Below are 57,671 nucleotides of genomic sequence, written 5' to 3' on the forward strand. Positions count from 1 at the left end.
AGATCGGCATCGTCAAGCACGACCATCGGGTTCTTGCCGCCCATTTCCAGCTGGAACTTGCGGTTATGCTCGATGGAGGCGGCGGCGACACGTCTGCCGGTGCCGGTGGAACCGGTGAAGGTGATGCCGTGAACGTCGGGGCTTTCGAGCATGGCCTGGCCGACCACCGAGCCCTTGCCCATGACGAGGTTCAGCACGCCCTTCGGCAGGCCGGCGCGGTGCAGGATATCGACGATCGCCCAGGAACAGGCGGGCACCAGTTCGGCCGGCTTGAAGACGATGGTGTTGCCGTAGCAGAGTGCCGGCGCGATCTTCCAGGCGGGAATGGCGATCGGGAAGTTCCACGGCGTGATGATGCCGATGACGCCGAGAGCCTCGCGGGTGATCTCGATGCCGATATTCGGACGAACCGACGGGAGGACCTCGCCGGCCAGCCTCAGCGCCTCACCGGCGAAGAATTCGAAAATCTGCGAAGCGCGGATAACCTCACCGGTGGCTTCCGGCAGCGTCTTGCCTTCTTCGCGGGCAAGCAGCGCGCCCAGTTCGTCCTTGCGCGCCATGATCTCGTCGCCAGCCTTCTTCAGGATGACGTGCCGCTCCCAGATGCCCGAGCGCGACCAGGCCGGGAAGGCGGCCTTGGCGGCAGCGATGGCGTTTCTCGTGTCATCGGCGCTGCCATCGGCATAGAGGCCGACGACTTCGTTCGTATCCGACGGGTTGATATTCTTCGTCGCGTTCGAGCCGACCCATTCGCCGGCGATCAGGTTTTGATAAATGGTCATGGGCTTAACAAGCCTCCTTTACCGTTTACGAGCAAAGAGCCGGCCGCCGAATGCGGCCAGGTCTTGAATTCAGAGCTGCCTGACGGCTATCTCTTCCTCGGCGGCTACCTTGAGCGGATTACGGAGCGGCAGGCCGAAATCGGCGACTTCGATCTCGAACACATCGCCCTCTTCGGTCTTGACGCCATCGGCAAAGGAAAGGGTCGCCGTACCGAACATATGGACGTGAACATCGCCTGGAACCCGGAAGAGGCCATATTTGAAATGGTGATATTCCAGATTGGCGAAGGTGTGCGACATGTTCGCTTCACCGGACAGGAACGGCTTTTCGAAGATCACCTTATCGCCGCGCTTGATGCGCGAGGTGCCGCGAATATCTTCCGGGGCCGCGCCGACACGGATTTCCGGGCCGAAGCTTGCCGGACGCAGCTTCGAATGGGCGAGATAGAGATAGTTAATCCGCTCGGTGACGTGATCGGAAAATTCGTTCGACAGCGCAAAGCCGATGCGGAAGGGCGAGCCGTCCTTGGCGATCACATAAATGCCGGCCATTTCAGGCTCTTCGCCGCCATCGAGCGCGAAGGAAGGCGAAACCAGCGGCGCGCCGGGTGCAGCGGCGCCATAGCCGTTACCCTTGTAGAACCATTCGGGCTGGACACCCTTTTCGCCAGCCTTCGGCTTGCCGTTCTCGAGGCCCATCTTGAACATCTTCATCGAGTCCGTGAGGGTTTCCTCGGCGGCTTCGGTGGTCTTCTTGTGCATCGAATCGCGCGTTGCAGCCGAGCCCAAATGCGTCAGGCCGGTGCCGGTCAGATGCAGGTGCGCGGCATCGGGATGGGTGATCGGCGGCAGGAAGCGGCCTTCCGCATAAGCCTTCTCAAGATCGACGGCATCGCCGTAGCCATGCGCTTCGATGACTGAGGCAAGGGACTTGCCGCCGTCTGCGGCTTCCATCGCCAGCGCATAGACGCTGACGGCGTTCTTGACCGACTTGGCAGCGCCGCCCGGCTCGCGCACGGCGACGATGATCTCTCCGTTTGCACCCTTGATCTGTGAAATAAGCACGTTACTCATCCTTTTCCTTTGGCGATGGCATAGCTACGCCTCTCCGGCTCCATGCCGAGCCGGAATTCAGGTTTCATATGACTGCGAGCGGGTGCCGAGCTAAGCTCAGCCCTTGTTCTTATTGTAAACGTCGAAGAACACGGCAGCGAGAAGCACCGCACCTTTGACCATCTGCTGCGAGTCGGTGCCGAGACCGTGGATCGACATGCCGTTGTTCATGATGCCCATGATCAGAGCGCCGATAACAGCACCGGTCACCTTGCCGACGCCGCCCTGGGCGGATGCGCCGCCGATGAAGCAGGCCGCGATCACGTCGAGTTCAAGACCAAAGCCGCCCTTGGCCGTCGCCGAGTTGAGACGCAGGGCAACGATCAGGCCGGCCAGTCCGGCAAGCAGGCCCATGTTTGCGAACGTCAAGAAGGTCAGCCGCTCGGTGTTGATACCGGAAAGCTTCGTTGCCTTCTCATTGCCGCCCATGGCGTAGATGCGGCGGCCGATCGTCGTGCGGCGGGTAATGAAGGCATAGGCAGCCACCAGAACAAGCATGACCATAAGCACGTTCGGGAAGCCGCGATAGATCGACAGCTGGTAGCCGAGCGCCAGAATGGCGAGGGTGACGAGGGCGTTCTGGGCGAGGAAAAAGCCCAGCGGCTCGACGTCATTGCCATGCTTTTCATTCGATAGGCGCTTGCGCCATGCCAGATAGAAGAGGGTTACGGCGCCAACGACGGTCAGAATGATCGAGGTCGAGTTGATGCCGCCCATATCGAAAGCGTTCGGCAGGAAGCCGATGCTGATCAGCTGGAATGCCGGCGGGAAAGGACCGATGCTGGTGCCGGTCCCCGATGCCGTCATCACGAACAGCGTCAGGCCGCGGAAGACCAGCATGCCGGCCAGCGTGACGATGAACGACGGGATCTTGTGATAAGCGACGAAATAGCCCTGGATGCCGCCGACAAGCGCGCCCATAGCGAGGCAGACGATACCCGCCAGGACATAATTGGTGTGCCATTGCACCGTCATCACGCCGGCGATAGCGCCGATAAAGCCGACGACGGATCCCACCGAAAGATCGATATGGCCGGCAACGATCACCAGCAGCATGCCGAGCGCCATGATGACGATGAACGAGTTCTGCAGAATGATGTTTGTCAGGTTGAGCGGCCTGAAGAGAACGCCACCGGTCGAAAACTGGAAGAACACCATGATCGCGATAAGCGCGATAAACATGCCATATTCGCGGATGTTGCCGCGAACGTAGTCTCCGATGGAGACGACACGCCCTTGCTCAGCGATGGGTTGATTGATCGGCGTCATTGTTTCTTCTCCCCTGAGCGCATGATAGCGCGCATGATGGTTTCCTGGCTTGCTTCTCCCTTCGGCAGTTCCGCGACGATGCGTCCTTCGTTCATCACGTAGATGCGGTCACACGTACCAAGCAGTTCGGGCATTTCCGATGAGATCATCAGAACGCCCTTTCCATCGGCGGCAAGCTGGTTGATGATAGTATAGATTTCGTATTTTGCGCCAACATCGATGCCGCGCGTCGGCTCGTCGAGGATCAAAATATCGGGATTGGAGAACAGCCATTTCGACAGCACCACCTTCTGCTGGTTGCCGCCGGAAAGATTGACCGTCTCCTGGAAGATGCTGGAGGAACGGATGCGCAATTTCGACCGAAAGTCGGTCGCAACCCGCGCCTCCTTGAAGCTGTCGATAACAGACGCATTCGACACCGCCGCCAAATTGACGAGCGTCGTATTGTGCAGGATCGTGTCATTGAGCACGAGGCCGAGCTGCTTGCGGTCTTCGGTGACGTAGGCGAGCCCTGCATCGATTGCCTTGCGCACGGTGCTGACGTCGACCGGCTTGCCGTGCATCAGCGCCTCGCCCGAAACCTTGTGGCCATAGGCCTTGCCGAACAGGCTCATGGCGAATTCGGTGCGCCCTGCCCCCATCAGGCCGGCGATGCCAACGACTTCGCCCTTGCGGACGGTGACGTTGATATTGTGCAGGACCTGACGATCGCGGTGCTGCTGGTGGTAGGCGTTCCAGTTCTTCACTTCGAGAATGGTTTCGCCGATCGGCACCGAACGCGGCGGATAGCGGTCTTCAAGATCGCGGCCGACCATGTTGCGGATGATGATATCTTCGCTGATCTCGTCCGCATGACAGTCGAGCGTCTTGACGGTCATCCCGTCGCGCAGGACGGTGATCTGGTCGGCGACCTTGCGGATCTCGTTCAGCTTATGGGAAATGATGATCGAAGTGATGCCCTGCTTGCGGAACTCGATCAGCAGATTGAGGAGAGCGTCGGAATCGCGTTCATTGAGCGAGGCTGTGGGTTCGTCGAGGATGAGCAGCTTGACGCTCTTCGAGAGGGCCTTGGCGATCTCGACGAGCTGCTGCTTGCCGACGCCGATATCGGTGACCAGCGTGTTCGGAGATTCGGACAGGCCTACTTTCTTCAGCAGCTGCTTCGTGCGGTTGAATGTCTCGTCCCAGCTGATGACGCCGCTCTTGGCATTCTCGTTGCCAAGGAAGATGTTTTCGCCGATCGACAGCAACGGCACGAGCGCCAGTTCCTGGTGAATGATGACGATGCCGATTTCTTCGGAGTCCTTCAGGACCTTGAAGTTGCGCGTCTCGCCTTCATAGACGATATCGCCTTCATAGCTTCCTGTCGGATAGACGCCTGATAGCACCTTCATCAGGGTCGATTTGCCGGCCCCGTTTTCGCCCACCAATGCGTGGATCTCACCCTGGCGAACCTTGAGGTTCACATTCTCCAGCGCCTTGACGCCCGGGAACGTCTTGGTGATGCTCCGCATTTCGAGGATTGTATTGTCCATAGTCAAAGTTCCAGCGCCTGCAGCCGTCAACCAGCCGGGCGATCATAAAATCGAAGACCGGAACCCGCAAGCGCGGGCTCCGGTCCTTCTCATTACTTCAGCTTGTCTTCAGAGTAGTAACCGCTGTCGACGAGGATCTGCTTGTAGTTGGTCTTGTCGACGGCAACCGGCTTCAGCAGATAGGACGGAACGACCTTGACGCCGTTGTCGTAGGTCTTCGTGTCGTTGACCTCAGGCTCCTTGCCGGACATCACGGCATCGACCATGGCAACGGTGACCTTGGCGAGTTCGCGGGTGTCCTTGAAGATCGTCGAGTGCTGTTCGCCAGCAATGATCGACTTGACCGACGGGATTTCAGCGTCCTGACCGGTGACGATCGGGAGCGGCTGAGCCGCAGTACCGTAACCAACGCCCTTCAGCGAGGAGATGATACCGATCGACAGACCGTCGTAAGGCGACAGAACGGCATCGACCTTGGCGTCGGTGTAGTTGGCCGAGAGCAGGTTGTCCATGCGGGCCTGGGCCGTTGCCGGATCCCAACGCAGCGTGCCGACCTTGTCCATGCCGGTCTGGCCGGACTTCACGACGAGCTTGCCGCTGTCGATGTAGGGCTGCAGGACGGACATTGCGCCATCATAGAAGAAGAAGGCGTTGTTGTCGTCCGGAGAACCGCCGAACAGTTCGATGTTGAACGGACCCTTGCCATCCTTGAGGCCGAGGCCGTCAACGATGGAGCCAGCCTGCAGAACGCCGACCTGGAAGTTGTCGAAAGTGGCGTAGTAGTCGACGTTGCCCGAATCGCGGATCAGACGGTCATAAGCGATGACCTTGATGCCGGCGTCGTGTGCCTTCTGGAGAACGTCGGAAAGCGTCGTGCCGTCGATCGAAGCGATGACGAGAACCTTGGCACCCTTGGTGACCATGTTTTCGATCTGCGAAAGCTGGTTCGGAATGTCGTCGTCGCCATACTGCAGGTCAGTGCCGTAACCGGCAGCCTGCAGCTGCTTGACGATGTTGTTGCCGTCGTCGATCCAGCGGGCAGAAGCCTTGGTCGGCATTGCAATACCGACAGTGCCCTTATCCGCGGCCAGAGCCGGTGCAACGAACGAAGCGACGCCGAAGGCAGCCGCGGCCATCAATGAGATAATGGATTTCATTTCTCTCTCCCTTGTTAATAAGCAGCGGACGAAAAATCGCCCGCCCCGAAACTGTGGCAGGTTCCGTATTGGATAGTTACTTCAGATGGTGAGAAACGAAGTAGGTCTCCTCCACGATCTCACACGTGTTGAGTGCCAACCAGCACACGGCGGCAAACTGGTATGGATTCCTATAACTGTCAAATAGAATAAGTGCTAACGTGCATAACAATTTTGGTATATCGTTAAAAAGTATTACTTTTGATGGAGCGCAGCGAGGAGGCTGCAACCATGACGGTTATTTCTGAGCCATTTTTGATGGATCACGTCGATATCCACAGCGATAATTTCGGCGATGATGGCCTTTTGCGTGCAGGACTTAAGCTGAATCACCTGCGCATGATCGTCGCAATCGAAGATAGTGGACAGATTTCCGCAGCTGCGGAAGTCCTGAACATTTCGCAGCCCGCCGCATCGCGCATGTTGTCCGAAATGGAATCGATCACCAAGACGTCGCTCTATGAGCGCGTGGCCCGCGGCGTCGTGCTGACGACCTTCGGCGCAGCGCTTGCCCGAAGGGCTCGGAAGATCCTCCTGGAGCTGCGCGAGGCGAGCCGCGAGATCGGCGAATTGAAAAGCGGCAAGGGCGGGTCGGTCTTCATCGGCGCGGTGACCGCACCGGCCATGAGCCTCGTCGTTCCGGCAATCAACAAGGTGCGCAAGGCCTATCCGGGCATCGAAATCAACATCCAGGTGGAGACGAGCAACGTGCTTGCCCGCGAGCTGCTCGCCGCCCGCCATGACTTCATCATCGGCCGCATTCCCGATGATCTCAACCCGCGCCTGTTCGAAGTGACGGAGATCGGCATCGAGCGCGCTTGCCTGATTGTGCGCAGCCGCCATCCACTCATGAAGCAGAAGAGCAGCAGCCTCTCCGACGTCAGGGATTACGACTGGGTGTTCCAGCCGCCGGGTACGCTGCTGCGCCGCACGATCGAGGACGTTTTCCTGTCGCGTGGCGTGGCGCTGCCCGAAAACATCGTCAACACCTCCTCGCTGCTTCTGACCTGCGCCATCATCTGCGAAACCGATGCGATCGCTCCCGTTGCCGTCGACGTCGCCCAGTTCCTTGCCAGCCAGGGCTCAAATGCCTCTGATGTGCGCATGCTGCCGATCGATTTCGACATCAACGTCAAACCCTACAGCATGATCACGGCCAGGGAACGGGCGCTGCCGCCGAGTGCACGGCTGCTCTACGACATCATCCTCGAGGAGAGCCACAAGCAGGCCGGCTGACGACACCCGCAAGCCCTGCGCCATCTTGCTCTCTTCTAATGCGCCTCGAGCAATTCCAGCAAAAGTGTGCAGCGGTTTTGCGTCCGGAATTGCGTGAACAAGGAGATAGAGCATTTCCGTGGTTCGAAGAAAAACGGAAATGCTCTCAAGGAAGGCGGGATGCTGTTCGGACAGTCGGTATTTCAATCAGTCCTCGAGCGGCTGAAGGCGGAGGATGAGACGACCGAAGACGCCGAAGCCCCGGCGGCCCATCGGGTGTCCGGTCTCGGCGCCGGGCTTGCCTTCGATGTGATGGAGGGCGTCTCAGTCGCCTCGCAGCGCGTCGGCCAGGCCTATTTCGACAATCTGGATCTCGATGCTGTCGCTGGGGTCGTGGAGAAACCGGCGCTTGCGCCTCCACCCGAGCCCGTCATGCCGGATCATCTCGTCCGCACGACTCCACAGGAGGTTGCCGAGGAACTGGCGATCTCCGCCGCCGATACGCTGCTGACACTCCGCGAGAAGCGCCGCGCCTTCGCGCGCGCCAATCATCCCGATGGCGTCGCCCTGCCCTTCCGCGACAATGCGACGAAGCGCATGATGTTGGCCAATCTGCTGATCGACGAAGCGCTGCGGCGATTGAGCCGCTGACTATTCCGCCTGCCCGTCCTTCGAAGGATTTTCAGCGGCCGCCGCGGGTTCGTCCTCGTCCTCGGCGTCAGGCTGCACGGGCGGCTCGATGGCCGGAGGCTGCGGATTGAAGGTCCAGAACAGCATATAGAAGGAATAGGCGCCTGCCCCGCCGGCCAGCACCGCCCAGAACGGATCGCCGGTGACAAGTTCGACCACGGCCCAGCCGAAGCAGACGGCAACGATGGCAATCCGCACCCAGAGGCGCCGATATGCCGGATGATTCGGATCGATGAGTTTCATTCCTGCCCCGCGGTCGCATTTGTCGCACGGCCTTCGGCCCGTGCCGCGATTGTCTCTAGAGCCTTTCCTGGTCAGATTAAAGTATTCTCTTGGCTGAAAGGCCGGGCATCTTTCCGCCAGGATCAGTGGCGATAGGCTCTGCCCTGACCAAAACCTGCTCCGGCAGAATACTTCAATCCGACCAGGACAGGCTCTGGTTCGAATCTTGCAAATGTGAAAGATCCGTGGGCTTGACTGGGTCCACAGAAGATGGAATGAAAATTCCAGAATTTTGGCAGTTCGGTTTATTTGTTCCGAATTCAAGGGAGGTTAAAATGACAGTGAGATTTGGTCTTCTCGGCGCCGGCCGCATTGGCAAGGTCCATGCAAAGGCCGTCAGCGGCGACGCCAATGCGACGCTCGTCGCGGTCGCAGACGCCTTTCCGCAGGCTGCCGAAGCAATCGCCTCCGCCTATGGCTGCGAGGTCCGCACCATCGACGCGATCGAGGCAGCCAAGGATATAGACGCCGTCGTCATCTGCACGCCGACGGATACACATGCCGATCTGATCGAGCGTTTCGCCCGCGCCGGCAAGGCGATCTTCTGCGAAAAGCCGATCGATCTCGACGTCGCCCGCGTCAAGGCCTGCATCAAGGTAGTGGAAGAGACCGGCGCCAAGCTGATGGTCGGCTTCAACCGCCGCTTCGACCCGCATTTCATGGCGGTGCGCAAAGTCATCGACGAAGGCAAGATTGGCGATGTCGAGATGGTGACGATCACCTCGCGCGACCCCGGCGCCCCGCCGGTCGACTATATCAAGCGCTCCGGCGGTATCTTCCGCGACATGACGATCCACGATTTCGACATGGCCCGCTTCCTGCTCGGCGAAGAACCGGTGTCGGTTTTCGCGACCGCTGCAGTTCTCGTCGACAAGGCGATCGGCGAAGCTGGTGACTATGACAGCGTCTCGGTGATCCTGCAGACGAAATCCGGCAAGCAGGCCATCATCTCCAACTCCCGCCGCGCGACCTATGGCTACGACCAGCGCATCGAGGCACACGGCTCCAAGGGCCTCGTCTCGGCCGAAAACCAGCGCCCTGTCTCGATCGAGGTCGCAAACGGCGACGGCTATACCCGCCCGCCGCTGCACGATTTCTTCATGACCCGCTATACCGAAGCCTATGCCAACGAGATCGCCAGCTTCATCGCCGCGATCGAGAAGGGCTCGAAGATCTCTCCATCAGGCGCCGATGGTCTCGCAGCGCTGGCACTCGCCGATGCCGCGGTCCAGTCCGTCAAGGAAGGCAAGCTCATCAAGATCGGCTGACGGCCCTCTCCCGACCGAAAGCCATGCATGAGATGGCCGGGCACTTGCCCGGCCATTTCGCATTTTGCGGATCTTTTTGTGGGGGCGTGCCGCCGCGCCCCCAAAGCCATATGCTTGATTGAAAGAAACCCTCAACCCGATTCCTGAATAGTCGCCGATGCTTGGGCTCCCTGAACGCCCGAGAGAACGATATCCTCGTCGATCACCGACAGCGCCCGGTTCAAATGTCCTTCGAAGACGAGGATCTGCTCGTCGGCCACTACCCTGATCTCGGGCATGCCTTCCATGCGCACGATATGCGACTGTCCCAGACCCTCTTCGATCCCCTGCCGAAGAAGGTCGTAATAACGCGTGCCCGGCCCAGTGATGGCGATCGGCATGCGCTCCGTCAGGCTCAGCATGCGCGACAGCCCGTTGCCGAGCGCCAGCCCCGCCTGGCGAAAGGCGAAGGCGGGGACGCGGTGGCCCTGGCGCGCCTTGGCAGCAATCTTGTCGAGTTCCGCCACCGGCACGAACTTTGCCGGAATCGTATCGAGCGGCACTTCGAAGGCGCTGCGCAGAATCGCGTAGAAACCGGCATAGGCCTCGATACAGCCGCGCGTGCCGCAGCGGCAGAGCCCACCATTGGCCATGTGCAGCATGTGCCCGAAATTGGGCGCCGATATCTCCTGGCCTGTCTGGTTCCCCCGCCTGACGATGCCGAGCCCGACGCTATGGCCGAGCGAAAGGGCGGCGAGCGAACGGAAATCGGCGCCCTTCACCATCTCCTCACGCTCGCCGAGCGCTGCTGCGACCAGCAGTGTCTCGTTGTCGAGGATCACCTTGGCCTGCCATTCCGGCCGGAGTGCCGATTCGAAATCGATCTGGTCGCTGCCGAAGATCGGCGACCAGACGAGAACCGGCTCGGTGGAATTGACCAGCCCCTTGCTGCTGATCGAGATCAGCAGCACCTTTTCCTGCGAAATCTTCGAACGATCGAGAATACGCAAAAGCCCGGCCCGCACCGCAGCGACGAAGCGGCCAGCACCTGCCGGATCATGCGAACGTTCCTCGCTGAAGCGGTCGATCAGCTTGCCGGCATAATCGACCAGCGAATATTGCACCGCATCCGAGGAGATGATGACGACGATGAGATAGCCGCAATCGCGCCGCTGGCGCAGCAGCACACGTGGCCGGCCGCGGCCGCTTGCCGGCTGATGTTCCGACTTCTCGATGATCTGGGCTTTTTCCAGCTCAGTGGTGATGGCCGAGATGGTGGCCGACGACAGCCCGGTGAAATCGGATATTTCGGTATGCGCGAGCGCACCATGGCGACGCAGCACAGACAGCACGAGCACGCTGTTTCTCTGCCTGACCAGCTCCGTGCTCGACTTGGTCAGCATGAATGCCGCCCTCTCTCCCTGCTTGCTCCACCCTTGGTTTCCACTGCATCTCCAGCCGATGTTTCGCAAGGAAATTAAGCTGGCAGTGCAGTGTTGACAGTTGAAAAAATCTCTGACACTAAATTTCTCGACTGTCGAGAAAAAAATCCGAACCTTTTCTCGACAGCTTTTCGCGGTGGCCGGAGGAAGCATGGGCTGGGCCGGTCGCAATCCACTCGGGAGGACATTATGAAGTCTATTTTGAAATTGATGGCAGGTGCTGCCATCCTCGTTTCCGTGCATACCGCTGCCATGGCTGCCGATCTCGTCGTCGGTGTTTCCTGGTCGAATTTCCAGGAAGAACGCTGGAAGACGGACGAAGCCGCCATCAAGAAGGCTCTCGAAGCCAAGGGCGCCAAGTATATTTCCGCTGACGCGCAGTCTTCTGCCGCAAAGCAGCTTACCGACGTCGAATCGCTGATCTCGCAGGGCGCCAACGCGCTGATCATTCTCGCCCAGGACTCCGATGCAATCGGCCCGGCTATCGAGAAGGCTGCCGCTGAAGGCATCCCCGTCGTCGGCTATGACCGCCTGATCGAAAACCCGGCTGCCTTCTATATCACCTTCGACAACAAGGAAGTCGGGCGCCTGCAGGCTGAGGGCGTTTTCAAGGCCAAGCCGGAAGGCAATTACGTCTTCATCAAGGGTTCGTCTTCCGATCCGAATGCCGACTTCCTGTTCTCGGGCCAGCAGGAAGTGCTGAAGGCTGCCATCGACGCCGGCAAGATCAAGAATGTCGGCGAGGCCTATACCGACGGCTGGCTGCCGGAGAACGCTCAGCGCAACATGGAGCAGTTCCTGACCGCCAACAACAACAAGGTTGACGCCGTCGTCGCATCGAATGACGGCACCGCCGGCGGCGCCATCGCTGCTCTCGACGCACAGGGCCTCGCCGGCTCCGTTCCGGTTTCCGGCCAGGACGGTGACAAGGCAGCCCTCAACCGCATCGCTCTCGGCACGCAGACGGTTTCCGTCTGGAAGGACAGCCGCGAACTCGGCAAACGCGCCGCTGAAATCGCTCTCGACCTCGCCGGCGGCAAGGACATGAGCAAGATCGACGGCGCCCAGGCTTTCAAGGGCGGCCCCAAGGGCGTGGAAATGCAGTCGGTGTTCTTGAAGCCGCTTGCGATCACCAAGGAAAACCTGAACGTCGTCATCGACGCCGGCTGGATCTCCAAGGCGGAAGCGTGCCAGGGCGTCAAGGCCGACAGCGTCGCTGCCTGCAAGTAAGCCAAGGCTTGTAAACTGGAATTGCCGGCGCCGCAGCGGAACACCGTTGCGGCGCCGGATGCGGATGAGAATTCCAACGACGAAGTTTTCTCCGCCTCGCCGCACCATCGCGGGTTTTCATTCCCTGCCGGAAGGGTGTCGCGACGCCACGCGACCGGCTTCCGGAAGCATCGCGATGGTGAGTTGAAGAACAGACGCATGACGCCGATGGCAGCCTCTAGCACTCCGGCGCGTCCGTCCAAACAAAATGGGGGAACGGCAAACCCATGGCCGAAATGGTAAAATCCACAACATCAAGCGGACCGCGAGCGGCGGAAGCCAGTCCGGTGACCCGCTTCTTCCGCGCCACAGAGATCGACACGCGTCTGCTCGGCATGATCGGCGCGCTGATCATCATCTGGATCGGTTTCCACATCATCACCGGCGGCCTCTTCCTGACCCCGCGCAATCTCTGGAACCTCTCGGTCCAGACGACCGACATCGCCGTCATGACGACGGGCATGGTGCTGATCATCGTCACCCGCAACATCGACCTGTCGGTTGGTTCCGTGCTCGGCCTCTGCGGCATGATCATGGGCGTGACGCAGGCCAAGATCCTGCCGGAATATATCGGCTTCGACAGCCCCTTCACCTGGGCGATCACGCTGCTGGTCGGATTGGCGGCAGGTTGCCTGATCGGCGCCTTCCAGGGCATCATCATCGCCTTCCTCAACGTTCCCTCCTTCATCGTCACGCTCGGCGGCCTGCTCGTCTGGCGCGGCGCCACCTGGCTCGTCACCAGTGGCCAGACGGTTGCGCCGATGGACCAGACCTTCCGCATCATGGGCGGCGGCGCCGAAGGCTCGATCGGCGCCACCTGGAGCTGGATCGTCGGCATCTGCGCCTGCCTCTTCGTCATCGCAAGCATCGTCGGCTCACGCCGGCAGCGCCGGCGCTTCGGTTTCCCACGCCGGCCGATGTGGGCTGAATATTTCCTCGCCATCCTGAGCTGCGTGCTCATCCTCGGCGCGGTCTGGATCGCCAACAGCTATTACTGGCCGATCAACATCGCCAAGAAATATGCCGAAACCAACAATATTCCCTGGCCCGAAACCGGCCTGGATATCCCCTACGGCATCGCCGTGCCGGTGTTGATCGCTATCGTCGTCGGCATCATCATGACCTTCATCGCGACCAGGCTGCGCTTCGGCCGCTACGTCTTCGCCATCGGCGGCAACCCCGAAGCGGCAGAACTCGCCGGCATCAAGACCCGCTGGGTCACCGTGCGCATCTTCGCGCTGATGGGCATTCTCGCGGCCATCGCAGCGGCGATCTCCACCGCGCGTCTCAATGCCGCGACGAACTCGCAGGGTACGCTCGACGAGCTCTACACCATCGCCGCCGCCGTCATTGGCGGAACGTCGCTGGCAGGCGGCACCGGCACGATCGCCGGCGCCATGCTCGGCGCGCTCGTCATGCAGTCGCTGCAGTCGGGCATGGTGCTCGCGCATGTCGATACGCCGCTGCAGAGCGTCGTCGTCGGCACCGTCCTTGTCGTGGCGGTCTGGCTCGACACCGTCTACCGCGCCCGTGCCAAGTGAGAGGAGCCCTAGACATGGCTGATCAACGCACTCCCCTCGTGGAACTGAAAAACATCTCGATCTCCTTCGGCGGCATCCATGCCGTGGACAATGCCTCGGTCGATCTCTACCCCGGCGAAGTCGTGGCATTGCTCGGCCACAACGGCGCCGGCAAGTCGACGCTCATCAAGATCCTCTCCGGCGCCTACAAGCGTGACGGCGGCGAGATCCTGATCAACGGCGAGCCCGCCGACATCCGCAATCCGCGCGATGCCAAGAAATACGGCATCGAGACGATCTACCAGACGCTCGCCGTCGCCGACAATGTCGACGCCGCCGCCAACCTCTATCTCGGCCGCGAGCTGAAGACCCGCTGGGGCACGCTCGACGACGTGGCGATGGAAGCCTCGGCCCGCGAGGTGATGGGGCGCCTCAACCCCAACTTCAAGCGCTTCAAGGAGCCGGTGAAGGCGCTTTCGGGCGGCCAGCGGCAGTCGGTGGCGATCGCCCGCGCGATCCTCTTCAACGCCCGCATCCTGATCATGGACGAGCCGACGGCGGCGCTCGGCCCCCAGGAGACGGCGCAGGTCGGCGAGCTGATCAAGCAGCTGAAGAAGGAAGGCATCGGCATCTTCCTCATCAGCCACGACATCCACGACGTCTTCGACCTCGCCGACCGCGTCTCGGTGATGAAGAACGGCCAGGTCGTCGGCCACGCCCGCACCGAGGACGTGACCAAGGACGAAGTCCTCGGCATGATCATCCTCGGCAAGGTGCCGTCAAAGGCCATCCCCGGCCCCGGCGCCATGCAGATCTGACCGCGCGCCAAGGCGACCCCGCAACAATCACACTCCGCCGCCCGCAAGGCCGGCGGAGTTTTTTGTAATCGTTCCCCAGGCTGGCGGATAAAAACACCCTGCAAAGTGCAAGCACCGGTATTTCTGAGAATTTCGCGATTGAAGCCAGCCGCAAGCTAGGCTAAGAACCACCCATCGGACAGGCGATTCAAACCGCCTTCGGCATGCACCCGTAGCTCAGCTGGATAGAGTGTTGGATTCCGATTCCAAAGGTCACAGGTTCGAATCCTGTCGGGTGCGCCACAAAACACATTGAAATTATTGAATTATTGCCCCCTTTACTTGCTCTTCCTCCGAGCGGCGACATCGGTAGCAAAAGGCGAACCGCGTCGAAAAACCCTTGTTTTCAGTATCCGCAAATTGCGGCCGAAGCCGGCGTTAGCACAGTGTTAGCGCGAGCCACCTAGTGTGGTGACGCCATGGGAAACCCGGTTGTCCGTTGAAAACAGGACAAGCAGAATGAAGACGAGCCCTGCCGCGGCTTACGGAGGTTACATGAAACTGGTTCTAGGCAGCGTAATATTGGCGTCTGGGATACTGCTATCCAGCCTGTCGGGATTCGCAGCTTCGGGCGGATGGCAGTCGGATGGGCAAGGGACGAGATACTGGCACGTCACTCCGCGGCCCGGGCAATGCAACATAAGCCAGGCGAAAAACCGGGCGCTTCGGGCCGGCATCTATCGTAGCGAGATTATACAGCAGGATGACAATGTCATCGTGCTTAGAGGTCTGGATGAATCGGGCGACCGGCGAACGATCGGTTTCGGCAACATCAGGGGGTGCCCTGAGTTGGAGAGCCATGAGGATAGTCCAAACTTCTGAGGACATATCTAGAGTTTGTTGAGCGAATTTTTCCAGTTCCGACCGAGGTACGCATTTCTGGGCAAGCGTCGCGTCTCTACCGATCGACGAGTCTGGCGGTTAACAACGCATTGAATGCCTCATTCCCAGCTGGCCCGCCCTATTGATTGATCCGGGTTTAAGGTCGATGCATGTTCTGGTCAGCCGCTAGGCGGGAGTTGAGGTCGCGTGTTCGGGAGACTGAAGGTCGGGAGCGGTTGTAACCGTTTCAGAGCGGCGGGGATTTCAGAGCAGCACACAATGCGCTCGATGCTCTCCTCCCGCGGGCGCAGGGTCCGATTGCGCTTGGGATGACCCGCAGCCTCAATTCGCCGAGCTTCCGCATCCCCCTGTTAGGAATTTGTTGACCATAAGCTGGCTTTACTGAGCGCGATGGATGCGGAATTTCCCGCACGTCGTCGAGTGTTTGGTGTGGGCGGGATTGTTCGTGTTGAAGTATCCAGTGCAAGGATTATCGGGCGGAGCCTTGGGCGGAATTGCCACGCTCCTGTCGCGTGCGGAACGGTTTGTCGCGAAGACCATTCTGCCGGCTCTGTTTGCGCTCCCGGCGCTTATCGGTTCTGCATCATTTGCCTCGGCGGAAGATCGCGCCCTGAAGCTGTTCTTTACCCATACGGGCGAGAGGGCCACGATCACCTACAAGCGGGACGGAAAGTTCGATCCGAAGGGCCTAGCCCAGATCAATCGGTTTCTGCGCGACTGGCGAAGGAATGAGCCGACCCGGATGGATCCCCGGCTGCTCGACCTGGTCTGGGAGGTGTATAAGCGCAGCGGCGGCAAGAACTACATCCACATCGTCTCCGCCTATCGTTCGCCCACCACCAACAACATGCTCCGCAACCGTTCGCGCAGCACGGGCGTCGCCAAGAAGAGCCAGCACATGCTGGGCAAGGCGATGGATTTCTACGTTCCCGGCGTCAAGCTTTCGACGCTGCGTGCGCTTGCGATGCAGATGCAGGTCGGCGGTGTCGGATATTATCCGACCTCGGGATCTCCCTTCGTGCATCTCGACGTCGGCAACGTCAGGGCTTGGCCCCGCATGTCCCGGCAAGAACTCGCGCGAATATTTCCGAATGGGCAGACGATGCATCTCCCGGCCGATGGCCGGCCGCTGCCGGGATACAATCAGGCGATTGCGAACTACAAGGAGCGCGTCGGCCCCTCCTCGATCCAGATCGCCAGCACCGCGGGAGAAGACGAAGACGCAGGAGCATCGACCAGGCCGAGCGGCGACACCACAGACAATAAGCTCGTGACCGCGCTTCTGCCTGCGCCCCGAAGCCGGGCATTGAATGCTCTGGCGCTGCAGACCGGCACGGTCGAGCGGGATGACAAACGATCCGCTCCGGCTCTTTCATCTTTGGCGATTCCGATACCGGCGATGCGGCCGCCCGCCCTCGAGCACGACGCGGGCGCAGATGACAAACTGGAGACTGCGTCGATCGGCCCAATTGATGCGCTTCCGGCTAAACCGACGCCTGCGTTGCCGGCCTACGCCCGCTTCGAACCCCTCCGTGTTGCACACCAGGCCTCCAAGCAGGGCGCTGATATGATCGCCTCCCTGCCCATGACCGCTTCCTGGGAAGAAGCAAGTTTCTTTGAACCGACGTCCGACGCGGCGCTGATGAAATGGGCGTTGCATTCTCCTGGCGAGGTGATGGGATTGAACGCGCCTCGCGTTTCTCCCCGCACGGTTCATCGTGAGGTCAATGCCGCGATAGCAGGTAAGGATATCATTCCGGTCGCCGCCACAGACCTGTTCGATGCGAGCCGGTTTGCATCGCCCCCGGAGGGCTGACCTCAATCGTCACGCAGCACGAAGCCGGTCAGAAGCGCCAGAACGACCATGGTGAGAACCGGGTTGGCGTTCCCGAGAAACCAGGCGCCGCCCAGCGCCAGAATCCTGTCGTGGTCGGGGCCTAACTGAAGACGACGTTACCCTTCGATGCGACCATCGCGAGGCTGCGCGCGCCACCAACAGCCGAGCGTCACCACGAAGGCGGGAAATCCATATATCAGCGTAGGATAGAGGGTCGCACTGCGGCCCTCTAGCATTTTTTAGCAAATACTAAAAAATCACCCCACCTTACAGGCGGTGCTCACGCATCGGCTCGAAAATCGGATTCGATTTTCCGGAACAATGAGGTTGATTCAATGTGTTAATGCGCTATCTCCGCGCCTGAAAAAGACGCGCGGACGCCGTAGTCTGGATAGTCGAACGACGATGACGATCGTTTTCGCGCGGGGGAAATTCAGACCAAAGTCCGACCCACCCCGGACTTCGTGCCCATACAAAACCTTCGATCACTGTAATAACAATAATATATTCTCAAGTAACGAGGCGAGACGATGTGAGAAACTGGGTCGACTTCATTGGATCGCATTTATGTGACGCCTTCTACTTAGAAAATGATATCCAGAAACTGGTTGTTGCTGACAATCTTTGCACTGAACCTTTCGAAAATATAGCACACATTCGGGATTCCCGTTTTCACAGGCAACCGCAGCTCTCTGTATCCCGAACTCGTCGGAGAGGTTCTCGATACCATGCCGATTCCTTCGATCGAACCGCAAATGGTGGCCGCCGTCTCATGGAACGGATGGTCGAAATCGAGCAGGTCGTGATGATCGTACAACGATCATCTGTAGCATCCGGTCCGGCGCGGCCGCTCGTTATCGAGCGCGGCATTGGCAGCGACACGAATCACCTTAAAGTAGGTAAATTTAACGATTAACATTAATAGGTGAGTATTTCTTAGAACTCTTCTAAGTAATTGTCACGAATTACAGGTGGTGCTAATAAACGGGCACCTTATCTCAAGTCACAAGGCGCAAAGCAATGAAGAGCGTATTGATTTCTGGCGGAGCTGGGTTCATCGGATCGCACTTGTGTGATCGACTTTTGCTGAGGACGGACATTCAGAAGCTGGTCGTTGTTGACAACCTCTGGACCGGGCTTTTCGAAAATACCGCGCACATCAGGGACCCCCGTTTCCACTTCGTGAAATCCGACGTCGAGACGCTGCAGACCTCGGATAAATTCGACGAAATCTATCACCTTGCATCCCCCGCATCGCCGCCGTGGTATATGAAGGAGCCGAAGAGAACGATCTCCGCCAATCTCCTCGGGGCGTTCCGGTTGCTCGACTTGCTGAAGAAGGGCGGACGTTTCGGTTTCACCTCTTCTTCCGAAGTCTATGGCGATCCTCTGGTGTCGCCGCAGCCGGAATCCTACAAAGGCCAGGTCGACTGCACCGGACCGCGCTCATCCTACGACGAAAGCAAAAGGTGCACGGAGTCGCTGCTGTTCGAAATGCAGCGTACCCAGGGGCTCGACGTCAAGATCGTCCGCCCCTTCAACATCTACGGTCCCCGGACACGTTCCGACGATGGTCGCGCGGTCTCCAACTTCATCACCCAGGCGCTCTCGGGCCGCCCGATTACCGTGTTCGGCGACGGCCTTCAGTCACGCAGCTGGGGCTATGTCGATGACGTTGTCGATGGTTTCGCACGATATTTCTGGATAAATGAAACCGACTATAAGGGGCCTCTGAACGTCGGCAATGATCGCGAGATTTCGGTTCTCGAAGTCGCGCAATATGTCTCCAAACTCGTTGGCGGCGTGCCGATCGTCTTCGAGACGTCACCGCCGCAGGACCCCACGAACAGACGGCCTGATTTGACCAACGCGCACTATGTCATGCCCGAGTGGTCGTGCAAAATCACCTACGAACAGGGCGTGGCGATGACGCTCGATTGGTTCAGGGACCAAATGAAGGCGCACGCTGCAGAATAAACCATAATGACTTTCGAGACTCGCGTCCTGGGTGCAGGTGGCGTATGTTCACGGTGCGATTGAGAGAGTGATGATGCGAGAACCAATTCCGTCCGATCTGAAGGATATAAGTTTTCCCATACCGATTCACTATCTCGATCTCGCCACCTCTCACCTCGATGCCGTTTCGCCCCCGGTCTCCGATGGGCTCGTGGTCTTTCTGTCGGATGGTCTTCCCGTAGGACAAGCCTATATCGAAAGGCCCGAGACGGCGTCGGCACTGGCCGAGCGCGTCGTGCGGCCCGAGACGCTCGAGCATGCGCGTCAAGTCGCGCAAACCCCTGTGTGCAACCGCGACGTCAGCATTCTGATTTGCACAAAGGACCGGCCGGAGGACCTACGCCGTTGCCTGGCCTCGATCCCCAAACAGTCGCTCAGCCCCGTCGAGATCATCGTGGTGGATAATGCCTCTGCAGGCGAGGCGACGCGTCGCGTGGTAGAGGAATCCGGCGCAACCTATGTCCGTGAAGATCGGGTCGGGCTGGATTATGCGCGCAATGCGGCGGTTCGCGCGGCGAGAACCGAATTCGTCGCGTTTACGGACGATGACGTGGTTCTCCACGAGCGATGGCTGGAGAACCTGATGAAGGGGTTCGATCTGCCGGAGATCGCCTGCGTAACCGGGTTGGTCCTTCCCGGAGAACTCGCAACGCCTGCACAGTTTATCTTTGAAAAGCATTGGAGTTTCGGCCGGGGCTATCTGCGGCAGGATTTCAATCAGGACTTCTATACCAGGGATACACGTTACGGCGCTCCGGTCTGGACGATAGGAGCCGGCGCAAGTCAGGCCATCCGCCGCAAGGTTTTCGACGAGATCGGCCTGTTCGATGTCCGCCTGGACATGGGCGCTGCCGGATGCTCAGGCGATTCCGAATACTGGAACCGGCTCCTCCATCATGGCCATGTCTGCCGCTACGAGCCGACGGCGGTAGCCTGGCACTTTCATCGCAAGGATATGAAGGGGCTCGCCAAACAGATCTACCAATATATGAGTGGCCATGTCGCAGCCCTGCTGGTCCAGTATCAGAACACAGGAAATAACGCCAATCTGCGGCGCATCCTGCTCTCGTTTCCGAAATATTACGCCGGGAGGGTCAAAAGACGGCTTCGCAAAGGCACGACGTCGCACGACGTCTTCCTGAAGCAGGAGATGCTCGGAAGCGTAAACGGCGCTCTCTACGTTCTGCGGCGATGGAAGAGGCCCGCATGGTGATCGCTGCGATGCCTGACATTTCATTCCTCATCCCTGCCTATAATGCAGACGACACGCTTGCCGAATGTCTTGCCAGCCTGCAGCAGCAGACGCGATCGAACTGGCAGGCCGTCGTGGTCGATGACGGTTCGACCGACCGCACTTGGGAGGTGCTTGAGGGCATCGCAAGAACGGACAGCCGCATTCGCCTCGCCCATCAGCCGAATGCCGGCGCCGCCGCGGCGCGAAACCATGCCGCAAGACTGGCAACCGCACCCCTGCTCTGCATGCTGGATGCCGACGACTGGCTGGATCCGACCTTCATCGAAAATATGCTGCCGGTGGCCGCCGATGCGTTTCCACCTGATATCGCCCATTGCGCTTACCGCCGTGTCGCCCCGGACGGCCGGCTGATGCGGGTAGAGCAGCCTCCCGTCCTGGCGGGTGATGTCGCCAAGCGTGAGTTCTCATCCTTTTGCGCGCTCGCCATCCATACGGTCGTTTTTCCCAAAAGCCTTTTCGAACATCTGGGAGGTATGGATGAGACCTTGCAGACGGGTGAGGATTGGGATCTCTGGCAGCGCATGGCCTTTGCAGGCGCCGAATTTCGCCGTGTCGACAAGTGCCTAGCTTTCTATCGCATGAAGGCGGGCTCGCTCTCCGGCGATCCTGTCAAAATGGTGCGTGACGCCGTTCGCGTGACGACGAAGGCGCAGACCCTCAGGATGCAGCAATGCCTGTCGGCCGAAGAGCCGGAGACCGGCTGGTTTACGCCCGCCCTCAGCCAGCTGCGCATGCTCGCCTGGGTCGTCTCGGCCAAGCTCGATCCGGCAACGGATGTTGCGGCCCTCGCATCGCTCCTGCCGGAAATGCCTGATGCCGCGGGCTACGAGGGCTTTCTTGTCGACGTGATCATGCATGGATTGCAGACGGGACTGTTCACCGATCGACCCGACGATCTCATCGATGCGCTCGACAAGTGGCGGCCGACTTTTCTTGCGCTCATCCAGCTGATCGAGCGGCATTCCTTCCCCGGCACCGGGCGGAAGATCATGGAGAACGTCAGTTGGCGGCTCACCGCCGCGAACCCTTTGCGCTCCTTCACGCTCGGTAATATCCAGGTGGTCAGCGTCGAACTCGGTGCACTTTCCAGGATCGCCAAGGCCGGGAAAGCCGATACGCTCGTCATGCACGCTTTATCAGGCGAACAGCATGTCGGCACCTTTGTCGGGCCGCTCTGGGGCGATCTTTCGGTCCGGGCGCAGATCAGGCTGATCATGCAGGAGATCCAGGCGGCAGAGCATCTGCAAACACCGCAAACGCTCGCCTATATCGGCTCCTGGACCAGAGAGGCGCTGCGCGGATACAGAGCCTTCGGCGGTCTCATCATCCGCAACGGCCGGCGGCGAGGACGTTTCGAACGGCTTTTGGTGCATGTCGGACGCAAGGCCCTCCTTGCCTCTGCGCCGAGCGATAAACAAGACAATGATGCCCGCCTGTCCGACATAAGGCGAGATCTCCAGCGCGATCCGGTTCCGCGCTTTTCAAGTTCCTCCGGGCCACAGCCGGAGGAAGGAAAGGCGGCTCCCCCCATTCGGTCGGAAGAAGAGTACTGGGAACATATCTTCGAACGCCCCGATCCTTGGAATTATGTCTCGGTCTACGAGCAGGTCAAATATGCGCAGACGTTGAGCCTGATCCCGGAAGGGATCGAGAAGGCTCTGGAACTCGCCTGCGCCGAAGGGATTTTCACCGAAAAGCTGGCCCGAAAGGTCGGCCGGCTGACGGCCACGGATATTTCCCAACGGGCAATCGACAGGGCGGTCGAGCGGTGCCGCGACCATAGCAACGTCGAGCTTCACGTTCTCGACTTCGTCAGACAAGATCTTCCACCCGAACAGGATCTCGTCGTCTGCTCCGAAGTGCTTTATTACATGAAGGATGAGGAGATGCTTGCGGCCGTCTGCGGTAAGATGGCCGCAGCGTTGAAGCCGGACGGCTACCTGATCACTGCCCACGCGCATATCCGCCGGGACGAACCCACCCGGACCGGTTTCGACTGGGGCAATCCCTTCGGTGTCGGCACGATCAAACAGGTTTTGGCCGCACAGCCAGGGCTGGTTCTGGAAGACACGATCGAAACCGAACTTTACGCCATCCACCGGTTCAGGAAAGGCTCGGTGGCCGATCCTTTGCTGCGGGTCGAGCGGCACGGAACTCCGTTGGACGCCGATGTGGCAAAGCACATCATCTGGGGGCCGGCTGGCGTTGAGCGTGAGGCGGCATGGACGACGGAGGTCACGACCTCGGTTCCCATCCTCATGTATCACAGGATCGCAGACGAAGGCCCCGCGGCACTCCGGCGCTTCCGCACGCCGCCCGAGATCTTCCGCAAGCAGATGCAGTTCCTTCGGCGCCAGGGTTATTACACGGTGACGGCGCAGACGCTTACGGATCTGCTGCGCAGCGGCAAGCCGATCCAGGGCCGGCCCGTCATGCTGACCTTCGACGACGCCTACCTGGATTTCCTGACGGACGCCTTCCCGATCCTTGCCGAGAATGATTTCAGCGCCGAGGTGTTCGTCGTGACCGACAAAGTCGGCGGTCGGTCCGACTGGGATTCGGCCTATGGAGAGCCGGCGCCGCTGATGTCGTGGTCGAACATTCAGCAGTTGCACCAAAAGGGCATCTGCTTCGGCTCCCATCTCGCATCCCACACGCCGGCCAGCGCGATTGATAACGAAGCCTTGCTCGCCGAAGCCATGTTGTCGCGCAATGCTCTGCAGAGCCGGCTGGGCGCCTCCGTGGAATCCATCGCACTCCCCTATGGCGCGACGGACTTCAGGGTCCCGGGCATTCTGGCGCTTGCCGGTTACGGTATCGGCTTCACGACCCAACCGGCGAAAGCCACCTTCTCCGATAATCTTTTCGGTCTGCCGCGCCTCGAAGTCCGCGGCGATCGTCCGCTTGAAAGCTTCCCTGAACTGACCGGCCTGCCGGGCGCGTTTATCGGATGACAAAACCATGACGGCCAGAGAGGCCCCTTTCATCAGCATCGTCATACCGGCCTACAACGCCGAGAAGACGCTTGTCGAAACATTGAGCAGCGTCTCCAACCAGTCCTATGACAAGCTCGAAATCCTCGTGGTCGACGACGGATCGCGAGATGGTACGTTCGAACTTGCAAGCGACTACGGCCTGACCGACCGCCGCGTCCGTGTTCTCCGCCAGGAGAATGGAGGGGTTGCACGCGCACGCAACCATGGTGTCCGGGAAGCCCGCGGCCCCTACGTAGCCCCGGTCGATGCCGATGACATATGGCACCCCAACAAGATTGAACTCCAGCTTCAGGCGCTGCAGAAATTCCCCGACGGACAGGGCGTCGCCTATAACTGGTATGCGGCGATCGATGAAAACGGCATCATTTTCGGCCATTCTCGGCCGGTCATGCATCAAGGAAACATCTTCGAACCTCTGCTGAGGGAAAACTTCATCGGCAATGGCAGCACGCCCTTGATGCCGCGCGCGGAGGTTCTTCGTTGCGGCGGCTATGACGCCAGCCTGCGCGACAGCGGCGCCGAGGGGTGTGAGGATCTGAAACTCTATCTGGCCTTGGCCGAGACCCTGCCCTTCGCGTTGGTCCCCGATTTCCTGACCGGTTATCGCTTCACCAAGGGAAACATGTCCAGCAACGCCTATCGGATGCTGAAGTCCCACGGCCTGGTGATGGCGCCGATCATCGAGCGTTATCCGCATCTGACGCGGGATATCCGGACAGCCGAATTCAACACGGCGCGCTGGTATTTTAATAAGGCGTTTCTTGATGACGATCATGCACAGGTCAAAAAGCTGGCGCCGATGATGGTCAAAAAATATGCCTTGCAGCTTATCGTCCATGGTGTGCAGCAGAGCTGGCGCCAGGCGAAACGTCACGGCGTGAGGATGGCAAAGCGCGCGCTTGGCAAGCCTTTGGCCCGGCCAAAAACCCGCTTTGCGGGCGCGATCATTCCGCAACCCGGAACGGCATTCAGCGATCGCTTCACGACCATGCCTGTCAGGGAAGAAGCGACTGGCCCGACCTCTTTGCGGACGGCGAACAATGAATAGGTTTCGAAAGCCCCCTTCCCCAAAGCCGGCCAGCGCCTACAACCTGATCGTGGCATCCCGGTTCCGCGAGCTTCTGCAGCTCGTGCCGGCGCTGCGGCTCAAGATGACGGTGATGATCACCCTGGGGATTCTCACGGGTCTCTCGGAAATGGTCGGGATCACCTTCCTGGTCAGCCTCGTCTTTCTTCTCGGGCAGCAAGGTCCCGTTTCCGGTTCCGCCGTCGCATGGCTTCCGGCGTTTTTCGGCGGCAACGACCTTTCGAAACCGGTGCTGATCGGTATCCTCATCGGCTCCATCATCCTGCGAATTCTTCTCGGATGCGCCAATTCGCTCATTGCAAGCGCTGTCAACCACCGAATTAGCGACCGCATGCGAGACCGCCTCTACGCCAAGGTCTTGACCATGCCTTTTCAGCGCTTTCAGGACTATGAGCGCAGCGACCTGATCAACGTCATCGCAACCGAATCCTATGCGGTGTCGTCGGCGTATGCCAGCTTGGTACGGCTGGGAGTGAATTTCGGCACGATTGTGATTTTTGGCGTCGGCATGCTGGTCATGGCTTGGCCGATCGCGTTGCTCGCCCTCGCCTTCGGCTTCATCCATAATTTTGTATTGGGTTTCTTTGCCGGCGCCTACCGCCGTCTCGGCGCCTCTGCACTGGCTGCGGTGGAAGCGTTGACGCAGTTGAGCTGGACAACGCTACAGACTTTGAAAGCCGTCAAAAGCTTCGGCATGGAAAAGCGTCACCAACAACTCTTCGAGGCGCTTTCCAACGACGTCGGCCAGACCTGGCGCCGGTCGGACTGGATGGGAGCGATAACCTCGCTTCTCAGCGAAATTCTGACCTTCGGGGTCATCCTGACGATCATTCTGTCCTCGGAATTCCTGCCGGTCGATTTCAAGGCGGCGCTTTCGGCAACGATCCTTCTTTACAGGCTTCAGCCGCATATCAAGGGATTTGATTCCCAGATTCTCAGCCTTTACGAGATGGAAGCGTCCCTGCAAAACGTCCTGGCGCTGCTTTCAGAAAAGGATGACATCAAGCAGGCCTCGCAGGGGGAGAAGGTAAGCCGCCTGGCGGAGGCGATTGTCTTCCACAACGTCTCGTTCGCCTATGAGCGATCGAACGCCCCGGCGGTTCACGATCTCAGCTTCGCAATCAGAGCAGGCGAGACGACGGCTCTGACGGGGCCGAGTGGCTCCGGCAAAACCACCATCCTCAACATGATTCTCGATCTCAACCCGCCGACCCAGGGCCGGATCACGGTCGACGGCAGGGATCTGACAACCATCGAGCGGTCCAGTTGGCTGCAACTGCTCTCCGTGTCGGGCCAGGACGTTGAACTGATGGAGGGCACGGTCCTCGACAACATCCGGTTTCGCCGCGATATCTCGGAGCAGGATATCCGCTGGGCCGCCGATGTGGCCTGCGCAACTGAGTTCATCAAAGATCTGCCGTATGGCTTCGATGAATGGCTGGGCGACGAGGCGATCCGGCTTTCGGGCGGGCAAAGGCAGCGCATAGGTCTGGCGCGCGCGCTCGCCAGCCGGCCTCAGATCCTGTTGTTGGACGAAGCAACAAGCGCGCTCGACGAAGAGACCGAGATGCGGGTGTTTTCGGCAATGAAAGAAGATGCTGGCAGAACGCTGATTGTCGTCAGCCATCGGCCCGCTGTGGCCAGGCTGATGAAGAACCGGATCGATCTCCGCCCGCCCACCCCCACATCCAAGCTCGGGTGACGGAGATGGATGTGTCAACGATGTCAGGGGTTCGGGTGGCCGTCGTGATCCCTGCCTATAATGCCAGAGAATACCTTGCCCAGACGCTCCAATCCGTTGTCGACCAGACCCACAAGGCGCTCGAGATCATCATCGTCGACGACGGCTCGACGGACGAGACAGCCTCGATCTGTCGCCGTTTCGCCGCGAGTGATTCAAGGATCCGAATTCTGTCGACCGAAAACCGTGGCGTCGCTGCGGCCCGCAATACCGGAATCCAGGCATCAAAATCCGACTATATCGCCTTCCTCGATGCGGACGACCTATGGCATTCGACCTATATCCAAAGAATGCTCTCGGCTCTCCAGCCTTTGCCGGACGCCTGGGGCGCGGTCTATGCCCTTCACCGCTTCATCGATACCGAAGGATATTGCACGAGATCCGGTTCGTCGCTGAATGCCCGGGACAACATTCTCAACCGTCATCTCGTATTCCGCTTCGTCGGCAATGGCAGCGGCTTCATGGTTCGCCGCGCTGTCGTTGACAAGATCGGCGGCTACGATTCAAGCTATGCCAGAAAGGGGATTGGAGGATGCGAGGATTTCGATTTCGAACTCCGCACCGCTGAACATTTCAAGATCGAGACGGTGCCGTTGGGTCTGGTGGGCTATCGCTCACATTCCGCAGCCATGTCTTCAGACAGGTCGCGGATGGCGCGATCGCTTGTGGCGGTGACCGAGCAATGTATCGCTCGCAATCCTGAGCTTCCGGCTTTTGTCGTCAGCTGCGCCCGCACGTCGGCGCATCTTTATGCATTTTCAAAATTTGCCGCCTTGAAAGATTGGGACAGCGCTGCGGCCTCGCTCAAACACATTTATCATCATAGCCCAATGCTTGCTTCCGGCATCCTCACCAAATTGATCCTTTCAAAAGCCGGCAGAGCCAAACGCAGAGCGTTATCGAAAGTCTGGCCAGCAAGGGAACAAAAGCAAAAGAATCTCAGGAAATTCGAAGAGATAGACCAATTGCTAAAAAAGAGAGTAATCTACATAAAAAATAACTATCCCAATAATAATCTTCGACAATGTCGATTTTAACTGCAATCATACCTACGCACTGTGCAAGCATTCCGACTGGAGGACCCGCCAACCACCCCGGCGGGTCCTCAACTTTCCTTTTCGGCCGGTTGCACAAATGCGGTCGCCATTATCGCTGCATCAGCATAGATAGATCTTACTTCAGATGACGATATTACGCTGTTGAGATCGGCTTGATGAGAAAATCCCGCATCATAGGCAGGTGAAGGTCGAAGTGCCGGCTCTCCTGCTTAATATTTCGATCAAAATTTCAATTGAGCGCGCGATATTTTGAGATCTTCAATGAAATGTCGGAGACGGAGCAATCCGTCATAAAGTTGATATTGTTTTTTAATAGAAATTTATAATTATCGATGCCGTCATTAAGAATAATACGTCCAATGATTATTTATTGATATAATTTTAATCGTCTTAAAATTGATATTTAGATACAACCATTATCTGAAAATCATAATTTTTACCTTTTGATAAATTTTATTTGTTCTACTCAATTATCGCTACCGCTTTAATTAGTTCCTTCGTTTCACAAGCATCGGCGTTTAGTTTTCGCGCAAGGGCTGGAAATCTCCCGAAAGTTATTTCCCTCCCCCGGTTCTCAACGATCCGACAACCTGCCGGCACACTGGTGATGTTGTTACGGCCGATGACTCAGTGGTCCTGGGCTGGCCGCGCGTGGAAGAGTTGCCGATGCAATTCAACACCGCTGCACGAAACATTAACACCCTGATACATAAAGATATTACATAGTTCGATACGAACTGGACCGGCCAATTCAGCCAACGGCATTCGGTCTATCATTTCAAACGCCGGCATATGAGGCTGTACTGGCCAATGGAAATACCGGCGCAAAACCCGCGGCGTAAGAAATGCCTATCCTCTTGGCGAGCCGCCCGAAACGAAACAACCGATATGCTTGGGCGAAGTTGGACACTCCTGATTCATTACATCGGAGGCCCCCGGCATGCCCCGACCTGTGTCGAAATGGTCGCACCGCGCCCGCGAATTAACCCTTCATAAAGCATTTGCTTGCTCAACTTATAATTTGTGTCATGGTCACTGTAAGTAGCGAGGGAGCCGACCTGATGAGTGATATGGCATCGCAGATTCCGGAATTTGGTTACGATGAGCGCGTGATGATCTGCCGGAAGCAGATCGAAAAGGCGGTCTATCAGTTCATTGCAAATACGAAGGTCGAGGGATGCGATCCGGCGGAAGTCGCAATGGCGATCGCAGACATTGCCGACGATTACATTTTACTGCTGGCCCAGAAGCGCAATTTGACCCATTGAGGTCAATGGATCGGCCGTCAATCGGCCGATCGTCCGCACGATGTGTGAGACCCAAAATCGCCGCCGCTTCCCTGCCCGGAGGCAACGTCAACGGAATCGTTTACCGCTTGCGCCGAAACCATCCGAGCCATGACGTCGAACAGCTTCTGAATAAAACGCCCAACCACACTCAACAGCGCATGCGCCCGGCCCAGAACGAGCCGGGCTTCTCCCAATCTACAATTCGCGCCAGCTCACAGAATGGATTTCGATAGACCGCTCACTGGACACCAACACATGCATAACCCCGAAAATCGATGCTGATTTTCGGGGTTATGCATGGATTTGAAGTGGTAGAGCGTTCCAGTGCGTCCGATCGGACGCACGCCGGTCTAATGGCTTCTCACGCTCACTTGCGGAACCGGGGAGCTCAATTCAGCCAATTCCCTGGTCAAGCCCTCCCCGACCTCCTGCTTCACGGCCTCGAGCGCAAGGTCGAGGCAATTCGTCGCGAACGGCAGTTTGACATCCTGGGCGACCTGTCGCGCATAGGCGATCATCCGCGCCAACGCGACGAGTTCTTCCAGACCGTCTTCCGCCCCTTGGTCTGCATCTATCTTGACAACCGATGTCACGCCCATGCCCCATTTCTCCAATGAATTGAAGGAATGATACGCGCCTGGACGGGATCCACCCCGTGAAAAAAGCGTGACACAACTCCCGGTGACAATTGCCGACTTCGGTTCACAATGCAGGTCGCGTCTGGAACGAAGTTTCGTGCAGTTTCCAGGGCAGATCGGCATTCGAGCGAATATCGCGAACGTCCTGCACGGCTTTCAGCAATTCCAAGGCATCGATGCGTTTCTGGTCGACTGCATTCGACAGAAGTGCCGCCAGCAGTCGCGGACGATCCGGCTCGGGCAGCCCTGCACATTGCTCGACGACCGCCCGCCACGTTCGCTTCTTGAAGAATATCGCGCCTGCGGCATCTTCCAGCTGTTGGCGCAACCGACTTTCCAGCAGTCCGCGATCCTCCATCACATCGAGCGTTGCGCTGACATTGACGAGCGGTACCGTCAGCGCTTTGCTGCCCAGCGCGCTGGGGGCGTGCGTGAGTGCGACGGCGGCATCCTCGACCAGCCGGCCGATGCGATAGTCTTCGAAAATGCGGCCGATCCCGATCATACCGAACGGATGGCATTCGGCAGCGCGCAACGCGCCCATGCTTGCCGCCCCGAGAACCGCGACGCCCAGCGACAGAGCATGGAGAATTTCCTTGTGCCAGACCGGTGCGGCATATTCGAAGCCACCGTCGATCAGGCCGATGACATTGGCGCCCTGTTCCACCGCCGCGAAGACATCGCCCTGCGTCGCAGGCGGCAGGACGCATATCCCCTCGCCTGCAAGCGACGCCGCATCGGGAAGACTGGGACCTGCGAAAATGATCTTCAAAACCCTATTGCCCTGGCAAGCGCCCTCGTTCCGAACCGCTGGGCACGCTCCCCCTCCGGATTTTCGAGCTCGGGAATGACAACCTTGACGACACTGAAGGGAAGCGTGTCGTCGCTAAGGCGCACGGCGATCACCGAAGCGATCCGCCTGTTGCGTAGCCGGTCAAGCACATGCTGCAGCAAGCGGGCTAGATCCTGCTGCTCATGTCCGGCCATCCCATCAAGGCCGATGGCGGCAGCCGGCGGTGCAGCAACCGCAGCGAAGGCCTGCCGCATCAGCGGCGGCAAGCATCGTGAGAAAGTTGCGGGAGAGATATCGTCCCGGGCTCCGCTGATATAGGTCAACCGCGATTGCACGGCTTCCGTCACCGCCCGAATGGCCGCGCGCACGGGAGACGGGTGAGCGCCGGTGCCGCCGGTCACCTCGACGAGGCGAATGTCCCTGTCTCCATGAAGATCCCGGGAGCCAGGCACGAGATCTCCAGGCCCCAGCATGGCGGTGAAACAGGGGATTGCGATGTCGCTGGTGATATCGAAGAGCCTGAGCGCCAATCCTGATGTTTCGATCTTGACGATCAGCCCGTCCAAAGCAACGTCCTGGAAGCCGCGGGGATCGACGCAGGCGGCATAACGATCTGCTTCCGCGCCCACCTGCCACAGCACATGGGCGTCACGCTCGATACGCTCCAGGACGCCATGAAAGATCGCCTCCTCGGCATCGTTGCCCGACGCCAGGCCGTCTGAAGACATCCAGTATCGCGCGTCACGTGTGCGGTCGAGCACCACCGCTTCAAAGGGGACATAGACCTCGTCGCCGGTGAGGATATTGACGCCGGCAACCCATTCCGTCTCCTCCTCCGGTCCAAGATCGGGTTTATGAAGAGCGGTCAGGCAGTTCAGCGTGTCGGTCTTGCGTCCCATCGCCTGCAGACGGAAAGAGGTGCCGCGGACGAGATCGACGGAGGGTTCGCCGGCAACCGCTCGTTCGAGGGCTTCCATGACGGTGGATACTTTGGCATCGAGATCGGTCAGGCCCTTTCCCTGAGCAATCACGATCGAGCGGGAATTCGGAGCGTATGCGCACCAGACGGGGATTCCGATGTCGTCCAGTCCGGTATGTCGCGCAACCCTGGTAATGCCGAACCCGGCCAAAAAAGGTTCGACGCGGGAAAGGGTTTCCCGCGGCGACATGATCCTGTCGGAATATATGGACCGATCCGTCAGAATGCCGGCTCAGCCGTCGACGTGACCGGAGAGGGCAACCTGCGCCGACGAAACGGCAACGGCAAGGTCGACGCCCTTCACAAATGTGCCGCCGGCTTTGCGCAGGTCGTTCGCGGTCGCCAGATCCCCCGTCGGATTGAGAGGCTTGACCGTACCCGCGCCGAGATCGGCAAGCCAAAGACCCGCCTCACCGGGTATACCTATAATGACAGCTTTCGCCATGTAAATGCCCCTAAGTTATTGTTAAAAACCGGCCTTCAACAGGCCCTCCCGATACAGCTCTTTTTGCCAATGCTCCTTGAACGGGACGATGGCGAGCCATTTCTCGACGTCGAAGACCGGGTTGATGCTTTCGGCTCGTTGCCGATGGAAAAGCGCCCGTTTTCGATCGCCGATCATTGCGCAACTGGCCGCGGCGATGCGATGGGCCGGCGCTTTGTCTTTCATCGCCTCGACATAGGCGATGGCCTCCTCGTATTGCTCCAGGAAGAAGCTCGCTCCCGCAGCACACCAGAGATAGGCGTCAGGCGCGATGGGGTTGAGCGAAATCGCCTTTTTGATCTTGGCGAGCGCATCGCCCGGGCGGGATGCATGCACCAGCGTGTCGGCATGGCTGTAGATGACATCGGCAAAATGCGGGCTGAGTTCTTCCGCCAGATGAAGTGCGGCGACACTGGCATCGACATCGCCGAGATAGAGTTTGGTGACGCCAAGCTCGCGATGACCCGCCGCCGATTCTGGATCCCGCTCGATGGCCCGAAGCGCATTCTGCTCCGCCAGATGCAGCAGCTCGTTGTTTCCCTGCGCTGTCACGAGCCACTCGCTGGTGAAGGTCCTCGCCAACCCGGTAAATGACGGAGAAAAATCCGCCTTATGCGACAACGACTGCTTGAATGCCTTCCGTGCCCGGCGGATATGCGGCAATGTCAATTTGCTCATCAGGCTCGAGCCGACCAGATAGGCGTGATAGGCCTCGGGATTGGCTTCGAAGCGTAAGCGCTCTTCCTCGTTTTCAGCCAGCTCGCGGGCCACCGACATGGTCAGTTGCTGCGCGATCAGCCGTCTCTGGCGCGGCAATATAGCGGGCGTCATCGCAAAGCGATTGGCCCAGATAATCTCGTCCGTGGGAAAATAAACCAGCTGGGCGAACAATCCCTCTTCAGAAAGCCTCGTATCCAGCAGATAGGCGATCGAGTGACGAGCAACCACGGCAGCCTTCTCGGAATCGCGGCGGATCTGGCCGGCCGTATGCGGCGCTACGATGGAAATGTTTCGTAGCGCACAGAGTTCGATCGTGACGTCTTCGATCAGGGCGTTGGCAAGCGCAAGTCCGGCATCGGCATGTTTCGATGTCGGAGGAAGCAGCACCAGCCGAGGCAAGATCAGCGGCATCGGCGATATACGTTCGATGTCGGCAGCTGTCTCACCACCGGCCTCTGACCGCTTCACCTGTACCCGGGCATGGTCGTCGCCGTTCGGCAATCTCTCATTGAGGGACGAACCGCCGGATAGCCGGTGCAGCAAGGCTCTGACCTGCTCGTCATTCGGATCCCGTTCGAGGATCTGCAGGGCGGCGCTGGAAATGGTGCGCGCCGCGCCGGGCTTTTGCGCGTCCGGCAGCGCATCCAGCAGTGCCTGCCGCAACTGCAGCGCCTGAGCGTCCCGTTGCGCCCTGATCCACGCTTCTATCAACTTTGTCGCTGGTTTGATATTTCCGATGAACCCGCGCTGGGTCAGTTCGGCGATCGCGTTCAGCCGCTCCAGCGGCGAACCGCCGGTGCGAAAGATATCGAGATCGCTGGAAACTGCCTGCGTGTTGAGACGAACCGTGGTGGCGGTGAAATCAAAGGGCATTTCCGCGCGTCCGCCGTCTGTCTCGCGGATGCGGGAAAGCAGTTTGCGCAGATTGAGCCGCGCCAGATCAGCTTCGACGTCATTCCATAGAAACTGAGCCAATTCATAACGGCTGAGTTCGTGGCCTGCGCCGACATAGAGATGGGCCATCATCAACAGGCCCTTGATCGGATAGCGAACCGGATCGCCATTCGTCTCAATCAACCGCAGATCGCCGAATGTCTGCAGATGGAGCACAATCCGTCCTCAGCTGTTCATAACCGAATCGTGCAACTCACTGTCGCTGTCAGGCAACCCCGCGGCTGCCAGGCTTTTGGCCAACGCCACCAGCTTTTGCCTGATATTCGGGTCCTCGATGGCGATGAATGCCTTGTTGAGCGCCAGCCCCTCCTTCGAGGACAAAAAGCTGTTCAATTCATTGGTCTGGCCGTCGATCGGCCCGGAGCCGCCGTTCTCGAAGAAAAAGCCGACGGGCACGCGAAGAATCTCGGATATGCGCTGAAGGCGGCTGGCGCCTATTCTATTCGTTCCTTTTTCGTATTTCTGGATCTGCTGGAAGGTAATGCCCAGAAGTTCGGCCAAGCCGTTCTGGGTCATCCCGAGCGTCTTCCGCCGAACTCTTACGCGGTTGCCAACATAGACGTCGATCGAATTCGGCGATTTAGCCTTCATGTGAATAAGTCTCCCGCTTTATCAGCACGCCCCGCTGTACAATGGAGAGTTTAAGCAAGAATGCAACTAAAAGTAAATATTTCTTAAGATTTTTTTTCAGCAATGCACACAGTAAAAAACAACCTGCGGATTATCGCAGCCATCGCCATTTGGCGCGGATGCACCCGCGCTCTATCACGCACGTCGCAGCGGACGAATGCCGTCCGAAATCAATGCTGCTCCGACACCGTCTCTTAGAGGCTTCTGGGCAACGGCGATCATCGACTTGGCGAAAACGGGAATCCTTCCAACATATTCAAAACGAACATTGTCGAAGCCGGTATCCAGCAGCAGCGTACTCAGCGTGTTTTTCGACCAGAACTTAATATGCCCATGTTCTTTCAATGGCATGAAGTGGTCGTCCATTTTCCCCATCGCAGCCAGGGCAAGGTTCTTCAGATAACCGTGATAGGGCGTCGACATCACGGCGATGCCGCCCGGCTTGACGAGATCGTACATCGTCGCAGTGAAGGCCCTCGGATCGTAGACATGCTCGACGACCTCCAGGCTGATGACGGCATTGAAGGTGCCATATTCCCTTGAAAGGTCGTCGTAGGCCGAGCCGACGTTCAGCGGCAAATCGGGATAATTAACATTGGCCTTGGTGATGCCATCACTGGAAGGATCGACGCCGACGACATAATATCCCTTTCCCGCAAGAGCCGCTGCCGCCCCGCCGGTACCACATCCCAAATCAAAGACGTCGTTTTCTGCAGAACCATCGAAATGGCTCTCCAGCACGTCGAGCACGGCAGGCAAGATATAGGAGTGCGCGGTTGTTGGTTTCGCGTGAACATAGGTGGCTGCGTTTAGCTCGACGGACATATCCCTCCCCTCGGCGATTGCGCGGCAAACCCTATCGAAGAATACGTCGAAAATTTGATAAAAACCGTCAAAACCCGCTCAATTTCAAGGAATTCCAAAATATAATCTATAGTTTTATAATAAAAAATAAAACTTTTGCGCGAAAATAGATCGTTGTCATAATATAAACGAATACACATAGATAACAAATTTATGTATGCTCCAAAATAATCTAGAAAATTCCATCGATATCATAATAACAATAACAATAATCTGTCGAAATCACGCGGAAACCGAGATAACGGTGATCGATTCATAGACTGAATGGTGAGATCATTCGCCATCTGCCACCGCGATTGTCCCTAGCTATATTGGAGATTCCCAATCGACATAGGGTTGAAGCTCCTACGCCGAAATCTGCAGCGCGCCCTTGATAACGACGAGGCAAAAAGGTGCCCAATTGCCGACACGAAGCCAAAGATATTTAACGGCTGAATGTATATGCTGGATCTAGAGCAATTCCAGCAAAAGTGCGCAGCGGTTTGCGTCCGGAGTTGCGCAAAAACAAAAAGATAGAGAGTTCCGTGGCTTGGAGAAAAACGGAAATGCTCTAGACCGCCCGATCGAAACCCTTCTCGCACGCCGGAGAAGACAAGCTTGCCCGATAATTCGTCCGCATATGCGAAACAGCCGGTGGGGAAACCGCGGGTTCCCGTGGTCTTCTGGTTGCTGCTGACGATTTCCCTCTCGCTGGTCATGGGAACGGTGCTGCTTTCCAACAACATGAAACACTTAAAGACAGTCAGCCATTATTTTGGCTTCGATCTCTTTCCCCAGGAGGTCAGACCGCCTCCCCCCAAAGCCCTTCCCCGCCCGACGCCCCCGGCCACCTTCACGCTTCCATTGCATATCATCGAACCGCCGATGGTACAGACCGCGTCGACTTTCCTGCGGACATGGCGGATATCCGGCGCTGCAATGTGTGCGGCGCTGCGCAATGCCGGCATCGAAACCAGCGATTGGGCGGCGGCGAGTTTCAACGCCGATACATTTGAATGCTTTTTCGAGCAGAGCGGCAAGCGGGAGAAGGATCAGCTCCCGAGTTCTATCTTCGTCATCGTTCGCGGCGACGCCGCCGGCACGATCAACAATATGCGCGTGAAAATCATCAATCCCGAGACCGATGCAAATGGCCAGCTCGATCCCGGCATTCTGCGAATTTTCGAAATCATGCTGCGGCAACCGCAATGGCTCGATTTTCACGAGACCCTCAACGCGATCAAGAATCTGAAGGACATCAAGGAAGACGGCTTCGGAGCCAGTATCGGCTTCACCCGCGAGGTACTCAATCCCGGGAATTACAACTTCACGCTCTCGCTGGATGCAACGTCAGGACCGCAGAAAAGTACAAGAAATTATTTTTCCGGCAGAAGATGGCTGCCGTTGCCGGACCCCGCAGTCGAGATCGACAGCGCGCAACCGGAATCAGTCTCCAAGCCTCCCCATACCGAAGCGCCGGCTGAAAGTCAGGAACACCGGCATTAGAGCCCCGTGCGCCCTTTCAGACGCACAAAGGACGCTTTAACTCTTTCAATCCTCGCATCAGCAAAACTGCGCAACGGTTTCACAGGACTTGCGCGAAAACAAAGAGATAGAGCATCTTCGCGACCTGGAGAAAGGCGAACATGTTCTCGATTTCTGGCTTCACCCCAGGCACCGGCTTATCACGCCATGTGACTTACATCGTCATGATGTCTGGCCAGAATCTTGTAGAGCTCTTTCAAACTGTCCGCACTCGGCCGTTCGGTGCTGTCCCCACCTGCCAGGCGCCAGACACGCTCGACATTGAGGTCCTGCGTGACTTGCGCAAGGTCTTCGTTCAGCGAGCGAATGACGATCTCCGATCGGCGCAACCGCCCCGACATTCTGACCAGCGCTGCGAACGGGAGGAAAATGATGCCGATGATGCCGAGAACAAGGACTGCGAACTGCCAGTCATCGAGGATAGACAGACCGTTTCGAACGGTCGCCATAAAAAAAACGGCATTTTGAAATGCCATGTGAAAACAGCTCATCAGATAGCTGGACCAATCTTCCATCACGAGCGCCCTCCCCGAGCGGTTTATATCTTGGAATATGCTGAAAAGTCTAGCAGACACTAACAATATCCCCTGCGGGAAAAGTATATTTGAGGTTGTATTACTCTGTTATATTGAACGCGAATCTTGTGATGGATCGGTGCCGACGAGTCCGGCCTTTCAAATTCCACCGCGGACATGAAAAAAGCTAACAGTGAGAGATAGAATGAATAGAAGACGTTTCCTCGCCTCGGTTCCGCTCGCTCTGTTGTATGTCCGTATGGGCCAGGCCCTGGCACAGATGCCTGCCGCTGCAGGGTTGCGCGCCCTTGCCGACAAGAAATCGTTCCGATTCGGATCGGCAATCGACCTGCAAAACATCAACGATCCAATCGCTTCCGAGATCTACATCGACAACGTCAATTCGATAACGCCGCGAAACGAGCTGAAGTGGAATGCGACGGAAAAGAGACCGGGTGTTTTCAGCTTCGGCAGTGCCGACCGCATGGTTGCATTTGCACGCAAAAACAACATGAGGGTTTATGGTCATACGCTGATCTGGTATCGCGTCCCGGGCTGGGTGTCTGATATCACGGACGCAAAGACCATTCAGGCGGCCATGAACCGTCATATAAAACAGGTTGTCACTCGCTATAAGAACTCGATCGATGCTTGGGATGTGGTGAACGAACCGTTGGAGTATGATGCACCGGATCTGCGGGATTGTGTTTTCCGACGCCTTCTTGGCGACGATTATATTCGTATGAGTTTCGACATGGCGTACCAGGCCAATCCCGGCGCAACGCTGGTGCTCAACGAAACGCATCTGGAGAAGAAATCCGACGTATTCGAACAAAAGCGCGCGCGCATCTTGAAAATCGTCGAGGATCTCGTGGCAAAAAAAACGCCGATCAACGCGGTGGGGCTGCAAGCGCATTTCCGCCCCGGTCTCGACCGGATCGATCCGGAAGGAATGGGGCGCTTCTGCGCGGCGCTGAAGGACATGGGTGTCGGCGTTTTCATCACGGAACTGGATGCGTCCTGCCACTTCCTGAACCGCGACAAAGCCTTCACGCCGGCATCCTACGCCGATATTTTCAGTGACGTGATCACCGTGGCGGCCGAACATGGCGACTTGAAAGGCGTGACAGTATGGGGCATGTCGGAAAAATACGGCGAGCGCGATGAGAAAGCGGCCGATCCCGCCGCGGCTTGCACGAAGCGCGTTAATCTTTACGACGAAAATAATGCGCCAAGAAGTGCGATCGACGGTGTCCGGCGGGCAATAGAGGCGATGTGATGCATAAGACAACGGAGACGCGAACAGATTCATGAAAAAAGCCGTTATTTATGTGGAAAAATTTTTGCCTGCCAGCCAGGCATTTGTTCTCAACCAGGCGGTAGCGTTTCGTACTTTCGAAGCTGAAATTCTTGCCGGCTCGCGAATTTCTTCGGCGCATACAAAAAAATCCACTGTTCCGGTTCATGACATCCGTCGGTCTCCCATTGCGCGGGCCGGTGAACTGCTGCTGAAAATCCCGCAGATCGGCCTTCCCTTCCTCTTTCCTGCGATCGGCAAAGCCGATCTCGTTCACGCCCATTTCGGCAAGAACGGGTATGTCATTGGCCCGCTGGCCCGGGCCGCCGGCAAACCGCTCGTCACGACGTTCCACGGCTTCGATGCCACCTATCGCGGCGACCCGAAAAAGCCGGGCGGCTTCAATCAGGTGCGTTTCTTCGCCAAGGGCCGGAGCGAGATGGCCGGATGGAACAGCTGGAACATCGCCGTTTCCGATTTCATCCGCGACCGGCTGCTGGCCCTCGGCTTTCCAGCCGAACGCGTCTATCGCCATCATATCGGCATCGATCTCGATCTCTTCAAAATGGAACCTCGTCCCCGAAAAAAAGGGCTCGTGGTTTCAATTGCCCGCTTCGTCGACTATAAGGGCCATCGTTTCATGATCGATGCGCTTTCGCGTGTGGCTGCCGCCGGCACCCCGGTCGAATTCGTCATGGTCGGCCAGGGTCCCTTGAAGGAGGAAATCGAAGCACTGGCGCGTCGTTCCTTGCCAAGCGTCACGATCCATGAAAATCTGTCGCAGACTGAGATAAGAGATCTGCTCGCCAGTGCGGAGCTTTATCTCCACGGAAGCGTGACGCTCGACAATGGTCACGCCGAAGCTTTCGGCCTCGCAAATCTCGAGGCGGAAGCCGTCGGTACTCCGGTCGTCGCATTTCGCTCGGGAGGCGTCGGCGAAGCGATCGAAGAGGGTAAAACTGGTTATCTCGTGGAGGAGCGGGATGTCGCGGGAATGGCGGACGCGGTCGGAAGACTGCTCAACGACCAGGCTCTGTGGACAGCCTTTAGCGCGCGGGCACCGCTTTTGGTGGCCGAACGCTTTGACTTACGTCGTCAGACGGGGACGCTCGAGGACTATTACAGTTCCGTGCTAGACGAATTTTCCAGCCGGGGTCGGACTTGATGGTGCAGACAGGGAAAAAGCCGAAGTGGGGACTGAACGTATTTCGGCCACTGCGGAACGGATTTGTGAAGGCCAAGTGGCTCTACTATACGAAATTCTGGGGAATGGACATCGATCCGACGGCGAGCTTTTCCTTGAGCGTGCGTTTCGACAAGACCAACCCTAGGGGATTGCATATCGGCGCGGAAACTTACGTTGCCTTTGAGGCTGCGATTCTGACCCACGACCTCACACGCGGGCTCTACCTTCACACGAGGATCGGCAAGCGCTGCTTCATCGGCGCCCGCAGCATCATTCTGCCCGGCGTCGAGATCGGCGACGAATGCGTCATCGGCTCGGGCTCGGTGGTGACCAAGAGCGTGCCGCCACGCTCGCTCGTCGCTGGCAATCCGGCAAAGATAATCCGCAGCGACATCAAGATCATTTCGCGTTACGGACGCATGGCACGCGAAGATGAGATGGTCTCGCAGATCGTGACGCACTTGCCGACTGGAGAAGCACGATGAAGATGTTTGCCTACCGGGGGAAACACGAGAATTTTGGCGACGAACTGAACCATTGGCTTTGGGAGCGCTTGCTGCCCGGCTTCTTCGACGACGACGAAAGCCAACTTTTTCTCGGCATCGGTTCGATTCTCTACGACAATTTCGACCCGAATATGCAGAAGATTGTCTTCGGCTCGGGCTATGGTGGCTACACCAACCCGCCGAAAGTCGATCGCAACTGGACATTCTATTTCGTGCGCGGAAAGAAGACTGCCGAAGTCCTCGGCATCGATCCGAGCTACGCCATCGGCGATTCGGGTATCCTCACGCGCAGCTGCTGGGATGCAAAAAGCATCGAGAAGCGCTACCCGGTCTCTTTCATGCCGCATTACGAAAGCGCCATGTACGGCAGTTGGGATAAGGCCTGCGAGCTCGCAGGGATTCACTATATCGATCCCCGCTGGTCTGTGGAAAAGGTTCTGACCGAAATCAGCGCATCGCATAAAGTGGTCTCCGAGGCGATGCATGGCTGCATTATCTCAGACGCGCTGCGCGTTCCCTGGCGGGCTATCCGACCGATCGCGCCGGGGAATCGAGCCAAGTGGTACGATTGGGCAAGTGCGCTTGATCTCGAGATCGACTTCGACGCGATTGGCCCGTCAAATATCGTCGAAGCAGGCGCGTCGCTGGTACGCAAAAACACCTACCTTTTGAAGAACATAACGTTCCGCCACCGCCGCATCCGACAGCTCACCGGCAACTATGTCTTTGGATCGACGGTCAAGACGTTGCAGCGGGTAGCAGAGAAGCCGGGCCAGCTCAGCACAGATGAGTCTATTGTAAAGGCGCACGACAGAATGCTGCTTGAGCTAAACCGACTGAAACAAGATTTTTCCAAGAAAACGGCAAGCGTCCTGTGATGTCGCAAACCGAGTTCGTGACGAGGCAATAGGCATGATCCTTTCTAACTCCATCAACCCACTCTGCCCTGACAAAGGGGAGAGGCACTTTGGGCGGGTATTCAGCCCACTTAAATGGTCGATGTCCTGGTCGTGCGGAGCCATTCATCTATGAGCAGTGTTACCGACCGACTGATCCAGGGCAGCATATGGCTGAGTCTGTCCCGCGCCATCGTCAACGGGCTTTCCGCGCTTAGCACCTTTGTCCTGGCCTGGTATCTCGTGCCGGCCGACTTTGGTCTCGTTGCTATCGCAACGACGATCCAGGTCATTTTGAGCTCCGTCACCGAACTCTCGCTGAATCAGGCGCTTATCCGCCACGAATCTCCGAGCGAAGTTCACTTCAGTGCGGTGTGGACGTTGAGCGTGACGCGAAGCGCTGTTTTGGCGCTGCTGTTTGCGGCCAGTGCCTATCCGATCGCCGAGTTTTACAACGAGCCCCGGCTGACGAGCGTCATGCTTGCTTTGAGTTTCAGCCTGCTCCTGAGTGGTCTCGCCAATCCACGCCGCGTCATGCTCCAGCGTGATCTGATCTTCTGGCAGGAGTTCGTACTCAACGTCTCGCAAAAGCTGGTCGGCTTCGTCGTGACGGTGGCAATTGCTGCCATCTACCAGAGTTATTGGGCGCTCGTTGTCGGCACACTCGCCTATCAGGTCACGAATATCATCGTTTCCTATACGGTCCTGCCGTTCTGGCCGCGCATAACCTTCCGGCATGCACGGGAATTGTTTTCGTTCTCGCTCTGGCTGACGGCCGGACAGATCGTCAACACGCTGAACTGGCGGGTCGAATATCTGTTAATCGGCAAGATGCTGGGCGCCACGCAGCTTGGCCATTATACCGTCGGCAACACTCTTTCGACTCTGCCGACGCGCGAGGCGACGGCGCCGTTGAACCAGACGATTTACCCGGGCTTTTCGAAGGTCCGCAACGACCCGGTCCGGCTTGTCGCAGCCTATCAGCGTGCACAGGCGCTTCTGGCGGCGGTGGCGCTTCCGGCCGGAATCGGCATGGCAGTGGTAGCTGATCCGATGATGCGGCTTGCCTTGGGAGAAAAGTGGGTTCCCGCCATCTTCATCGTACAGGCGCTCGCATCGGTCTTCGCGCTGCAGACCCTCGGTTCGCTCGTCCAACCGCTGGGCATGGCAAAGGGCCATACCAAGATGCTGTTCATCCGCGACACGCAGATGCTGGTGGTCCGCGTGCCCATCATCATCGCTGGTCTCATGATGGCCGGGCTTCCGGGCGTCGTCTATGCACGCGTGTTGACGGGCCTGATTTCCACCGTAGTCAACATGCTTCTCGTCAAGCGCTTGATCAATCTGCCATTCTTCCAGCAGCTCGCGGCAAACTTCCGCGCGCTTGCCAGTGTCGCCGTGATGGCTGCCGGCGTCTGGGGATTGTCGCATGTCCTGAACACTCCCACCGACAAGTTGGCGCTGGCCCTTCACCTGGCCATCCTCGTTGTCACCGGCGGCATCCTCTATGTCGGTTCCAGCTTTGTCCTTTGGCTCGCGATGAAGAAGCCAAACGGCCCGGAAACTGAAGTTCAGCGTATCGTTGTCAAGTTCCTGACAAAAGCCAAACGTATTGCCGTACCCAAGTCGGCTTGAAGTGAAACGAACATCAAGAAGAGAGGCAGAATGACCAGCCAATCCAGATCGGAGCTGATCGCAAAACTCAATGGCATGATCCATGATTGCCTGAAGGACTATGTCTCGCGCGACGAACCGCTTGCGATTCTCGACTTTCCCGACATCCGCAATTGCGGCGACTCGGCAATCTGGCTGGGTGAGATGGCCTATCTCAAGGATCGCTTCGGCAAGCGCCCGGACTATGTTTCCAGATTGTACGACTTCTCCGCCGACGATCTGAAACGGCGCGTACCGACCGGCCCGATCTTCATTCACGGCGGCGGCAATTTCGGCGATATCTGGGTTGCCCACCAGGATTTCCGCGAAGCGATCATGGAGCGTTTCCCGGATCGGCAGATCATCCAGTTCCCGCAGTCGATCCACTACAGTTCGCCTGAGCGCATCGAGCAATCCAAACGGGCAATCGGGCGCCACAAGAATTTCGTGCTGCTCGTGCGCGACGAAGAATCGAAGGAGTTTTCCGAAAAGCACTTCGACTGCACCGTACGACTATGCCCCGATATGGCTTTTGCCATCGGCCCGCTTGCGGAAAGGGCGACACAGATTCCCGTCCTCGCCATGTTGCGGGAGGATGCGGAACGGGTTGGCGGTACCGATCGCAAAATTCCTTCCGATATTCCTGTGGAAGACTGGATTACCGAGTCGAAACGGAAGGTCGATATCGCCAAGAAGTTGGGGGTAGCTTCGGCCTATCTCGCATTGAAGCCGAGCGAAGTTGCCTTGCGCAGACTGGACGCTGCGGCACACAACCGTTTCGAGCGCGGAATCAGTCAGATTTCGCGTGCCCGCGCAATCGTGACCGATCGCCTGCACGTCCATATCTGCTCGCTGCTGCTCGGCCGCCCGCATGCCGTGCTGGACAACAGCTATGGAAAGATCCGCCGCTTCATGAACGCTTTCTCCGGCGGAACCGACCTTTCATACAAGGCAACCTCGCTCGAGGACGGAATAGAGTGGGCGCGTGGTCAGGCAGCCAAGGGGCGTGTCGATGAAAAAGAAGCTGTGAGCTTGCGGGCTTAAGGGGGTCATTCGATGACACTTGTCACCTTCATTATCCCGGTCCGACATCAGGACAATGCCCGCGATTGGAGCAGGCTGAAGGCAAACCTGACCCAGACCGTGGCCTCCATTTCCAACCAGACCAACGGAGACTGGCGCGGCATCATCGTGGCAAACGAAGGCGCCGATCTGCCTGACCTACCGGAAAAATTCTCCGCCGTGCGTGTCACCTTTCCGCCGAACGACCTTCATGAGCTCGGAAAGGGCAGCAAGGAAGACTTCCTTGATGCCTTCCGGGCAGACAAAGGGCGTCGCGTTCTGAGCGGCATGCTGAATGCCACGGAAAGTCGTTTCTTCATGATTGTCGATGACGACGATTTCGTAAGCTCTCGGATCGTTCAACACGTATCCGACAATCGGGACGCCAACGGGTGGACGATCGACCGTGGTTATATCTGGGACGATGGCGGTAGTTTCCTGTTTGGCCACGACGACTTCAGCCATCTCTGCGGTACCTCGTTGATCATTCGTGCCGATCTCTACGAACTGCCGACCCGCTTTGAGGATGCTTCGCTCGACTGGATCAAGTCGATGCTGGGCAGCCATGTCCGCATAGCGGATATTCTTGCGCAACGGGGAGCGCCGCTCGCGAAGCTTCCCTTTCGCGGGGCGGTCTATCGGGTCGCCCACGGCGGATCGCATAGTCAGGCACCGAGCCTGCTGCGACAGTATTTCCTCAACCGCGGCGTGCTCACCAAACCCCGGCGATGGTTGCGTAATCTTCGTAAGCTGAGGATACTCGGCGAGGGTCACAGGCGCGAGTTTTTCGGTAAGACGCGGTCGACCCCCGCGTAAGCGCCGATCCCATTCGAACATCGCACAGGCAGTCAAAATATGAAGCTTTTCTCTTTCGACTTCACCAAGAGGGTTGATAACTGATGTCGGATCTCTTCGTCAGCGTGCTCTTTTCATCTTACAATGGCGCCAGCCGCCGGCTGCGCCATACTTTGGATTCCTTGGTGCACCAGGAGCTTCCCCATGATCGGTGGGAACTGATAGCCGTCGACAACAATAGCAATGACGGCACGTTTGATCTTTTGGAAACCTATAGCGACAAGCTTCCCATCACCATCCTGCAGCAGCGCAAGCCGGGAAAGTCCGGCGCGCTGAATATGGCCTTGGATCGGGTGAAGGGGGATCTCATCGTCTTTACGGACGACGATGTTCGTGCCGAGCCGAACTGGCTGAAAGCGATCGTCGACTGCGCCGCAGCCCATCCGAGTTATGGCGTCTTCGGCGGCAGAATCGTCCCCGAATGGGAGAAAGAACCAAAAGACAGGTTTATCGAATGGATTCCGATGGGATCCACCTTTGCGATAGTCGATGACACCCAAAGCGGACCGTGTGACCCGACGAAAGTCTGGGGCCCGAATACGATCGTCCGGCGAGAGTTGCTCGGAACAAGCGTGCGCTACCGCGAAGATATCGGTCCTCTTCCCGGAAAGATTTTTGCCATGGGTGAAGATGCGGAAATCATCATTCGCCTGGCGGCCAATGGCGCCAAGTCCTATCGATGCGCCGAGGCCGTGGTCCATCATTGGATTCCGGCATCAAGTGTCACCGAGGATTGGGTACAGAAAAGAGGCGAGCGGCTTGGCTACGGCATGCCGGCGCTCTTTCCCGACGAGGTGCCTGGAGGGGTGAGGTTAAGCGGAGTTCCGCTTCCGACCTGGATCGAAAGCGCACAATGGGCCTTCCGGGCAGCAATGCTTTATCTCCTGCCGCGATCGAAGAAACGTTTCTGGGCGATCTGGAAATATTATTACATGCGTGGCTATCGCGCCGGAATTCGCCGATACGTTTCTCAGACGATGACGCAGTAATCGATTGCATAGGAGGCAGTAATTTGAAACTCTCGGTGCTCATCAGAAATTTATGGCAGTATTTGCGCCCACGCATCGACAGCGTTCTATCGCAGGCCCAAGACATCGGTAAAGGCGTGACCCGAATCGCACAGGGAAGCGACCCGACCGAAATGAGGTCCGGAGCATCACATGAGCAAAGTCAAGGTTACAATACTGTTCTCAACTTATAACGGCGAGAAGACTCTGCCAACGATGCTTGATGCACTATGCGCTTCAACCCTACCGAAGGAAGAATGGAAAATTGTTGCGGTCGACAACAACAGCAGCGACGACACTGCAGCAGTCTTGAATTCCTATAAGGAGCGGCTTCCGCTGGAAGTTTATTTTGAGCCAAAACAAGGTAAGCAGTACGCATTGACTTTGGGCTTCCGCCATCTGGAGGGCGAACTCGTCATTTTAACCGATGACGACGTCATTCCCGCGCCGGATTGGATCGAGCAGTTTCTCACCTTGGCAGATGAGCAGCCACAGTTTGCCATATTCGGCGGCTTAATCACGCCCGAATGGGAGGAAAGGCCTGCACCGTGGCTCATCAATTACGGGCATCTGGGGATTCTTTATGCGCTAAATGGCGGTCTACCCGAGGGGCCGATTTCAGCGGCATTGATATCGGGGCCGAATTCGGCCTTCCGTCGTTCCATTTTAGGATCCAGCTATATCGTTCACGACGGCCTCGGCCCCGATGCCACTGTCGCTCAGTTCCCCATGGGTGAGGATACTGCTTTCGCTCTCAGGTTGGAGAAGAATGGAGCCAAGGCTTTTCACTCGCGGCATCCCGGGGTTCGGCACATTGTCAGGAAGGGCTATGTGAACGAAGGCTGGGTTTTGCGGCGCGGCGAGCGTTATGGCATGGGCTTGGTTATCGTTCGGCCGGACCTCTTCGACAGAAAAACGAAAATTGGCGGTCTGCCCATCGCTAGCGCCTTGAGATGGCTTCTGATGGTGCCGGCCAGCGTCGTCGTCAAGAGATTTCCGCTAAACGGCGTTCGCTTCAAATTGCTCTGGGCGCAGTCGGTGAGACAGGGGATCCTGCGCCAATTTCTCAAGCAGCGATCTACGATGAATAGAACGATCTACTCTCAGGTCGGTGCCAAATGACGAAAGTACTAAACCGCGGCATCGACAGGAAGTGCTCCAGCTGCGGAGGCAGCGGGCAGGATTTTCGCACGTCAGGAGGCGAGTGGGTTTGATGACGGATCCGAGAATTAGTGTCATCTTTTCGTCCTTCAACGGCGCCAGCAGACGGCTTCAACAGATGCTGGATTCGATGTTGGGGCAAAACCTTCCAGTCGAACAATGGGAACTGATTGCCGTCAACAACAACAGTAAAGACGAAACACAGGAGCTTCTCGATCAATATGCAACGAAGCTTCCAATTGTTGTTGTTAATCATACCCGCCCAGGCAAATCAGGAGCTATGAACGCAGCTCTGGTGATAGCTCGAGGAGCGCTGATCGTTTTTACGGACGACGACGTCGAGGCAGATGCGAACTGGTTGAGTTCGATCGCTGCATGCGCGGAGGCGAACCCGGATTTCGGCGTTATCGGCGGCCGAATTCTTCCAAATTGGGAGCATTATCCCCATGGGGATCCGATGTTGGACTGGATTCCCATGGGATCAACCTTCGCCATAGCCGACCAGGAATCCAGTGGCCCATGCGACCCGACAAAAATTTGGGGTCCGAACACGACCGTGCGTCGCGAATTGCTTGGCAGCAATGTTCGATTCCGCGAAGATATCGGGCCGCTTCCAGGAGGTCTTTTCGCAATGGGAGAGGATACGGAAATTGTCAGCCGCTTATCCCGAAGCGGCGTGAAAACCTATCGGTGCGCTGAGGCCATTGTTCATCATTGGATTCCAGCCTCTAGCGTGACAGAGGCTTGGGTACAGAAGCGTGGGGAACGTCTTGGCTATGGAATGCCGGCGCTCTTCGTTGAAAACATTCCCAAAGGTATAAGGATCGGGGGAATCCCCTTAAGAACCTGGATCGAGAGCGCCAACTGGGCGGTTCGGGCAGCCCTCCTTTATCCGTTGCCGCGATCAAAGAAGCGGTTCTGGGCCATCTGGAAGTACTATTACATGCGTGGCTACCGCGCCGGACTTCGCCGATACGCGCCGGCAGTAAATCATTCTGGTCGACTAGCGCAGGAGGTCGTGCATTGAAATTATCGGTGCTTATCAACAATTTCAATTACGGCCAGTATCTGCGCCCATGCATCGACAGTGTTCTGTCGCAGGTCTATCCCGACTTCGAAGTGATCGTGGTCGACGATGGCTCCACCGATGATTCCCAAGAGATTCTTGCTTCCTATGGCGAGCGGATCCTGACCGTATTGAAGGAAAATGGTGGCCAGGCATCGAGCTTCAATGCGGGTTTTGCGGCCGCAAGCGGCGATATCCTCTTTCTCCTCGATGCCGATGATGCGTTTCTGCCCGGCAAACTTGCTCGTATCGCCGAGATCTACGATCACAACGAGATCGACTGGTGCTTCGACCGGGTGACGACCGAGGAAAGCGACCAGCCTCCTGCAGAGCTGCAAGTGACACTGTTCGACAAGCGGGACACCCTTCGCAGGGGCGGCTTTCCCTCGCTTCCGGTTCCGACATCGGGCTTGAGCTTCCGCCGCAATCTGCTGTCCCAGATACTGCCGATGTCCGTCGCGACAGACGTCGTCCTCAGCGACAATTATATCAAGTTTGCCGCTGCCTTTCTCGGCCGCGGCGCCATCGTCGAAACACCGCTGACGTTTCAGCGCATTCATGAGTCGAACCGCTACACGGGCACAAGCAGGGCAAAGACACTGCGCCCGCGGATCATGATCGCGACTGGGCTCGAACTGGCACGCCGCTATGACGGGCTGCAGGCACTCGGCAAGAGCCTCGTGGCCGGCGGAATTGCCGAAACGACATCGCTTCTGAAGCTCCGGGGCGAAGCTCGCAACACGGTGGCCGGCGGTCCGTTCGGCGATGCTGCCGCGACCGAAGTGGCCTTGATGGCGGCGCGCAAGCGTTTGGGAAATATGCTGCGGAGAGGACAGTCATGAATCAGCAACAGACTTTTCCGCATTCATCCGTCGGCACAGAAGCAGGCGCCGCACCGCTGAATATCGCCGTCGGCGTGCTGACCTATCGACGCCTCGACGGGATTGCCAAGCTACTTGACGTGATGACCCGCCAGAATCGACATCCGGATCGTCCCTATCATCTCACCATGGTGATCGTGGACAATGATGCAGCCGGCAGCGCAAAGGCCACGGTGGAGGGGTTCGGCCAGACAGGCGCCTACGACCTGATCTACGTCATCGAACAAAACCAGGGCATACCCTTTGCGCGCAACCGCGCGATGGATTCAGCGCCTCCCGGCACCGACCTTTTCTGCTTTCTCGACGATGACGAATGGCCGGTCGACGGCTGGCTGGACGCGATGCTGGAAACACGGGAGAAAAGCCGCGCCGATTGCGTCTACGGTCCCGTCCAGCCGGTCTATCCGGAAAACCCGCCGGAATATTTCATCAAGGCGAGAGTCTTCGAGCGCAAAAAGAACAAGGACGGTCAGCGTATCGGTTATGCGGCCTCGAACAACGTCATGTTCGACTATCCCCTGATCCGCTCATGGAATCTGCGTTTTGAAGAGAAGATGCGATTCACCGGAGGCACGGATTATCTCTTCTTCAATCAGGCCATCCGTCGCGGCATGCAGGTTTTCTGGGCTGATAAGGCGCTTGTCTATGATATCGTTCCCGCGAACCGGATGACCTGGAAATGGGTGCTGCAAAGACAATACCGGCTCGGAAATACCTTCGCAGTCAGTGAGGTCCTGCATGGCAACCTCAAGCGCCGAGCCTATCGCGCGGTTTATGGAGCGACGAGGGTCATACTGGGACTGGCCATGCTGCCGGCGATTTTGATTTCACCCTATTGGGGCATGCGAGCTCTCACCCACGTTCTGCGCGGTGCTGGCATGGTCAACGGGATTCTCGGACACGCGTACCAGGAATACAAACCCAATGCCGCCCACTGATATTGCTTGCGGGAGGGCCTCGAATGAGTTTCGGCCCTTCTTTTGTTCAAGACGAAAACATCCTACGGTTAACCGGCCGTCCATGAATTTCAAAGCTTCGACCAACCAAACCAAAAATGCTACACTTCTATTGAATTATCGCGGCACAGCCGCAGTTTGAACAGAACGGTTTTGCGCTATTATCATCGGTCAAATATAGGAGATGCCTGTCTATGGCTGAGAAAAAATTGAAGGTTCTCGCTGCCTCGTCAGGAGGCGGCCATTGGGAACAGCTGATGGCCATGCGCGGCGCATTCGAGGGCTGCGATATCGTCTTTGCAACGACCATCCCAGGGCTGCTTGCCAAATACGACATTCGCGACGGCCTGGTGCTTCCCGATTGCAGCCGCGACTCGATCACAATGTCGATCCGGTGCTTTTTCAGCGCCTTCTCCATCGTCATCAAGCAGAGGCCAGACGTTATTATCTCGACCGGCGCCGCACCCGGACTTTTTTGCCTGCTTGCCGGCAAATTGATGGGCAAGCGAACGATCTGGATCGATAGCGTCGCCAATGTCGAGAAGCTCTCCCTATCGGGAAAATTGGCTGGCCATATTGCGACGCTCTGGCTCACGCAATGGCAGCATCTTTCACGGCCGGATGGCCCCCACTACGCAGGAGCTGTCCTTTGATTCTCGTCACCGTCGGAACGCAGCTGCCATTCGATCGCCTCGTCAAGGCCGTCGATACCTTCGCAACGGAACTGTCCAAACCGGTTCTGGCACAGATCGGCAGGGGCAGCTACACGCCACAGAACATGAAGTGGATCAAAAATATCGAGCCGAAGGACTTTGATAAGGTCTTTCGCGATGCAACCATCATCGTCTCTCATGCGGGAATTGGCACTGTGCTGACGGCCAAGCGTTTTGGGAAGCCGATCATTCTCGTTCCCCGACAGGCGGCGCTCGGCGAGCACCGAAACGATCATCAGCTTGCCACGGTAGGCCAGCTCGCAGGCCGACCGGGTATCTATGTCGCGCATACCGATGACGATCTCAAAAACTATCTCCTCGAAGATCTGGATAGTCCGTCTCACGAAGATTCGTCTGAGGCCGGCCGGGCTTCGCTGGTCAGTTACTTGAAAAATTATATTGCCGCCGTCTGAACCCGGAAGCCGTCACGGATTGTGACGGGCATGTGAGGATTTTTCATTCTCCGCAATTGTTGCCGGCGATGCGTTTGACGAGTTCAGGCGTGATGATTTTGGAGGCGATGTCGGGCAGAGGATGCGCGCCATCAGGAATTGCCGTAACCAGATCATCCGGCGTAAGACGCTCCCAGTTGGGCCGGTGGTCGACAAACTCCAGGCCCCGTTTTTGCGCCTCCGCCTGATGTGCCGAGATGTAGCTGTCGACAAAGGGGCGGATCAGCCCACGTAATCCTGAAAACGGATTCATGGCCATGACGACAATCCGCGCTTGCGGCAGGCGCTGCCGAAGCTGGTCGAGGATGTCGCCGATATTCTTTCGGCTTTGTACAAGCGACACAAACCGATGCAGCGTTGCGTCGTTGGCGTAGAGCTCAATCAGGATGATATCCGGCTGCTCGGCAACGACGCGATCGATCTGGGTTAGAGCCCACAGCGACGTTTCACCGCTTTTCGCAACACTATCGACCTTCACAGGCCGGTGCAGGCAGGCTGCAAGCTCTGTCTCAAGGGCAGGCTGCCATCCCCCGCGGGCCGTCAAGGATGTTCCGAAGGCCACTATTTTCAGCGGCGGAGGACTATCGGCATAACCGTTTTTGGTCGCTGAAAGCATCACCAGACACGCCAGAAACAGAACCAGTCCATAAGCCGGTCGCCTCTCAATTGGCGCCGCTCGCCAAAGCCGCAAACATATCATAGGGAGACCCTGCAGCAGGCTTGAGACAATTTCGTGAAATGGAAGCTCATACCTCTGTTCAAGCGCCACGAAATAACCCAACCCCAGCCCGGCGAATGACAACGGCTGCTTTAAGACGTGGGGCTCCTAACGCGAAACAGCCGCCAATCACTCCTGACGAAATACGTGCTGCATCTGATCGGTCAGAGGCTTGGTGAGATAGGATATAACCGTCCGGTCGCCGATCTTGATAAAGACCTCCGCCGGCATGCCGGGATAGAGCTTTATTGTCTTCATCCTGGCGATGCTTTCAGGTTTCGGCTTGACGCGAAGGGGATAGTAGCTAATGCCCGTGCGCTCATCCTTGACGATATCAGGAGCGATAGAGGTAATCTCACCGCTCACGTCAGGCGTCGTGCGTTGATCGAAAGCGCTGAAACGCACATCGACGGACTGACCGACGTGAACCTGATCAATGTCGCGGGTGGCAACTTTCGCCTCGACCGTAAGCTCGTTGTTTTCGGGCACGACGAGCATCAGCGTCTGACCGGGATCGATGACGCCATTGACCGTGTGAACCGAAAGTTCGTGAACTCGTCCGGTCAGCGGCGCGGTAATGTCGAGACGGTGCAGCTGATCGAGCGCGGTTCCGCGGCGCTCTTCATATTCGGCTATCTGCGCCTCGACGTCGGTCAGGTCCTTTGCGATCTCCGAACGACGATCCTCGTCGAGCTGGATCGACTGGCGATCGATCTCGATTGCCTTGCCCTCGGCCTCCGCCTTTGCTGCAATTTCCTGGCCGCTGTTGCCCTGGAGATCGGCACGTGCCCGCTTGAGCTGATTCAAACGCTGAAGAGTGACCAGCCCCTTCTTATAGAGCACATCAATGCCTCCAAGCTCCTCTTCGATCAAGCCCAGGGAATCATTGGTGGCATTGATCTGAACGACCAACCCCTTTACCTGCTCGGCCAGCTGATCCTTACGCGATGCCAGCTGGCTCTTCATCCCGATAAGCGCCGACCTGCGACTGTCGAACAACTTCTGCTCGCCATCGAGAAGCTTCTGCGCCGAGGTGCTGGATGTCAGATCGGTGATGTTTTCCTCGACCTCGAACGATTCGGCGCCGATCCGTTCCGCCTTTAGACGGGCACGGCGCGCATAAAGCTGAGCGAGCGTGCTTTCGACAATCGAGAGGTTCGCTCTGGTCGTCGTTCCATCGAGCCGGATCAGCACCTGCCCTGCCGTCACATGGTCGTTTTCGGAGACCAGCAATTCCGACACGATACCACCTGTCAGGTGCTGGATCTTCTTGACATCGCCGTCGACGACGATCACGCCCTCGCCGATGACTGCGCTCGAAAGCTCTGTCGTCGCCGCCCAACCGCCGATGCCACAAACGAGGGCTATCGACAACACACCGACAACGGCAACATGCCGATTGAGGGAGCGTTTCGATTCACTGATAACCTTGCTCACAATCTTCCTTCTGGCCTATTCGGCCGCATTCATGCCGTCGACCACGACTTTAAGCTGAGCCACGCGCTCGGCAATCGGCGTACGCGCCGCTTCCGGCCGGCTGACCCTTGCCAGAACTTCCTCTTTGGGACCAAACGCGATCATACGGCCTTCCTGCATCATCAGCACGAAGTCGCAGACCGCTAGAACGCCGGACCGATGTGCGATGACAACGACAATGCCGCCGCGCGCCCGCACGCTCATGATCGCGGCACTCAGCGCCCGCTCGCCTTCTTCATCGAGATTGGAGTTCGGTTCGTCGAGCACGACGAGGAATGGTTCGCCGTAAAGCGCTCTTGCCAGCGCGATACGCTGTCTCTGGCCGGCTGAAAGTGCAGCACCGCCTTCGCCGATTTCGGTTTCGTAACCGTTCGGTAGACGAAGAATAAGATCGTGAACACGCGCCGCCCGCGCTGCGGCAACCACGACCTCGGGTGACATCTCCTTCGCGAAACGGCAGATATTCTGCGCGACGGTCCCCGAGAAAAGCTCCACATCCTGCGGGAGATAACCGATATGCCGGCCAAGTGCGTCGCCGTCCCACTGATCCAGCGCAGCGCCATCGAGACGAATGGATCCTCTGACGGTCGGCCAGATGCCCATCATCGCCCGTGCCAACGACGACTTGCCCGAGGCACTGTAACCAATGACACCAAGCGCGCTGCCCGCCCTCAAGCCGAAGCTGACATCGGAGATGACCAGGCGCTGGCCCGCCGGCGGTCCGCTCGCCAAGCCCTCGACAGTGACTTGCTTGGTAGGAGCCGCGAGCGCAAGGGGGGCTGGAATCTCAGGAATGGTTTTCAGCAGGCTCGAAAGCCGCGCCCAGCTCTGCTGAGCAGAAACGAAACCACGCCAATTTCCAATCGCCGCTTCGACAGGCGCCAGAGCGCGCGAGGTCAATATCGAGCCCGCGATGATAATTCCCGAAGAGGCCTGCCCTTGAATGACCAGGATTGCGCCGGTCGCGAGCGTTCCCGATTGCAAAGCAATACGGAAAATCTTCGACAAGGTCGCATATCCGTTGCCGACATCCGATGCCTGCCGGGTGATCGTCCGGTATTCACTGTTCTTGCGGTCCCAGATTTCGGCCATCGTGCCTGCCATGCCCATGGCGTGAATAACCTCGGAGTTGCGGATCGAGGTCTGCGCGAAGGCATTCCGCATATTGGCGGAGTCAGATTGCTTTTTTGAGAGCGTACGCGTTCCCTGATTGGTCATGAACGTCAGGATGGCGAGAACCAGCGATCCACCGATCGCGATATATCCGATAGCCGGATGAAAGAGGAAGCAGATCACGATATAGAACGGCAACCAGGGCAGATCGAACATCGCTGTCGGGCCCATACCGGACAGGAAGGTTCTGATCTGGTCGAAGTCGCGCAACGGCTGAAGCCCGTCGCCACCGATTTTGACCTTCAACGGAGCCTTGATCAGCGCGCGGAACACACGTCCGTTCACCATCTCGTCAAGCGCACCGGCAACACGCACAAGCATCCTGCTTCGCAGAACCTCGAACGCTCCTTGAAAACAGTAAAGCATTAACGCAAGTATTGCCAGGACAGCCAGCGAAGGTATGCTTTTGCTGGGGATGACCCGGTCATACACCTCAAGCATAAAAAATGAACTTGTAAGGTATAGGATATTGATAAGCGCGCTTGCTATTCCAATGAAAACGAGCCCCCCCTTGCATTTCCTTAATGCTTTGGATGGCTCGCTGACATCAGCTGCTGAATTCTGAAACACGAAATAATCCCTCTCTTACCGCATCGCACGAAAGCAAATATGCCGGCGCACACTCCAGCTCCGGGTCCATCACGCCCGATCAATGACACGACTGCCTTGGACCCCGACACCGGCGCCGGACCCGCTTGCAAGCCCACGACCTATTACATGAATCCAACCAAAAAGTGACCAAAAATTCCAATTTATAACGAGCGGCTTCAGGGATTCTGACTTGACGCTACGCTAAATATACCAACCTAAGCAAGTGAAAATCGCAAATTGCCCAACAACGGCGCAGAGAGATGAACGTATCGCGCGCATATGCGCGACGTTTACTGGGGCGTTAACTATAAATTCAATCTATAGTTCATTTTTCCTATGAACGGCGGAACTATTTTTTTATCCGCGCCGTCGACCGCCGACACCCCTTCATCATCAAGCTTTCAGATGTTGAACAGCGGGCCGGCGCTCTCTTTGGCGTGATTCAAACCAGCAGGTGCGATGCTTGGCTGCTATGGAACGCGTCCACATTTATATACACGCCGAGCGAGTCGCTATCGACGTGAGAAGCGCCGTCAGAAATCTTATATTGGAAGGATTCGCTGACCTTTCCGCTGAGACCGGCGATTTTCACCGCATCGACCGTATACGTGTAATCACCGTCGCTCTCCACATGGATGACGCCGTATTTCCCCGTCAGCGTCAGGCCATGCTTGTCCACTGCGCTGTCACCGAAGCGACGAAGCAGCACGGTTCCATTGATTGCGCTATCGTTTTCGAGGAGGTTGCCATGATAGGCGCTGCCCGTATCCGTCGAGATCTTCAGGCTGTCATGGGCTGCGACAATCTTGGGAACGGCGACGGTGGGTGCGGTGGAAACCTGCGCTTCGGTCGCCGGCGCCGGAGTGCTTGTCTGCGACGGTGTTGACGGTTCGACATGCGGCTCCACAACCGGTGTGGTAGGCGTCTCATTGGTGGACGGGGTGTTGCCAGTCGTAGCGTCGAGTTCGGCCTGCGCTTGCTCCAGCGTTTTATTGTCGTTGATCAGGAAGGTGCTCTGCAGGGCAATTGCGACCGGCATTGTCAACGTCGACACCACGCTGTCGATGATATTATCATGGAAAGAGCCGGATGCAGGCCTGTCGACCTTCAGCGCCGAGGACGACAGGTCGTCAAAGACATTACCATGAATATCGATATCCGTGCGTGTATAACTTGGGTAACCTGCAGCGCTGATCGACACGCCCCAGACGCCGTTATGAATATAGTTTCCACTGATATCATAGTTTGTCGCATCGCCCTGGTCGCCAAGGCCGATGCCGAAAGACCAGCTGTAACCACCATATCCCGAAATGTCATTGTCGTGGATGGCGATATTCTTGCCTGCGTTGGCACCTATCCCGAAACCGCCACCGACCACGGTGTTGTCCTCGACCACCGCATTTACAGCCCGGACAAGCACCAGGACCGTTGCGGACGGTCCAGTTAGAGACATTTCCCGCATATATCGCCGCACCGCCGGTATCAGCAATCTTGATGTTCTCCACGATGATGTTTGAAGCCTTCGAGCCGTGGATGCCGTCATTGCTACTGTGAATGACCGGCGCATCGCCAACGCCGTAACTGCCAATGGTAATCGGAGAGCTGACAGTGCCGGAGTATTTCAGGTCGAATTGCTCGTTAAACACGCTTCCGGCGGCAAGCAGCACGCTGTCTCCCGGCTTTAGCCTCAAGGATTCGACCGCGGAAAGCGTCGCGAAAGCCGACTGCTCGCTCATCCCACTATTCTGATTGGATCCCGTTGCCGAATTTACATAGTAGACGGTCACGCCATGATCTCCCAAAGATACTGGAAAATCTTTTACCTGCAGACTTCTCTCTGCCTCCTAAAATGGAACACTAAAATGCGTTCTATCTCGCGACAATTCTTACATCCTCTACAAAATATCTTCGCTTCTCGAATATTTCGCGTTGCAAAAAAAGTTGCGCTGCACAATTATGGACAGGTTACCTGACATCAGCAGTGGCATTAAGACTATCTTCCAGGACACGCATATTAATTTGCGAAAATTGCGCCTCGAAAGAAAGCTTACTTGATAAACATATGTGACAAGAGCGCGACATCAGTTACTTCGCCGAAAATCATGAGATCGAGCGAGCAACGAAAAATGTCACGCCATAGCCCGTAGTGATTATGTCAATATCTCATCTGCACATCTGAACATCAGCGTATTTTTATAAATTGCCCTTGAATAAACATTCTTCTATCCTGAAGAAAAATGGATTCGTATCTGTCATTTGACATTTTCACTTATTTTTAACGCAACAATCCCGCGGCGTTTCACTATCTTATACGAGTTCCAGGTGTGTCATTATTGTACGATACACCCCAAAATGTTCACTTGCTGTTAATTACACCCTTGACTCTCTGTATTAAGATATCCTTAATCGGGCAGCTCGCTAAAGGTCAGAATTGACCTAGCAAAGAACAATTCAAGGAGAGAACCGATGGCTGTTCACGCAACCGACGATAGTGCAACATTCCTGGAAACTGACGCCATTTCAGGAAATCTGCTTTCCAACGATTCATCCGATAACGGACACCTGTTCCTGCGCGCCTTCGACGGTGCGAGCGTTGGCGCCAAGAGCGGCAACAGCCAGATCACAGAGATCCAAGGCGACTACGGCACCTTCTTCGTCAAGCCTGACGGTAGTTACACCTATGTCCTGAGCGACGCTGCCAAGGTCAACTTCACCAATGGTGAATTGCTCCAGGAGAAGGTCTCGTACAAGATTTCCGACGGCAGCGGTCATACCGATGTCGGCCTGTTCACGCTGAACATTCAGGGCGTAACCCAGGTAAAGCCGATCGCCGTCGACGACCACTACAGCTTCACAGAAGGCGACGCCATCGGCGGCAACGCCCTGGATAACGACATTGCCGGCGACAATGGTCATCTCTTCCTCCGCCAGTTCGGCGCCACGACCGTAAACGGCGATCCAAGCGCAACGACCGATGTCGCCGGCACGTATGGCACGTTCCATGTCAAAGCGGATGGAACATTTACCTATGATCTGGCAGTAGATGTTGCTGCGGGCGATCACGTCACGGAAACCGTCCAGTTCTACAAGATCTCTGACGGCGAAGGCCACACCGACGTCGGCGTTCTGACACTCAACATCACTGGCGCGGACGCAGAAGTCTGATCAAAAAACAAAGCCCGCCGCGTAAGCAGCGGGCGTTGTTTTATACAAGTTGAGCTCCGGTTAAGAGAATGAGCCGTCGTGCGCGGCTGCCGGCAACCAGATGGACCGCTAACTTCAGCGGAGCTCGGAACTGCCTCCAGAACAGCACGATTATATTCCATCGGGCGTTGGTTCAGCGCCGTTTTGGAGCTTGGAACTGTCTTTGAAAACCGACTCG

The 57,671-nt window shown here is 57.5% G+C and carries 49 protein-coding genes, 1 tRNA gene and 2 pseudogenes (1 of these 52 only partly in view); 32 read left to right on the forward strand and 20 right to left on the reverse strand.

The window, feature by feature from the left end; genetic code table 11:
- From AC1ECN_RS11340 to chvE, 5 genes are all read right to left on the reverse strand, one after another.
- Nucleotides 1–782: the 5' portion of an aldehyde dehydrogenase family protein gene (locus tag AC1ECN_RS11340; protein ID WP_075225048.1), read on the reverse strand. Its footprint begins 652 nt before the window's first position; 782 of the gene's 1,434 nt are visible here — the first part of the coding sequence; its start codon is at nt 780–782; its stop codon lies off the left edge, out of view.
- Nucleotides 783–851: 69 nt separating this feature from the next.
- The gene (gene araD1 / locus AC1ECN_RS11345; protein ID WP_163861224.1) at nt 852–1,847 is read right to left on the reverse strand and encodes an AraD1 family protein; all 996 of its coding nucleotides are present in this window, start codon (nt 1,845–1,847) and stop codon (nt 852–854) included.
- Between the two features lie 105 nt (nt 1,848–1,952).
- Nucleotides 1,953–3,164, reverse strand: coding sequence for a multiple monosaccharide ABC transporter permease (gene mmsB / locus AC1ECN_RS11350; protein WP_003561801.1), 1,212 nt, complete (start codon nt 3,162–3,164; stop codon nt 1,953–1,955).
- Nucleotides 3,161–4,699 (reverse strand): multiple monosaccharide ABC transporter ATP-binding protein, encoded by a 1,539-nt coding sequence (mmsA, locus tag AC1ECN_RS11355; protein WP_130672957.1) that lies wholly within the window; start codon nt 4,697–4,699, stop codon nt 3,161–3,163. The genes mmsB and mmsA overlap by 4 nt, the downstream gene beginning before the upstream one ends.
- A 92-nt stretch (nt 4,700–4,791) precedes the next feature.
- A complete protein-coding gene (chvE, locus tag AC1ECN_RS11360) occupies nt 4,792–5,856 on the reverse strand; it encodes a multiple monosaccharide ABC transporter substrate-binding protein (protein ID WP_003561803.1) in 1,065 nt (354 codons plus the stop codon).
- 270 nt (nt 5,857–6,126) lie between these two features.
- On the opposite strand from chvE, the gene AC1ECN_RS11365 reads away from it, so the two are divergent.
- Both AC1ECN_RS11365 and AC1ECN_RS11370 read left to right on the forward strand, forming a co-directional pair.
- The gene (locus AC1ECN_RS11365) at nt 6,127–7,131 is read left to right on the forward strand and encodes a LysR family transcriptional regulator (RefSeq protein WP_130656012.1); all 1,005 of its coding nucleotides are present in this window, start codon (nt 6,127–6,129) and stop codon (nt 7,129–7,131) included.
- Between the two features lie 159 nt (nt 7,132–7,290).
- On the forward strand, nt 7,291–7,761 hold the full coding sequence (locus AC1ECN_RS11370) for a hypothetical protein (RefSeq protein WP_130672959.1): 471 nt from the start codon (nt 7,291–7,293) through the stop codon (nt 7,759–7,761).
- On the opposite strand, the gene AC1ECN_RS11375 is transcribed toward AC1ECN_RS11370, so the two are convergent.
- Nucleotides 7,762–8,043, reverse strand: coding sequence for a hypothetical protein (locus AC1ECN_RS11375; protein WP_130672960.1), 282 nt, complete (start codon nt 8,041–8,043; stop codon nt 7,762–7,764).
- Between the two features lie 314 nt (nt 8,044–8,357).
- On the opposite strand from AC1ECN_RS11375, the gene iolG reads away from it, so the two are divergent.
- Entirely contained in the window at nt 8,358–9,350 is a 993-nt protein-coding gene (iolG, locus tag AC1ECN_RS11380) for an inositol 2-dehydrogenase (protein WP_130672961.1), read from the forward strand.
- 131 nt (nt 9,351–9,481) lie between these two features.
- Here the strand turns inward: iolG and AC1ECN_RS11385 are convergent, their stop codons facing one another.
- The gene (locus AC1ECN_RS11385; protein WP_130672962.1) at nt 9,482–10,732 is read right to left on the reverse strand and encodes an ROK family transcriptional regulator; all 1,251 of its coding nucleotides are present in this window, start codon (nt 10,730–10,732) and stop codon (nt 9,482–9,484) included.
- A 228-nt stretch (nt 10,733–10,960) separates the two neighbouring features.
- On the opposite strand from AC1ECN_RS11385, the gene xylF reads away from it, so the two are divergent.
- The 6 genes from xylF (at nt 10,961) to AC1ECN_RS11415 (ending at nt 17,076) form a co-directional block, all read left to right on the forward strand.
- The gene (xylF, locus tag AC1ECN_RS11390; RefSeq protein WP_018073829.1) at nt 10,961–12,001 is read left to right on the forward strand and encodes a D-xylose ABC transporter substrate-binding protein; all 1,041 of its coding nucleotides are present in this window, start codon (nt 10,961–10,963) and stop codon (nt 11,999–12,001) included.
- Between the two features lie 266 nt (nt 12,002–12,267).
- Nucleotides 12,268–13,581, forward strand: a complete 1,314-nt coding sequence (locus AC1ECN_RS11395; RefSeq protein WP_012758585.1) for a sugar ABC transporter permease — start codon at nt 12,268–12,270, stop codon at nt 13,579–13,581.
- 14 nt (nt 13,582–13,595) lie between these two features.
- Nucleotides 13,596–14,378, forward strand: a complete 783-nt coding sequence (locus AC1ECN_RS11400; RefSeq protein ID WP_003561812.1) for an ATP-binding cassette domain-containing protein — start codon at nt 13,596–13,598, stop codon at nt 14,376–14,378.
- Between the two features lie 205 nt (nt 14,379–14,583).
- Nucleotides 14,584–14,660 (forward strand) — tRNA-Arg (locus AC1ECN_RS11405).
- Between the two features lie 216 nt (nt 14,661–14,876).
- Nucleotides 14,877–15,239, forward strand: a complete 363-nt coding sequence (locus tag AC1ECN_RS11410) for a hypothetical protein (protein WP_018073828.1) — start codon at nt 14,877–14,879, stop codon at nt 15,237–15,239.
- A 415-nt stretch (nt 15,240–15,654) separates the two neighbouring features.
- Nucleotides 15,655–17,076 (forward strand): peptidoglycan L,D-endopeptidase MepK, encoded by a 1,422-nt coding sequence (locus AC1ECN_RS11415; protein ID WP_130672963.1) that lies wholly within the window; start codon nt 15,655–15,657, stop codon nt 17,074–17,076.
- Between the two features lie 11 nt (nt 17,077–17,087).
- On the opposite strand, the pseudogene AC1ECN_RS11420 reads toward AC1ECN_RS11415, so the two are convergent.
- A pseudogene (locus tag AC1ECN_RS11420) lies at nt 17,088–17,288 on the reverse strand (ABC transporter permease); the annotation flags it as partial.
- A gap of 829 nt (nt 17,289–18,117) precedes the next feature.
- On the opposite strand from AC1ECN_RS11420, the gene AC1ECN_RS11425 reads away from it, so the two are divergent.
- The 7 genes from AC1ECN_RS11425 to AC1ECN_RS11455 all read left to right on the forward strand — a co-directional run bounded on the left by AC1ECN_RS11425 (nt 18,118) and on the right by AC1ECN_RS11455 (nt 28,518).
- On the forward strand, nt 18,118–19,074 hold the full coding sequence (locus AC1ECN_RS11425) for an NAD-dependent epimerase/dehydratase family protein (RefSeq protein ID WP_477952997.1): 957 nt from the start codon (nt 18,118–18,120) through the stop codon (nt 19,072–19,074).
- Between the two features lie 31 nt (nt 19,075–19,105).
- On the forward strand, nt 19,106–20,326 hold the full coding sequence (locus AC1ECN_RS11430; protein ID WP_024319441.1) for a glycosyltransferase family 2 protein: 1,221 nt from the start codon (nt 19,106–19,108) through the stop codon (nt 20,324–20,326).
- Nucleotides 20,320–23,322, forward strand: coding sequence for a trifunctional glycosyltransferase/class I SAM-dependent methyltransferase/polysaccharide deacetylase (locus tag AC1ECN_RS11435; RefSeq protein WP_024319440.1), 3,003 nt, complete (start codon nt 20,320–20,322; stop codon nt 23,320–23,322). Before AC1ECN_RS11430 ends, AC1ECN_RS11435 begins: the two co-directional genes overlap by 7 nt.
- Before the next feature lie 7 nt (nt 23,323–23,329).
- Nucleotides 23,330–24,412, forward strand: a complete 1,083-nt coding sequence (locus tag AC1ECN_RS11440; protein ID WP_130672965.1) for a glycosyltransferase family 2 protein — start codon at nt 23,330–23,332, stop codon at nt 24,410–24,412.
- The gene (locus AC1ECN_RS11445; RefSeq protein WP_130672966.1) at nt 24,405–26,153 is read left to right on the forward strand and encodes an ABC transporter ATP-binding protein; all 1,749 of its coding nucleotides are present in this window, start codon (nt 24,405–24,407) and stop codon (nt 26,151–26,153) included. Before AC1ECN_RS11440 ends, AC1ECN_RS11445 begins: the two co-directional genes overlap by 8 nt.
- Nucleotides 26,150–27,229, forward strand: coding sequence for a glycosyltransferase family 2 protein (locus tag AC1ECN_RS11450; RefSeq protein WP_477953000.1), 1,080 nt, complete (start codon nt 26,150–26,152; stop codon nt 27,227–27,229). Before AC1ECN_RS11445 ends, AC1ECN_RS11450 begins: the two co-directional genes overlap by 4 nt.
- A gap of 1,082 nt (nt 27,230–28,311) precedes the next feature.
- Entirely contained in the window at nt 28,312–28,518 is a 207-nt protein-coding gene (locus AC1ECN_RS11455; protein WP_004676311.1) for a hypothetical protein, read from the forward strand.
- 371 nt (nt 28,519–28,889) lie between these two features.
- Here the strand turns inward: AC1ECN_RS11455 and AC1ECN_RS11460 are convergent, their stop codons facing one another.
- The 7 genes from AC1ECN_RS11460 to AC1ECN_RS11490 form a co-directional block, all read right to left on the reverse strand.
- Entirely contained in the window at nt 28,890–29,138 is a 249-nt protein-coding gene (locus AC1ECN_RS11460) for a hypothetical protein (RefSeq protein WP_003542090.1), read from the reverse strand.
- Nucleotides 29,139–29,241: 103 nt separating this feature from the next.
- Nucleotides 29,242–29,949, reverse strand: a complete 708-nt coding sequence (locus tag AC1ECN_RS11465) for a TfuA-like protein (protein WP_018073818.1) — start codon at nt 29,947–29,949, stop codon at nt 29,242–29,244.
- Nucleotides 29,946–31,139, reverse strand: a complete 1,194-nt coding sequence (locus AC1ECN_RS11470; RefSeq protein ID WP_018073817.1) for a YcaO-like family protein — start codon at nt 31,137–31,139, stop codon at nt 29,946–29,948. The genes AC1ECN_RS11465 and AC1ECN_RS11470 overlap by 4 nt, the downstream gene beginning before the upstream one ends.
- A 42-nt stretch (nt 31,140–31,181) precedes the next feature.
- Nucleotides 31,182–31,394 (reverse strand): hypothetical protein, encoded by a 213-nt coding sequence (locus AC1ECN_RS11475; RefSeq protein ID WP_018073816.1) that lies wholly within the window; start codon nt 31,392–31,394, stop codon nt 31,182–31,184.
- A gap of 21 nt (nt 31,395–31,415) precedes the next feature.
- Nucleotides 31,416–33,263: a peptide antibiotic resistance protein gene (locus AC1ECN_RS11480; RefSeq protein ID WP_018073815.1), complete on the reverse strand. Its 1,848-nt coding sequence runs from the start codon at nt 33,261–33,263 to the stop codon at nt 31,416–31,418.
- A gap of 9 nt (nt 33,264–33,272) precedes the next feature.
- Nucleotides 33,273–33,698, reverse strand: a complete 426-nt coding sequence (locus AC1ECN_RS11485; RefSeq protein WP_018073814.1) for a helix-turn-helix domain-containing protein — start codon at nt 33,696–33,698, stop codon at nt 33,273–33,275.
- 174 nt (nt 33,699–33,872) lie between these two features.
- Nucleotides 33,873–34,562 carry a class I SAM-dependent methyltransferase gene (locus tag AC1ECN_RS11490; protein ID WP_130662054.1) on the reverse strand — a complete coding sequence of 230 codons (690 nt, stop codon included), beginning with the start codon at nt 34,560–34,562 and terminating at the stop codon, nt 33,873–33,875.
- Between the two features lie 636 nt (nt 34,563–35,198).
- Between AC1ECN_RS11490 and AC1ECN_RS11495 the strand changes: the two genes are divergently transcribed.
- Nucleotides 35,199–36,086: a DUF6030 family protein gene (locus AC1ECN_RS11495; protein WP_164591780.1), complete on the forward strand. Its 888-nt coding sequence runs from the start codon at nt 35,199–35,201 to the stop codon at nt 36,084–36,086.
- Nucleotides 36,087–36,265: 179 nt separating this feature from the next.
- Here AC1ECN_RS11495 and AC1ECN_RS11500 read toward each other — a convergent pair whose 3' ends face one another.
- Nucleotides 36,266–36,706, reverse strand: coding sequence for a hypothetical protein (locus tag AC1ECN_RS11500; protein WP_130662055.1), 441 nt, complete (start codon nt 36,704–36,706; stop codon nt 36,266–36,268).
- A 139-nt stretch (nt 36,707–36,845) separates the two neighbouring features.
- Here AC1ECN_RS11500 and AC1ECN_RS11505 point away from each other — a divergent pair, with 139 nt between their 5' ends.
- The 14 genes from AC1ECN_RS11505 to AC1ECN_RS11570 all read left to right on the forward strand — a co-directional run bounded on the left by AC1ECN_RS11505 (nt 36,846) and on the right by AC1ECN_RS11570 (nt 50,292).
- On the forward strand, nt 36,846–37,919 hold the full coding sequence (locus AC1ECN_RS11505) for an endo-1,4-beta-xylanase (RefSeq protein WP_130662056.1): 1,074 nt from the start codon (nt 36,846–36,848) through the stop codon (nt 37,917–37,919).
- Nucleotides 37,920–37,950: 31 nt separating this feature from the next.
- Nucleotides 37,951–39,102, forward strand: a complete 1,152-nt coding sequence (locus AC1ECN_RS11510) for a glycosyltransferase (RefSeq protein WP_018481601.1) — start codon at nt 37,951–37,953, stop codon at nt 39,100–39,102.
- Nucleotides 39,102–39,608 carry an acyltransferase gene (locus AC1ECN_RS11515; protein ID WP_018481602.1) on the forward strand — a complete coding sequence of 169 codons (507 nt, stop codon included), beginning with the start codon at nt 39,102–39,104 and terminating at the stop codon, nt 39,606–39,608. Before AC1ECN_RS11510 ends, AC1ECN_RS11515 begins: the two co-directional genes overlap by 1 nt.
- A complete protein-coding gene (pssM, locus tag AC1ECN_RS11520) occupies nt 39,605–40,507 on the forward strand; it encodes an exopolysaccharide glucosyl ketal-pyruvate-transferase (RefSeq protein WP_018481603.1) in 903 nt (300 codons plus the stop codon). The genes AC1ECN_RS11515 and pssM overlap by 4 nt, the downstream gene beginning before the upstream one ends.
- A gap of 150 nt (nt 40,508–40,657) precedes the next feature.
- Nucleotides 40,658–42,160, forward strand: coding sequence for a lipopolysaccharide biosynthesis protein (locus tag AC1ECN_RS11525; RefSeq protein ID WP_018481604.1), 1,503 nt, complete (start codon nt 40,658–40,660; stop codon nt 42,158–42,160).
- A gap of 30 nt (nt 42,161–42,190) precedes the next feature.
- Complete coding sequence (locus AC1ECN_RS11530; protein WP_018073805.1) at nt 42,191–43,222, forward strand: polysaccharide pyruvyl transferase family protein; 1,032 nt, start codon at nt 42,191–42,193, stop codon at nt 43,220–43,222.
- Nucleotides 43,223–43,234: 12 nt separating this feature from the next.
- Nucleotides 43,235–44,056, forward strand: coding sequence for a galactosyl transferase (locus AC1ECN_RS11535; protein ID WP_130662057.1), 822 nt, complete (start codon nt 43,235–43,237; stop codon nt 44,054–44,056).
- Between the two features lie 83 nt (nt 44,057–44,139).
- On the forward strand, nt 44,140–45,084 hold the full coding sequence (locus AC1ECN_RS11540) for a glycosyltransferase family 2 protein (RefSeq protein WP_018481607.1): 945 nt from the start codon (nt 44,140–44,142) through the stop codon (nt 45,082–45,084).
- Between the two features lie 171 nt (nt 45,085–45,255).
- Nucleotides 45,256–46,224, forward strand: a complete 969-nt coding sequence (locus tag AC1ECN_RS11545) for a glycosyltransferase (RefSeq protein ID WP_130672968.1) — start codon at nt 45,256–45,258, stop codon at nt 46,222–46,224.
- A 91-nt stretch (nt 46,225–46,315) separates the two neighbouring features.
- Nucleotides 46,316–47,290 carry a glycosyltransferase family 2 protein gene (locus AC1ECN_RS11550; RefSeq protein WP_477953009.1) on the forward strand — a complete coding sequence of 325 codons (975 nt, stop codon included), beginning with the start codon at nt 46,316–46,318 and terminating at the stop codon, nt 47,288–47,290.
- Nucleotides 47,287–48,171 (forward strand): glycosyltransferase family 2 protein, encoded by an 885-nt coding sequence (locus AC1ECN_RS11555; protein WP_018073800.1) that lies wholly within the window; start codon nt 47,287–47,289, stop codon nt 48,169–48,171. Before AC1ECN_RS11550 ends, AC1ECN_RS11555 begins: the two co-directional genes overlap by 4 nt.
- Nucleotides 48,168–49,148 carry a glycosyltransferase family A protein gene (locus AC1ECN_RS11560; RefSeq protein WP_130662059.1) on the forward strand — a complete coding sequence of 327 codons (981 nt, stop codon included), beginning with the start codon at nt 48,168–48,170 and terminating at the stop codon, nt 49,146–49,148. Before AC1ECN_RS11555 ends, AC1ECN_RS11560 begins: the two co-directional genes overlap by 4 nt.
- Nucleotides 49,149–49,360: 212 nt before the next feature.
- On the forward strand, nt 49,361–49,819 hold the full coding sequence (locus tag AC1ECN_RS11565) for a glycosyltransferase family protein (protein WP_018073798.1): 459 nt from the start codon (nt 49,361–49,363) through the stop codon (nt 49,817–49,819).
- Nucleotides 49,816–50,292, forward strand: a complete 477-nt coding sequence (locus AC1ECN_RS11570) for a glycosyltransferase (RefSeq protein WP_018073797.1) — start codon at nt 49,816–49,818, stop codon at nt 50,290–50,292. The genes AC1ECN_RS11565 and AC1ECN_RS11570 overlap by 4 nt, the downstream gene beginning before the upstream one ends.
- A 43-nt stretch (nt 50,293–50,335) precedes the next feature.
- Here the strand turns inward: AC1ECN_RS11570 and AC1ECN_RS11575 are convergent, their stop codons facing one another.
- From AC1ECN_RS11575 to AC1ECN_RS11590, 4 genes and pseudogenes are all read right to left on the reverse strand, one after another.
- Nucleotides 50,336–51,031 carry an SGNH/GDSL hydrolase family protein gene (locus tag AC1ECN_RS11575; protein WP_130662830.1) on the reverse strand — a complete coding sequence of 232 codons (696 nt, stop codon included), beginning with the start codon at nt 51,029–51,031 and terminating at the stop codon, nt 50,336–50,338.
- Nucleotides 51,032–51,178: 147 nt separating this feature from the next.
- A complete protein-coding gene (locus AC1ECN_RS11580) occupies nt 51,179–52,486 on the reverse strand; it encodes an HlyD family type I secretion periplasmic adaptor subunit (RefSeq protein ID WP_018073795.1) in 1,308 nt (435 codons plus the stop codon).
- Between the two features lie 15 nt (nt 52,487–52,501).
- The gene (locus AC1ECN_RS11585) at nt 52,502–54,268 is read right to left on the reverse strand and encodes a type I secretion system permease/ATPase (protein ID WP_018073794.1); all 1,767 of its coding nucleotides are present in this window, start codon (nt 54,266–54,268) and stop codon (nt 52,502–52,504) included.
- Between the two features lie 463 nt (nt 54,269–54,731).
- Nucleotides 54,732–56,076: pseudogene (locus AC1ECN_RS11590) on the reverse strand (right-handed parallel beta-helix repeat-containing protein).
- A 679-nt stretch (nt 56,077–56,755) separates the two neighbouring features.
- Here AC1ECN_RS11590 and rapA2 point away from each other — a divergent pair.
- On the forward strand, nt 56,756–57,454 hold the full coding sequence (gene rapA2, locus AC1ECN_RS11595) for a calcium-binding lectin RapA2 (RefSeq protein ID WP_018481614.1): 699 nt from the start codon (nt 56,756–56,758) through the stop codon (nt 57,452–57,454).
- The last annotated feature ends 217 nt before the right edge of the window (nt 57,455–57,671 follow it).

This window comes from Rhizobium sp. 01N447_2 (assembly GCF_056399245.1).

Coding starts and splice junctions, on each gene's coding strand:
- mmsB (WP_003561801.1), bottom strand. CDS start 3,164: ATGACGCCGATCAATCAACCCATCGCTGAGCAAGGGCGTGTCGTCTCC.
- mmsA (WP_130672957.1), bottom strand. CDS start 4,699: ATGGACAATACAATCCTCGAAATGCGGAGCATCACCAAGACGTTCCCG.
- chvE (WP_003561803.1), bottom strand. CDS start 5,856: ATGAAATCCATTATCTCATTGATGGCCGCGGCTGCCTTCGGCGTCGCT.
- AC1ECN_RS11365 (WP_130656012.1), top strand. CDS start 6,127: ATGACGGTTATTTCTGAGCCATTTTTGATGGATCACGTCGATATCCAC.
- AC1ECN_RS11370 (WP_130672959.1), top strand. CDS start 7,291: ATGCTGTTCGGACAGTCGGTATTTCAATCAGTCCTCGAGCGGCTGAAG.
- AC1ECN_RS11375 (WP_130672960.1), bottom strand. CDS start 8,043: ATGAAACTCATCGATCCGAATCATCCGGCATATCGGCGCCTCTGGGTG.
- iolG (WP_130672961.1), top strand. CDS start 8,358: ATGACAGTGAGATTTGGTCTTCTCGGCGCCGGCCGCATTGGCAAGGTC.
- AC1ECN_RS11385 (WP_130672962.1), bottom strand. CDS start 10,732: ATGCTGACCAAGTCGAGCACGGAGCTGGTCAGGCAGAGAAACAGCGTG.
- xylF (WP_018073829.1), top strand. CDS start 10,961: ATGAAGTCTATTTTGAAATTGATGGCAGGTGCTGCCATCCTCGTTTCC.
- AC1ECN_RS11395 (WP_012758585.1), top strand. CDS start 12,268: ATGGCCGAAATGGTAAAATCCACAACATCAAGCGGACCGCGAGCGGCG.
- AC1ECN_RS11400 (WP_003561812.1), top strand. CDS start 13,596: ATGGCTGATCAACGCACTCCCCTCGTGGAACTGAAAAACATCTCGATC.
- AC1ECN_RS11410 (WP_018073828.1), top strand. CDS start 14,877: ATGAAGACGAGCCCTGCCGCGGCTTACGGAGGTTACATGAAACTGGTT.
- AC1ECN_RS11415 (WP_130672963.1), top strand. CDS start 15,655: ATGCGGAATTTCCCGCACGTCGTCGAGTGTTTGGTGTGGGCGGGATTG.
- AC1ECN_RS11425 (WP_477952997.1), top strand. CDS start 18,118: ATGAAGAGCGTATTGATTTCTGGCGGAGCTGGGTTCATCGGATCGCAC.
- AC1ECN_RS11435 (WP_024319440.1), top strand. CDS start 20,320: ATGGTGATCGCTGCGATGCCTGACATTTCATTCCTCATCCCTGCCTAT.
- AC1ECN_RS11440 (WP_130672965.1), top strand. CDS start 23,330: ATGACGGCCAGAGAGGCCCCTTTCATCAGCATCGTCATACCGGCCTAC.
- AC1ECN_RS11445 (WP_130672966.1), top strand. CDS start 24,405: ATGAATAGGTTTCGAAAGCCCCCTTCCCCAAAGCCGGCCAGCGCCTAC.
- AC1ECN_RS11455 (WP_004676311.1), top strand. CDS start 28,312: ATGAGTGATATGGCATCGCAGATTCCGGAATTTGGTTACGATGAGCGC.
- AC1ECN_RS11460 (WP_003542090.1), bottom strand. CDS start 29,138: ATGGGCGTGACATCGGTTGTCAAGATAGATGCAGACCAAGGGGCGGAA.
- AC1ECN_RS11470 (WP_018073817.1), bottom strand. CDS start 31,139: ATGTCGCCGCGGGAAACCCTTTCCCGCGTCGAACCTTTTTTGGCCGGG.
- AC1ECN_RS11475 (WP_018073816.1), bottom strand. CDS start 31,394: ATGGCGAAAGCTGTCATTATAGGTATACCCGGTGAGGCGGGTCTTTGG.
- AC1ECN_RS11485 (WP_018073814.1), bottom strand. CDS start 33,698: ATGAAGGCTAAATCGCCGAATTCGATCGACGTCTATGTTGGCAACCGC.
- AC1ECN_RS11490 (WP_130662054.1), bottom strand. CDS start 34,562: ATGTCCGTCGAGCTAAACGCAGCCACCTATGTTCACGCGAAACCAACA.
- AC1ECN_RS11505 (WP_130662056.1), top strand. CDS start 36,846: ATGAATAGAAGACGTTTCCTCGCCTCGGTTCCGCTCGCTCTGTTGTAT.
- AC1ECN_RS11510 (WP_018481601.1), top strand. CDS start 37,951: ATGAAAAAAGCCGTTATTTATGTGGAAAAATTTTTGCCTGCCAGCCAG.
- AC1ECN_RS11515 (WP_018481602.1), top strand. CDS start 39,102: ATGGTGCAGACAGGGAAAAAGCCGAAGTGGGGACTGAACGTATTTCGG.
- pssM (WP_018481603.1), top strand. CDS start 39,605: ATGAAGATGTTTGCCTACCGGGGGAAACACGAGAATTTTGGCGACGAA.
- AC1ECN_RS11525 (WP_018481604.1), top strand. CDS start 40,658: ATGAGCAGTGTTACCGACCGACTGATCCAGGGCAGCATATGGCTGAGT.
- AC1ECN_RS11530 (WP_018073805.1), top strand. CDS start 42,191: ATGACCAGCCAATCCAGATCGGAGCTGATCGCAAAACTCAATGGCATG.
- AC1ECN_RS11535 (WP_130662057.1), top strand. CDS start 43,235: ATGACACTTGTCACCTTCATTATCCCGGTCCGACATCAGGACAATGCC.
- AC1ECN_RS11540 (WP_018481607.1), top strand. CDS start 44,140: ATGTCGGATCTCTTCGTCAGCGTGCTCTTTTCATCTTACAATGGCGCC.
- AC1ECN_RS11545 (WP_130672968.1), top strand. CDS start 45,256: ATGAGCAAAGTCAAGGTTACAATACTGTTCTCAACTTATAACGGCGAG.
- AC1ECN_RS11550 (WP_477953009.1), top strand. CDS start 46,316: ATGACGGATCCGAGAATTAGTGTCATCTTTTCGTCCTTCAACGGCGCC.
- AC1ECN_RS11560 (WP_130662059.1), top strand. CDS start 48,168: ATGAATCAGCAACAGACTTTTCCGCATTCATCCGTCGGCACAGAAGCA.
- AC1ECN_RS11565 (WP_018073798.1), top strand. CDS start 49,361: ATGGCTGAGAAAAAATTGAAGGTTCTCGCTGCCTCGTCAGGAGGCGGC.
- AC1ECN_RS11575 (WP_130662830.1), bottom strand. CDS start 51,031: ATGATATGTTTGCGGCTTTGGCGAGCGGCGCCAATTGAGAGGCGACCG.
- rapA2 (WP_018481614.1), top strand. CDS start 56,756: ATGGCTGTTCACGCAACCGACGATAGTGCAACATTCCTGGAAACTGAC.